55 protein-coding genes and 1 tRNA gene (1 of these 56 cut by a window edge) are annotated in these 55,645 nt (G+C 54.6%); 28 read left to right on the top strand and 28 right to left on the bottom strand.

Annotation, left to right across the window (positions count from 1 at the left end; translation table 11 throughout):
• Positions 1 to 1,217, top strand: partial view of a class II D-tagatose-bisphosphate aldolase non-catalytic subunit gene (locus ACTCIA_RS03610; protein WP_463000438.1) — the 3' portion only. It extends 100 nt beyond the left edge of the window; 1,217 of the gene's 1,317 nt are visible here — the last part of the coding sequence; its start codon lies beyond the left edge, outside the window; the stop codon is at positions 1,215 to 1,217.
• Here ACTCIA_RS03610 and ACTCIA_RS03605 read toward each other — a convergent pair.
• Both ACTCIA_RS03605 and ACTCIA_RS03600 read right to left on the bottom strand, forming a co-directional pair.
• Positions 1,202 to 2,074, bottom strand: coding sequence for a DUF1207 domain-containing protein (locus tag ACTCIA_RS03605; RefSeq protein WP_463000437.1), 873 nt, complete (start codon positions 2,072 to 2,074; stop codon positions 1,202 to 1,204). The two genes, ACTCIA_RS03610 and ACTCIA_RS03605, sit on opposite strands and share 16 nt — an antisense overlap.
• A gap of 201 nt (positions 2,075 to 2,275) precedes the next feature.
• Complete coding sequence (locus ACTCIA_RS03600) at positions 2,276 to 2,476, bottom strand: cold-shock protein (RefSeq protein WP_181552158.1); 201 nt, start codon at positions 2,474 to 2,476, stop codon at positions 2,276 to 2,278.
• A gap of 317 nt (positions 2,477 to 2,793) precedes the next feature.
• On the opposite strand from ACTCIA_RS03600, the gene ACTCIA_RS03595 reads away from it, so the two are divergent.
• Entirely contained in the window at positions 2,794 to 4,647 is a 1,854-nt protein-coding gene (locus tag ACTCIA_RS03595; protein ID WP_463000436.1) for an acyl-CoA dehydrogenase, read from the top strand.
• Positions 4,648 to 5,019: 372 nt separating this feature from the next.
• On the opposite strand, the gene ACTCIA_RS03590 is transcribed toward ACTCIA_RS03595, so the two are convergent.
• From ACTCIA_RS03590 to rsmG, 6 genes are all read right to left on the bottom strand, one after another.
• Positions 5,020 to 5,433, bottom strand: coding sequence for a Zn-ribbon domain-containing OB-fold protein (locus ACTCIA_RS03590; protein ID WP_463000435.1), 414 nt, complete (start codon positions 5,431 to 5,433; stop codon positions 5,020 to 5,022).
• Between the two features lie 26 nt (positions 5,434 to 5,459).
• Entirely contained in the window at positions 5,460 to 6,641 is a 1,182-nt protein-coding gene (locus ACTCIA_RS03585) for a thiolase C-terminal domain-containing protein (protein ID WP_463000434.1), read from the bottom strand.
• 34 nt (positions 6,642 to 6,675) lie between these two features.
• Complete coding sequence (locus ACTCIA_RS03580) at positions 6,676 to 7,443, bottom strand: 3-hydroxyacyl-CoA dehydrogenase (RefSeq protein WP_463000433.1); 768 nt, start codon at positions 7,441 to 7,443, stop codon at positions 6,676 to 6,678.
• Positions 7,444 to 7,466: 23 nt separating this feature from the next.
• Positions 7,467 to 8,081, bottom strand: a complete 615-nt coding sequence (locus tag ACTCIA_RS03575; RefSeq protein WP_463000432.1) for a TetR/AcrR family transcriptional regulator — start codon at positions 8,079 to 8,081, stop codon at positions 7,467 to 7,469.
• A 115-nt stretch (positions 8,082 to 8,196) separates the two neighbouring features.
• Positions 8,197 to 9,912, bottom strand: a complete 1,716-nt coding sequence (locus ACTCIA_RS03570; RefSeq protein WP_463000431.1) for a YgiQ family radical SAM protein — start codon at positions 9,910 to 9,912, stop codon at positions 8,197 to 8,199.
• Positions 9,913 to 11,373 carry a 16S rRNA (guanine(527)-N(7))-methyltransferase RsmG gene (rsmG, locus tag ACTCIA_RS03565; RefSeq protein WP_463000430.1) on the bottom strand — a complete coding sequence of 487 codons (1,461 nt, stop codon included), beginning with the start codon at positions 11,371 to 11,373 and terminating at the stop codon, positions 9,913 to 9,915. It abuts the gene before it with no gap.
• A 366-nt stretch (positions 11,374 to 11,739) separates the two neighbouring features.
• Between rsmG and ACTCIA_RS03560 the strand changes: the two genes are divergently transcribed.
• On the top strand, positions 11,740 to 12,483 hold the full coding sequence (locus tag ACTCIA_RS03560) for an RluA family pseudouridine synthase (RefSeq protein ID WP_463000429.1): 744 nt from the start codon (positions 11,740 to 11,742) through the stop codon (positions 12,481 to 12,483).
• A 130-nt stretch (positions 12,484 to 12,613) separates the two neighbouring features.
• Positions 12,614 to 13,675: a 4Fe-4S dicluster-binding protein gene (locus tag ACTCIA_RS03555; protein ID WP_463000428.1), complete on the top strand. Its 1,062-nt coding sequence runs from the start codon at positions 12,614 to 12,616 to the stop codon at positions 13,673 to 13,675.
• A 748-nt stretch (positions 13,676 to 14,423) separates the two neighbouring features.
• Here ACTCIA_RS03555 and ACTCIA_RS03550 read toward each other — a convergent pair.
• Both ACTCIA_RS03550 and ACTCIA_RS03545 read right to left on the bottom strand, forming a co-directional pair.
• Positions 14,424 to 15,101: a 2'-5' RNA ligase family protein gene (locus tag ACTCIA_RS03550; protein ID WP_463000427.1), complete on the bottom strand. Its 678-nt coding sequence runs from the start codon at positions 15,099 to 15,101 to the stop codon at positions 14,424 to 14,426.
• An 11-nt stretch (positions 15,102 to 15,112) separates the two neighbouring features.
• On the bottom strand, positions 15,113 to 15,580 hold the full coding sequence (locus tag ACTCIA_RS03545) for an MFS transporter permease (protein ID WP_463000426.1): 468 nt from the start codon (positions 15,578 to 15,580) through the stop codon (positions 15,113 to 15,115).
• Between the two features lie 362 nt (positions 15,581 to 15,942).
• On the opposite strand from ACTCIA_RS03545, the gene ACTCIA_RS03540 reads away from it, so the two are divergent.
• From ACTCIA_RS03540 to ACTCIA_RS03525, 4 genes are all read left to right on the top strand, one after another.
• Entirely contained in the window at positions 15,943 to 16,776 is an 834-nt protein-coding gene (locus tag ACTCIA_RS03540) for an HAD-IIA family hydrolase (RefSeq protein WP_463000425.1), read from the top strand.
• A gap of 111 nt (positions 16,777 to 16,887) precedes the next feature.
• Positions 16,888 to 17,634 carry a glucose 1-dehydrogenase gene (locus tag ACTCIA_RS03535; protein ID WP_463000424.1) on the top strand — a complete coding sequence of 249 codons (747 nt, stop codon included), beginning with the start codon at positions 16,888 to 16,890 and terminating at the stop codon, positions 17,632 to 17,634.
• 108 nt (positions 17,635 to 17,742) lie between these two features.
• Positions 17,743 to 18,951, top strand: a complete 1,209-nt coding sequence (locus ACTCIA_RS03530; RefSeq protein WP_463000423.1) for an FIST signal transduction protein — start codon at positions 17,743 to 17,745, stop codon at positions 18,949 to 18,951.
• Positions 18,952 to 18,973: 22 nt separating this feature from the next.
• On the top strand, positions 18,974 to 20,122 hold the full coding sequence (locus ACTCIA_RS03525; RefSeq protein ID WP_463000422.1) for a sensor domain-containing diguanylate cyclase: 1,149 nt from the start codon (positions 18,974 to 18,976) through the stop codon (positions 20,120 to 20,122).
• A 329-nt stretch (positions 20,123 to 20,451) separates the two neighbouring features.
• On the opposite strand, the gene ACTCIA_RS03520 is transcribed toward ACTCIA_RS03525, so the two are convergent.
• From ACTCIA_RS03520 to ACTCIA_RS03510, 3 genes are all read right to left on the bottom strand, one after another.
• Complete coding sequence (locus ACTCIA_RS03520; RefSeq protein WP_463000421.1) at positions 20,452 to 20,952, bottom strand: FKBP-type peptidyl-prolyl cis-trans isomerase; 501 nt, start codon at positions 20,950 to 20,952, stop codon at positions 20,452 to 20,454.
• 83 nt (positions 20,953 to 21,035) lie between these two features.
• Complete coding sequence (locus tag ACTCIA_RS03515) at positions 21,036 to 22,391, bottom strand: ATP-grasp domain-containing protein (RefSeq protein WP_463000420.1); 1,356 nt, start codon at positions 22,389 to 22,391, stop codon at positions 21,036 to 21,038.
• Positions 22,392 to 22,559: 168 nt separating this feature from the next.
• Positions 22,560 to 23,819, bottom strand: a complete 1,260-nt coding sequence (locus ACTCIA_RS03510; RefSeq protein WP_463000419.1) for a metal-dependent hydrolase family protein — start codon at positions 23,817 to 23,819, stop codon at positions 22,560 to 22,562.
• Positions 23,820 to 24,072: 253 nt separating this feature from the next.
• Here ACTCIA_RS03510 and ACTCIA_RS03505 point away from each other — a divergent pair, with 253 nt between their 5' ends.
• Entirely contained in the window at positions 24,073 to 24,906 is an 834-nt protein-coding gene (locus ACTCIA_RS03505) for an alpha/beta fold hydrolase (protein WP_463000418.1), read from the top strand.
• 12 nt (positions 24,907 to 24,918) lie between these two features.
• Here ACTCIA_RS03505 and ACTCIA_RS03500 read toward each other — a convergent pair whose 3' ends face one another.
• Entirely contained in the window at positions 24,919 to 25,620 is a 702-nt protein-coding gene (locus ACTCIA_RS03500; RefSeq protein ID WP_463000417.1) for a phosphoribosyltransferase, read from the bottom strand.
• Positions 25,621 to 25,758: 138 nt separating this feature from the next.
• Here ACTCIA_RS03500 and ACTCIA_RS03495 point away from each other — a divergent pair, with 138 nt between their 5' ends.
• On the top strand, positions 25,759 to 26,211 hold the full coding sequence (locus tag ACTCIA_RS03495; protein WP_463000416.1) for a superoxide dismutase [Ni]: 453 nt from the start codon (positions 25,759 to 25,761) through the stop codon (positions 26,209 to 26,211).
• Here ACTCIA_RS03495 and acnB read toward each other — a convergent pair.
• The 3 genes from acnB to ACTCIA_RS03480 form a co-directional block, all read right to left on the bottom strand.
• Positions 26,204 to 28,720: a bifunctional aconitate hydratase 2/2-methylisocitrate dehydratase gene (gene acnB / locus ACTCIA_RS03490; RefSeq protein ID WP_463000415.1), complete on the bottom strand. Its 2,517-nt coding sequence runs from the start codon at positions 28,718 to 28,720 to the stop codon at positions 26,204 to 26,206. The genes ACTCIA_RS03495 and acnB overlap by 8 nt on opposite strands.
• Positions 28,717 to 30,729: an oxidoreductase gene (locus ACTCIA_RS03485; protein WP_463000414.1), complete on the bottom strand. Its 2,013-nt coding sequence runs from the start codon at positions 30,727 to 30,729 to the stop codon at positions 28,717 to 28,719. Before ACTCIA_RS03485 ends, acnB begins: the two co-directional genes overlap by 4 nt.
• Before the next feature lie 244 nt (positions 30,730 to 30,973).
• Positions 30,974 to 31,588, bottom strand: coding sequence for a TetR/AcrR family transcriptional regulator (locus ACTCIA_RS03480; protein WP_463000413.1), 615 nt, complete (start codon positions 31,586 to 31,588; stop codon positions 30,974 to 30,976).
• 179 nt (positions 31,589 to 31,767) lie between these two features.
• On the opposite strand from ACTCIA_RS03480, the gene ACTCIA_RS03475 reads away from it, so the two are divergent.
• Together ACTCIA_RS03475 and cobU are read left to right on the top strand one after the other, a co-directional pair.
• On the top strand, positions 31,768 to 32,286 hold the full coding sequence (locus tag ACTCIA_RS03475; protein ID WP_463000412.1) for a cob(I)yrinic acid a,c-diamide adenosyltransferase: 519 nt from the start codon (positions 31,768 to 31,770) through the stop codon (positions 32,284 to 32,286).
• A 4-nt stretch (positions 32,287 to 32,290) separates the two neighbouring features.
• Positions 32,291 to 32,815, top strand: a complete 525-nt coding sequence (gene cobU, locus ACTCIA_RS03470) for a bifunctional adenosylcobinamide kinase/adenosylcobinamide-phosphate guanylyltransferase (RefSeq protein ID WP_463000411.1) — start codon at positions 32,291 to 32,293, stop codon at positions 32,813 to 32,815.
• Here the strand turns inward: cobU and ACTCIA_RS03465 are convergent.
• Positions 32,808 to 33,602 carry an NRDE family protein gene (locus tag ACTCIA_RS03465; RefSeq protein ID WP_463000410.1) on the bottom strand — a complete coding sequence of 265 codons (795 nt, stop codon included), beginning with the start codon at positions 33,600 to 33,602 and terminating at the stop codon, positions 32,808 to 32,810. The two genes, cobU and ACTCIA_RS03465, sit on opposite strands and share 8 nt — an antisense overlap.
• Before the next feature lie 173 nt (positions 33,603 to 33,775).
• On the opposite strand from ACTCIA_RS03465, the gene ACTCIA_RS03460 reads away from it, so the two are divergent.
• The 8 genes from ACTCIA_RS03460 to ACTCIA_RS03425 all read left to right on the top strand — a co-directional run bounded on the left by ACTCIA_RS03460 (position 33,776) and on the right by ACTCIA_RS03425 (position 42,596).
• Positions 33,776 to 35,062, top strand: coding sequence for a thiolase family protein (locus tag ACTCIA_RS03460; protein ID WP_463000409.1), 1,287 nt, complete (start codon positions 33,776 to 33,778; stop codon positions 35,060 to 35,062).
• Positions 35,063 to 35,103: 41 nt separating this feature from the next.
• Positions 35,104 to 35,274: a hypothetical protein gene (locus ACTCIA_RS03455; RefSeq protein WP_181552132.1), complete on the top strand. Its 171-nt coding sequence runs from the start codon at positions 35,104 to 35,106 to the stop codon at positions 35,272 to 35,274.
• Between the two features lie 238 nt (positions 35,275 to 35,512).
• Positions 35,513 to 38,008, top strand: coding sequence for a DNA gyrase subunit A (gene gyrA / locus ACTCIA_RS03450; protein ID WP_463000408.1), 2,496 nt, complete (start codon positions 35,513 to 35,515; stop codon positions 38,006 to 38,008).
• 38 nt (positions 38,009 to 38,046) lie between these two features.
• Positions 38,047 to 39,072: an NAD(P)H-dependent glycerol-3-phosphate dehydrogenase gene (locus ACTCIA_RS03445; RefSeq protein ID WP_463000407.1), complete on the top strand. Its 1,026-nt coding sequence runs from the start codon at positions 38,047 to 38,049 to the stop codon at positions 39,070 to 39,072.
• 41 nt (positions 39,073 to 39,113) lie between these two features.
• Entirely contained in the window at positions 39,114 to 39,857 is a 744-nt protein-coding gene (gene radC, locus ACTCIA_RS03440) for a RadC family protein (protein ID WP_463000406.1), read from the top strand.
• Positions 39,850 to 40,128, top strand: a complete 279-nt coding sequence (locus tag ACTCIA_RS03435; protein WP_463000405.1) for a hypothetical protein — start codon at positions 39,850 to 39,852, stop codon at positions 40,126 to 40,128. Before radC ends, ACTCIA_RS03435 begins: the two co-directional genes overlap by 8 nt.
• A 27-nt stretch (positions 40,129 to 40,155) precedes the next feature.
• Positions 40,156 to 41,349, top strand: coding sequence for a phosphoglycerate kinase (locus ACTCIA_RS03430; protein WP_463000404.1), 1,194 nt, complete (start codon positions 40,156 to 40,158; stop codon positions 41,347 to 41,349).
• Positions 41,350 to 41,534: 185 nt separating this feature from the next.
• Positions 41,535 to 42,596 carry a hypothetical protein gene (locus ACTCIA_RS03425; protein ID WP_463000403.1) on the top strand — a complete coding sequence of 354 codons (1,062 nt, stop codon included), beginning with the start codon at positions 41,535 to 41,537 and terminating at the stop codon, positions 42,594 to 42,596.
• A 6-nt stretch (positions 42,597 to 42,602) separates the two neighbouring features.
• Here the strand turns inward: ACTCIA_RS03425 and ACTCIA_RS03420 are convergent, their stop codons facing one another.
• Both ACTCIA_RS03420 and ACTCIA_RS03415 read right to left on the bottom strand, forming a co-directional pair.
• Positions 42,603 to 43,061 carry an N-acetyltransferase gene (locus ACTCIA_RS03420; protein WP_463000402.1) on the bottom strand — a complete coding sequence of 153 codons (459 nt, stop codon included), beginning with the start codon at positions 43,059 to 43,061 and terminating at the stop codon, positions 42,603 to 42,605.
• A 72-nt stretch (positions 43,062 to 43,133) separates the two neighbouring features.
• Positions 43,134 to 45,086 carry a penicillin-binding protein 1A gene (locus ACTCIA_RS03415; RefSeq protein WP_463000401.1) on the bottom strand — a complete coding sequence of 651 codons (1,953 nt, stop codon included), beginning with the start codon at positions 45,084 to 45,086 and terminating at the stop codon, positions 43,134 to 43,136.
• 67 nt (positions 45,087 to 45,153) lie between these two features.
• Between ACTCIA_RS03415 and ACTCIA_RS03410 the strand changes: the two genes are divergently transcribed.
• From ACTCIA_RS03410 to ACTCIA_RS03395, 4 genes are all read left to right on the top strand, one after another.
• A tRNA-Val gene (locus tag ACTCIA_RS03410) sits at positions 45,154 to 45,229 on the top strand.
• A gap of 761 nt (positions 45,230 to 45,990) precedes the next feature.
• A complete protein-coding gene (locus tag ACTCIA_RS03405) occupies positions 45,991 to 46,335 on the top strand; it encodes a DUF6122 family protein (RefSeq protein ID WP_463000400.1) in 345 nt (114 codons plus the stop codon).
• Between the two features lie 443 nt (positions 46,336 to 46,778).
• Positions 46,779 to 47,030: a type II toxin-antitoxin system HicA family toxin gene (locus ACTCIA_RS03400; protein WP_463000399.1), complete on the top strand. Its 252-nt coding sequence runs from the start codon at positions 46,779 to 46,781 to the stop codon at positions 47,028 to 47,030.
• On the top strand, positions 47,030 to 47,371 hold the full coding sequence (locus ACTCIA_RS03395; RefSeq protein WP_463000398.1) for a type II toxin-antitoxin system HicB family antitoxin: 342 nt from the start codon (positions 47,030 to 47,032) through the stop codon (positions 47,369 to 47,371). Before ACTCIA_RS03400 ends, ACTCIA_RS03395 begins: the two co-directional genes overlap by 1 nt.
• Before the next feature lie 152 nt (positions 47,372 to 47,523).
• On the opposite strand, the gene ACTCIA_RS03390 is transcribed toward ACTCIA_RS03395, so the two are convergent.
• From ACTCIA_RS03390 to ACTCIA_RS03355, 8 genes are all read right to left on the bottom strand, one after another.
• The gene (locus ACTCIA_RS03390) at positions 47,524 to 47,727 is read right to left on the bottom strand and encodes a hypothetical protein (protein WP_463000397.1); all 204 of its coding nucleotides are present in this window, start codon (positions 47,725 to 47,727) and stop codon (positions 47,524 to 47,526) included.
• Positions 47,728 to 47,768: 41 nt separating this feature from the next.
• Positions 47,769 to 48,245 (bottom strand): VIT1/CCC1 transporter family protein, encoded by a 477-nt coding sequence (locus tag ACTCIA_RS03385; RefSeq protein WP_463000396.1) that lies wholly within the window; start codon positions 48,243 to 48,245, stop codon positions 47,769 to 47,771.
• A 2-nt stretch (positions 48,246 to 48,247) separates the two neighbouring features.
• A complete protein-coding gene (locus tag ACTCIA_RS03380; RefSeq protein WP_463000395.1) occupies positions 48,248 to 48,862 on the bottom strand; it encodes a hypothetical protein in 615 nt (204 codons plus the stop codon).
• 33 nt (positions 48,863 to 48,895) lie between these two features.
• On the bottom strand, positions 48,896 to 49,513 hold the full coding sequence (locus ACTCIA_RS03375) for a diheme cytochrome c (RefSeq protein WP_463000394.1): 618 nt from the start codon (positions 49,511 to 49,513) through the stop codon (positions 48,896 to 48,898).
• 135 nt (positions 49,514 to 49,648) lie between these two features.
• Complete coding sequence (locus tag ACTCIA_RS03370; RefSeq protein WP_463000393.1) at positions 49,649 to 50,056, bottom strand: hypothetical protein; 408 nt, start codon at positions 50,054 to 50,056, stop codon at positions 49,649 to 49,651.
• A 142-nt stretch (positions 50,057 to 50,198) separates the two neighbouring features.
• Positions 50,199 to 50,549, bottom strand: coding sequence for a hypothetical protein (locus tag ACTCIA_RS03365; protein ID WP_463000392.1), 351 nt, complete (start codon positions 50,547 to 50,549; stop codon positions 50,199 to 50,201).
• Positions 50,550 to 50,576: 27 nt separating this feature from the next.
• Complete coding sequence (locus ACTCIA_RS03360) at positions 50,577 to 50,813, bottom strand: hypothetical protein (RefSeq protein WP_463000391.1); 237 nt, start codon at positions 50,811 to 50,813, stop codon at positions 50,577 to 50,579.
• Positions 50,814 to 51,043: 230 nt separating this feature from the next.
• Positions 51,044 to 52,231 (bottom strand): double-cubane-cluster-containing anaerobic reductase, encoded by a 1,188-nt coding sequence (locus ACTCIA_RS03355; RefSeq protein ID WP_463000390.1) that lies wholly within the window; start codon positions 52,229 to 52,231, stop codon positions 51,044 to 51,046.
• A gap of 528 nt (positions 52,232 to 52,759) precedes the next feature.
• Between ACTCIA_RS03355 and ACTCIA_RS03350 the strand changes: the two genes are divergently transcribed.
• The 4 genes from ACTCIA_RS03350 (at position 52,760) to ACTCIA_RS03335 (ending at position 55,407) form a co-directional block, all read left to right on the top strand.
• Positions 52,760 to 53,509, top strand: a complete 750-nt coding sequence (locus tag ACTCIA_RS03350) for a tyrosine-type recombinase/integrase (protein ID WP_463000389.1) — start codon at positions 52,760 to 52,762, stop codon at positions 53,507 to 53,509.
• A 293-nt stretch (positions 53,510 to 53,802) separates the two neighbouring features.
• Positions 53,803 to 54,093 carry a nucleotidyltransferase family protein gene (locus ACTCIA_RS03345; protein ID WP_463000388.1) on the top strand — a complete coding sequence of 97 codons (291 nt, stop codon included), beginning with the start codon at positions 53,803 to 53,805 and terminating at the stop codon, positions 54,091 to 54,093.
• Complete coding sequence (locus tag ACTCIA_RS03340) at positions 54,086 to 54,445, top strand: HepT-like ribonuclease domain-containing protein (RefSeq protein WP_463000387.1); 360 nt, start codon at positions 54,086 to 54,088, stop codon at positions 54,443 to 54,445. The genes ACTCIA_RS03345 and ACTCIA_RS03340 overlap by 8 nt, the downstream gene beginning before the upstream one ends.
• Before the next feature lie 521 nt (positions 54,446 to 54,966).
• Positions 54,967 to 55,407 carry a response regulator gene (locus tag ACTCIA_RS03335; protein WP_463000386.1) on the top strand — a complete coding sequence of 147 codons (441 nt, stop codon included), beginning with the start codon at positions 54,967 to 54,969 and terminating at the stop codon, positions 55,405 to 55,407.
• Positions 55,408 to 55,645 lie beyond the last annotated feature (238 nt).

Raw genomic sequence — 55,645 nt, 5'->3', positions numbered from 1 at the left:
TGGCTGCGTTTGCCAGGGCTGCGGCAGACAACAGCGATCTGCTCATCGAGGCCACCTGCAACCAGGTCAACCAGTTTGGCGGCTATGCCGGCATGGCACCGGCGGATTTTACCCGATACATCAGTGCCATGGCAGACCAAATGGGTTTTGACAAAGGGCGGCTGATTATCGGCGGCGATCATTTGGGCCCGCATGTGTGGAAAAACGAGACTGCGGACAGCGCCATGGACAAGGCCGAAACCCTGGTGGCCCATTGCGTGTCCGCGGGTTATGCCAAGATCCATCTGGATGCCAGCATGGCCCTGGGCGATGATCCGGACGGCCCCCTGGCGCCGGAAGTTTCCGCGGCCCGCGCCGCGCGCCTGTGCCGGGCAGCCGAAGCCGCGGCAAAAAAGCTGCCGGCCGGCACTTCCTGGCCGGTGTACGTGGTCGGTGCGGAAGTGCCCACCCCGGGCGGTTCCCTGGCCGAACCCGGGGATGTGCCGGTGACAGATCCCGGGGAACTGGGTCGGTACCTGGACTGCTGCCAAAAGGAGTTTGAACGCCCGGGACTTGAGGATGCCTGGCTGCGGGTCATTGCCGTGGTGGTCCAGCCGGGTGTGGATTTCGGCGGTCTCTGGGTGGCGCCGTACCAGCGGGGGCCGGCTGCGGCCCTGTCCGCCTTCCATGACCGGCTGCCCAATGCCATGACCTATGAAATCCATGCCACGGATTTTCAGCATCCGGATGCGCTTGCGCAGATGGTGCGCGATCATTTCTGCCTGCTCAAGGTGGGGCCGGCTTTGACCTTTTCCCTGCGCGAGGTTTTGTTTGCCCTGGCCTGCATTGAACAGGAGTGGCTCGGCAGCCGCAAAGACGTTGTCCTGTCCGGTCTCCGGGAGGTGCTTTGCAACGAGATGGCGCAGTTTCCCGCGCACTGGTCCGGACACCATCCCGGTTCAGGGCCGGTGCCGGACTGGCAGGTGCGTTTCAGTTACCTGGACCGGGTGCGCTATTACTGGGGCCGGGACCGTCTGCAGGCGGCGGTGCAGCGGCTGGAAAACAACCTGGGCACGGCCATTCCCGAGCCGCTGATTCGACAGTACATGCCCGATTTGTCCCCGGCCGTGGCCGACAAAAACCTGGCCCCGGCGCCGCGGGATCTTGCGGACTGCAAGGTGCGCAATGCTTTGAAACCCTATGCGGGGGCCTGCCGCATGGATCAGAACCCGAAGTAGACCCCGAGGCCGAACGCGTCCATGTCATAGTCGTAAAAGGCCCCGTAAGGGATAAATCCGTCATAGTATTCGGCCAGGACCATGATGTCGCGGTTGCTGTCTGCGGTTTTGAATTTAAGCCCGGCCTTGACGCTTAGGGCAGGAGTCCAGCTTCTTTCCTGGAGGCCCTTGATATCCACCCCGGCCACGGGCACCCCGTGGAAAAGGACCGGGCTGGGGCTTTCATATTCCACACCCGCCTGGTAGCTCCACCGGTCCATGCGGCCCGGGTCCCGCTGGAGCAGGTAGTGGATGCCGCCGTATACGCGCAATGGCTCCCAGTCGTAAGCGGTGATCAGTTCTGCGGCCTCGTAATCAAATCCCGAATATTTGTCCAGGAGGCCGGGATCGTCTGACACGTAATCATCGCCCAGGTGAGAGCTCTGGTGATAGACCCGCAGGCGCAGGGAAGCGTCCCGGTCCCGGTATGTCCACAGCAGGCCGATGCTGTAATCCGAGTTGAGCAGCTCATAGGTGGAGGTGTCCATGTCAAAATGGGAAAACACCCCGCCGCTCATACTGATTTGCCAGGCACGTTCGGGTCCCAGATTTTTGCGGTAGATGCCAAAGGTCTCGCCAAGCCCCACGGCCCCGCCAGTAAAGTCTTTTATCATTTCATTGTCAATGTGTCGGACAGAGCCGAAAAACCGGGGTTCCTTGGGATCGGCCAGGATCGGCTTGAAAATCTCCTCTTTCGGGAAAAGCCCCCCTTCATCCGGGCTTTGGGCCATGGCCGGCGAGGAAACCAGGAAAAACATGACGGCTGCTGTGAGACAGCAAATGAGGCTGCAAGCTGTGGATCTGGTAGCTGTTTTCATGGTCAGGCTCCTGTATGATAAAGATTTCAAAAGTCAAATGCTGTCAAAATACTCCTGCCCAAACATTGTTGTCAAGTCTCGGCCGCAAACACCTGCCATGCAGTTGCCTGCAGTTTGTCCGGTAAAAAATTGCGCGCATAAAAGAAGCGCCCGGGAAAGATCCCGGACGCTTTTTGAATTGCCTGATGGCGCGGGTATAAATTATACCACGGTCACGTCAACGGCTGCCGGGCCTTTCTGCCCCTGCTGAACCGTGAAAGTAACCTTGTCGCCTTCGTTTAGCGATTTGAAACCGGTTGCATTGATCCCGGAATGGTGAACAAAAACATCTGTTCCATCCTCGGTTTCGATAAAACCAAAGCCTTTTTTGTCGCTGAACCATTTGACTGTGCCATTTGCCATAGTGTCATCCTCCTTTTGTGAAAGTTCTCTTGGTCTCCTTCGGATGGCCACTATCGAAATAGCTGTGCTGTTGGAAAGAAACCGACCGGGTAATGATCTCAAGTCATTATAAGATTAAAATGACTATAGACCCGTTTGGGCAAAAGTCAAATAATAAAGCAACTGTTTTCTGTATTTATTTTTTCTTTTTTCCAAAACATTCCCAAACTTCACGTTTACGTTGACTTTTGATAAAAAACATCGTTAAAATGATTTTTTTATCGCTTTTCATTATTCTGAACATCTTTGCAGATCATCACAGGAAAGGATTCAAAAAAATGGCACAGCAGATTGCAGACAAAAGGGACGTGGATTTTGTCCTGTATGAACAGTTTGATGCGGCGTCTTTGACAAAAAACGCCCGCTATCAGGACATGAACAAAAAGATGTTTGACATGGTGGTCAAGGAAGCCCGCAATTTCGCCATCAAGGAGCTTTTGCCGGTAAATGAGGAAGGCGACCGGGTGGGCCTGACCTTTGAAAACAACCAGGTGAGGGTGCCGGAATGCTTTCACCGGCCCTACAAGCTTTTGTGCGACGGCGAGTGGATTGCGTTGAGCGAGGATCCGGAAATCGGCGGCCAGGGCCTGCCGCATTTAATCGCCCAGGCAGCGGCGGAATACATCGTTGGCGCGGATTTCTCCTTTGGCGCGTTCGGCTTTGCCACCCACGGGGCGGCCAAGATGATCGAGGTGTTTGGCACGGACAAGCAGAAGGAAATGTTTCTCTATAACATGTACTCGGGAAAATGGGCCGGCACCATGGTGTTAACCGAGCCCGAGGCCGGCTCTGACGTGGGCAATCTGTCGACCACGGCCAGGAAAAATGACGACGGCACTTATTCGATTTCCGGCAATAAGATTTTTATCACCAACGGTGAGCATGATCTGACCGAAAATATCATCCATCCGGTGCTCGCCCGCATTGAGGGCGCACCGGCGGGCACCAAGGGCATATCCCTGTTTATTGTCCCCAAGATCTGGATCAACGAGGACGGCTCCATGGGCGGGCCAAACGATGTGGTGTGCACTGGCATTGAAAAAAAGCTGGGTCTGCATGCCAGCCCCACCTGCCAGCTGTCGTTCGGCAGCAAGGACAGCTGCCGGGGCTTGCTTTTGGGCGAGGAAAACCGCGGTATGCAGGTGATGTTTCACATGATGAACGAAGCGCGTCTGGGCGTGGGCGCCCTGGGGCTGTTTAATGCCTCCTGCGCCTATCTCTACGCCCTGGACTATTCCCGTCAGCGGCTGCAGGGCCGGGATATGGAGCAGCTGCAGAACAAGGAAGCCCCCCAGGTGCCCATTATCCGGCATCCGGATGTGCGGCGCATGCTCATGTGGATGAAAACCCACACAGAGGGCATGCGCAGTTTTGTCTATTACGTGGCCCATCTTTTTGACAAAATCGAGTGCGCTCAAAACGAGGAGGAAAAGCAGGCATGCCAGGACCTGGTGGATCTTCTGACCCCGGTGATCAAGTCCTATTGCACGGACCGGGGCTTTGAGGCCACGGTCCAGGCCATGCAGTGCTACGGCGGTTACGGCTATACCGAGGATTATCCCATTGAGCGGCTGCTGCGGGATTCCAAGATCAACTCCATCTATGAGGGCACAAACGGCATCCAGGCCATGGATCTTTTGGGCCGCAAGCTGGGCATGAAAAAGGGCGCTGTGTTTATGAGCCTGCTGGGGGAGATGCAGAAAACCACGGCCGCAGCCAGGGATATCCCGGCCCTGGAAGGCCTGGCAAAGGACATGGAGGCCGCGGTCAATGACCTGGGCAATGCAGCCATGCACATGGGCAAGACCGGCACATCATCGGACTTCAAGGTGGCATTCGGCCAGGCCATGCCGTTTCTCGATGTTGTGGGAGACACCATTATGGCATGGATGCTGTTGTGGCGGGCTGTTGTGGCCGCCCCCAGGCTTGAGGAGATCACCGGCGGGGCCGAAGGGGACGCGCGAGCCGAAAAGATCAAAAAGAACAAAAATGCGGCCTTTTATGAAGGCCAGATCCAGTCGGCCGCCTATTATATTGAATCCATCCTGCCCGTGACCGCCGGCCGGATCAAGTCCCTGCAGCGAAACTGCCGCGCCGTGGTGGATATTCCCGAGCCGGCATTTGGCGGGTAAAAAGGATGTTACGCATCTCAAACGAGAACGTTTCAGGAAGGAAGTCCTGCGGTCGGGGTCGGTTTTTTCACTCCTGACCGTTTACGGATTCAGCAAATGCCTTCGCTCAAAATTTCAAAAACTCGGCCTGTCGGCCTCAAACAGTTTGAAATTTTTTAGCTTCGGCCTTTGCTGAATTTTTCCGTAAACGCTCAATGTCGCTTCAAAAACCGACCCCGCCCTTGGACTTCCTTGATGCGCTGTTCCAAAAGGGAAAGGCCGAAAATCCAGGGAAATGCGGACAGATTGCGAAAAATACAAAGGGCTTTTTTGCACGTGAGAGTTCAGGGAGTGCAGCGCAATACAATTATTGGACTTTAGCCCTGGCTTTTTTTAATGGTCAGCAAACCGAAACGCCGGCCTTGCCATGGGCCCGTCGGAGTAGCGGTCTCCGGGATAGACCCGGCAGCCCAGTTCCACCTGCCTGCCGATGAGGCTCAGATCCGCCCGGGACGGGTCCATGTCATAGAGGTTGCCCATGATCCAGGGGCCTTCTTCGAGTTCCACCAGCACCACAATATAGGGTGCTTCACTTTCCCGGCCCTCCGGGGCCACGGTAATGACGGTAAATGTGGTGATTTTGCCCCTGCCCGAGAGCTCCGTGATTTCCAGGTCATAGGCGGTGCAGCTGCGGCAGCTCATCTGGGGCGGGCAGGTCACGGCCCCGCACCTGGGGCAGGAAAGCCCCATGAGCTTGTTTTTCATCAGTGCCTTGTGATATTGCCTGAAGGGAAGCTTGTATTCCATGGCTTTCTCCTTGGTATCGTCTTTTTTTACCAGCCCGTCTGGAGCACCAGATTGGCAATGGTGCCGTCTCCGCCCAGGGTGTCGACCAGCCCGGTTTTGGCCCCGTCCACCTGCCGGCCCGAATCGGCCAGATCCCCCCGCAGCTGGCGAACGATCTCGCAGGCCTGGGATGCGCCCGTGGCGCCGATGGGATGGCCCTTGGCCTTGAGGCCGCCGGAAATGTTGACGGGGATTTTACCGTTGATTTTTGTTTCGCCCTTTTCCCAGAGCTGTCCGGCAGTGCCGTTTTCTGCAAAACCCAGGTTTTCTGCGGCAATGATCGAGGCAATGCTGAAGCAGTCGTGCAGCTCGCATATGTCTATATCTGCCGGGCCTATGCCGGCCATGTCATAGGCCTGTCTTGCCGAAATCTCCCGGGCCCGGAGCCGGGGCAGATAAGGGGCCTGGGCGCTTAACCGGGGCGATGAGGCCTGGCCTGAGCCAGTGATGAAAACGGGTTTGGCGGTCAGTTTTTTGGCGACATCTTCCGAGGCCAGCACCAGGGCCGCGGCCCCGTCGGAAAACGGGCAGCAGTCGAGCAGGCGCAACGGCGAGGCCACCATGAAACCGTTGGATACCTGATCCACTGTGATTTCCTTGTGTTTGAACTGGGCATGGGGGTTTTTGGTGCCGTAAAAATGGGATTGGACCGAAACCAGCGACATCTGCTCGCGCAGCCGCTCCATGGAAACCCCGTAAGTATGGGCGTACAAGTGGGCCAGCAGGGCGAAAAAACCCGGAAATGTAAGGCCTGCGGCAAATTCGTACTTGGCGTCCGTTCCCATGGCAAACGTCCGGGTGGCAAGAGGCGTGCCCATGGCCGTGGCTTTTTCCGTGCCGCCCACCAGCACGATGTCGTAAAAACCCGAGGCCACCCACATGAACGCATCCCGGATGGCCAGGGTGGCCGAGGCGCAGGCCCCTTCAAACCGGGTGGCCGGGATGTTGTGCATGCCCAGTTCATTTGCGATATAGGACTGGATCATGCCCTGGCCCTCGGCAAAATCGCCGAACACGTTTCCGCAGTACAGGGCCTGGATTTTTTCCGGGCCGGTTTCGCACTCGGCCATGGCCTCTGTGGCGGCCTCGCAGAACATTTCAATTTCGGTTTTGGGCGATTCCGCGGCAAAATCCGTGTGCCCGGTGCCCACAACAGCGACTTTTCTCATGGAAAAACCTCCGGTGATGGTAAAAAAACGACAGCTACCGGGCCTGCATGCGCATGGCCGAATCCAGGCGGATGGTTTCGCCGTTTAACACGGGATTGGCCAAAATGGATTCCACCATCAGGGCAAATTCAGCCGGCCGGCCGAATCGCGACGGAAACGGCAGCTGCTTTTCCAGCGACTCCCGTGCCTTTTCCGGCAGGGCGTCAAACATGGGGGTTTCAAACAGGCCCGGGGCAATGGTGACCACCCGGATGCCGTGATCGGCAAACTCCCTGGCCATGGGCAGGGTCATGCCCACGATGCCGGCCTTGGATGCCGAGTAGGCGGCCTGGCCCACCTGGCCTTCATATGCGGCCACAGATGCGGTGTTGATCACCACGCCGCGCTCGCCTTCACTGTTGGGCGTATTTTCCGCCATTTTGGCCGCAGCCAGCCGGGTGACGTTAAACGTGCCCACCAGGTTGACCTGGATGGTTTTGGTGAACTTGTCTAAGGGCATGGGCCCGTTTTTTCCCACCACCTTTGCCGGAATGCCGATGCCTGCACAATTGATCACCCCGTGGACGGCGCCGAAGGCTGCAATTGTTTTGGCAACAGCGTCTTGTGCCGAGGCTTCATCGGCCACATCCGTGCGGCAGTAGATGGCCGCATCCCCGAGTTCTTCGGCCAGTGATGCGCCGGTGTCATCGGCCAGATCAAAGATGGCGGCCCTGCCGCCTTTTGCCGCCAGCGCCCGGACCGTTGCCGCGCCCAGCCCGGAGGCTCCGCCTGTGACAATAAATGCGTTTCCGGAAATCTCCATTTTCATGCCTCCTTGTGATGAATTTATGTGGTTGCAGACTTGTTTGCGATGCCTTTGGCAATGATTTCAAACAAATCGTCTGCATACTGATCTGCGGGAATATGGCCGCCGAAAATCACGCCCGGCAGGCACATGTGCTCGATTCCGCCCAAAATGGCCTGGCGGATGGGATGAGGGTCGATATGCTGTTTGATCTCGCCGTTTCTGACCCCGGTCTGGATGATTTTCAGGATCATTTTGCTGTAATCCTGGACGATTTTGTAGGTTTCGCTTTCATAATAGGCCGGGTAATTTCTGACCTCCAAAAGCAGGATTTTGGCAAATATCCGGTTTTCCGCATAATAATAGAAATGCAGCCGGATCATCAGGCGCAGTTTTTCCAGCGCTCCGCTCCGCCGGTCGATTTCCACCCGGATCTGGTGGACAAACCGTTTGAGGTCATTTGCCAGCACCTGGTGGAGAAGGCCCCGTTTGTCTTTGAAATAGCGATAGATCAGCGCCTCGTTGACCCCCGAGGTGCGGGCGATTTCCGCGGTGGTAATGGAGTTGAAATCCTTTTGCTCCAGCAGAGTGCGAAGGGCGTTTTCAATCTTGATCTGCCCTGGCGGCACCTGCCGGGGAGGTTCCTGTATGTCCATGTCTGCCCGGTTTTAGAGGTGAATGACAAAAATAAAGTAAAACTTACTTACATGCTTTCAGCCAAGTTTTACCCAAACCATCGGGTTTGTCAAGAAGGGAGTTGGCAAGGGTCTTTTATTGCGGTTTTTTGGGTTTTGCGGTCCGGGCTGCCGGGGTGAGGATTTGTTTCTGGGCCTGTTTGCGGCGGGGGTCGGTTTCCACGAAAAGGGGATTTTTGCCGGGCCATGTTTTTTTTGTCCAGTACATGAGCGTGGCCACGGTGGCCGGAACCGGGGTGAAGATCTGGACCTGTTCCGGGGCAAAGCCCATTGCCCGGGTGCAGAAGTCCTTTACCGCTTCCATGTCTTTTTGCGTGCATCCCGGGTAGGCGGCCAGGAAATAACCGGTGAGATAATATTTTTTGCCCAGGCGTTGGGCGGTTTTGCGAAAGCGGCGGATAAACTGCCGGGTGAGGTCAATATCAGGCTTTCCCATTAGTGTGAGCAGATGACTTTCGCTGTGTTCAGGGGCGATTTTGAGCTGGCCGGAAACATGATGGGCGATGATTTGCTCCAGGTAGGCCTGCCCGTTTTTCAAGTCAGCAAGGATCAGGTCATGGCGGATGCCCGAGCCGATAAACACGTGTTTGATCCCGGCAATTTTGCGCAGATCCTTTAACAGCCGGATCTGGGGGCCGTGGTCCACGGCCATCTCCGGGCAGACCCGGTCGCCCAGACATCTTTTCCGGATGCAGGCCCCATGGGTTGCCTTTTTCCTGCACTCGATTGCATACATGTTTGCAGTGGGCCCGCCCACGTCTGAAATCACGCCTTTAAAATCCGGATGCCGGGCCAGGCTTTCGGCTTCCCTGAGGATGGATTGATGGCTGCGGCTGATCACGGTTTTTCCCTGAAGCGCGGTAATGGCGCAGAAGTGGCATTCCCCGTAGCAACCCCTATGCGAGATAATGGAAAACGCAATGGTGTCAAGGGCCCGCACGTTGCCCTGGTTCGCGTGCACGGGATGGGCCCGGCGTCTGTAGCCGAGTTCATGGATGCGGTCTATCTCCTGCTGACTCAAAGGTAGCTGCGGGGGGTTGCACACAAGGTAGCGGGTGTCCTGGAGCTGGCAGAGACCGCGGGCCCTGACAGGATCGGTATTTTTGTAAAATCCGGAAAACATTTCCACAAAGGCGTCCTTGTCTGCGGCGGCTTTGGCATGGGCGGGCAGTTCGAGAAATCCTTCGGGTTTTTGGGCTGCGGCATAGCAGATACCCCGCAGATCCGTGAAGTCCTGTTGGTTTTGGAAGCGGCGGGCAAGCTCCAGCACGGTTTTTTCCCCCATGCCGTAGACCAGCACATCGGCCTTGGCATCAAACAGGATGCTTCTGCGCACCTTGTTGGTTTTAAAATCATAGTGGGAAATCCGGCGCAGGCTGGCTTCCATGCCGCCGAGCACAATGGGCCGGGTGTTTTTGAAATGCCTGCGGATCAGGTTGGTGTAGGCGATCACCGCCCGGTCCGGCCGACGGGTGTTTTGTCCGCCAGCGGTGAGATCGTCGCTTTTGCGTTTTTTGCCCGAAGCCGTGTAATTGGCCACCATGGAGTCCATGCACCCGCCGGTCACGCCCCAGAACAGTTCCGGTTCTCCCAGGCGGGCAATATCAGCACCATCGTTTATGTCCGGCTGGGCGATCACTCCGGTGCGGAAACCCGCGTCCATGAGCACGTTGGCAATAACAGCAGCGCCCATGTGCGGCACATCCACATAGGCGTCCCCGGTGACCAGGATCACATCCAGGCTGTCCCAGCCCATGTCCTGCATCTGTTTTCGTGTGGCTGGCGGAAACATTTATACCCGCCTTTCCTGCGACCAGGCGTAAAGGGCAATGGCTGCTGCGGCCGCGGCATTGAGCGATTCCACCTTTTCACTCATGGGAATGGAGACCGCGTTTTTCTCCAGCCCCTTGGGCAGGCCCGGGCCTTCCATGCCCGGCAGCAGGGCAAAGGATGGGGGAAACGCAAATTTGGAGATGGGCGTGCCCTTCATGGAAAGGGCCACCACAGGCAGATCCGTTGGCAAATCGCCGATGGACGGGCCCTGCATGAGATTGGCATGCATCACCGCACCCCCGGAGGCCCGGATGGCCCGGGGATGGAAAGGATGGGCGGCTTCTGCCAGAAGGACGATGTTTTCCGCGCCAAAAGCCACCGCCGACCGGATTACCGCGCCCACGTTTTCCGGGTCCTGGAAGGGCACCAGAACCGTACATCCCGGAGGCAGACCGGCGCCGGGCTGCCACGAAGGGATGGAAGGGATTTCCACCAGCAGCAGGGGCGACCGGGTGCCAAGGATGTCTATGGTGTCAAACAGTTCCGGGGCCAGCCGGTACCAGGCGGCCCGGCCGGGCAGATTTTCCGGGGGCGGCTGGTTTTCAGACCATGAAATCCAGGCCAGGCATTTGTCGCAGCATTGGGCAATAATGTCTGTGATCTGCTTTGTCCCGGATACCAGGGCCTGGTTTTGCTTTTTCATGCCCTTTGCGGTTAGCAGTTTTTTCAGATCCTTGTATGTGGTGTTTTGTTCGCTTTCCATGTTCCGGACCCGGTGTTTTTGTGCAGCCTGCTGCCTGCGGCGGGCCGGGGGCGCATCTGTGCGCTCAAATATCACCAGACGTCTTTGATTCGGAGTGTCGCCGATGCTGTAGGCCGTGTCCTGCCGCAGCTCAAAACTGCGGGAAAAGGCCTGCTTTGCGGCCGCGATTTCATCTGCGCACCCCGGCCCCTTCATGAAAATCACAAGGCCGCCGGTCTCCAGGCAGCCCTGAACCCGGTGCAGGGTTTTTTCCATGTGTTCCACCGCCCGGGTGATCACGCCGGAAAACATCTGCTCAAATGACGGGGTTACGGAATGTCCGTATACCCGGATGCCGGAAAGACCGAGACCGGCAATGGTCTGCTCCAGAAACGCCACCCGGTTCTGCCGGGTTTCGGCCAGCACGATCTCTGTATCCGGAAAAGCGATTTTCAGCGGGATTCCCGGCATGCCCGGGCCGGTGCCAAGGTCCAGCAGGGGGGAGGGAAGGGGCGTGAGCTCACCGGGCAGAATCGAGTCGGCATAAAGCTTGACCACCATGTTTTCAAACCGGTGAATCCGGGTGAGATTCAATTCCGGGTTGGCCTGGCGCAGCCGGTTGTGGTATTGCCATAACAGATCGATCCGGTCCCGGGCAAGCGCGATGCCGCAGCTTTGCAGAATCCGGTCCATGTCTTTGGGACCCGGGGGTTTGCTTTGCGGTTTTTTTTGAGCCATTTCCCATCAACCTCGATGATACCGTAAAATCTGTTTATCTCGCTGCCGCGGTATTTTTGCAGAGAGGAAAATCCATAAGCGCCTTGGCTGATCGGCGGCGCGCAAAAGCAAGTTTCCTCGCTTCAGGAGCCTCCTGGAGCCACAATTTCCGCTCGGAAACCCGCTTTTCCGCGCCGCCGTCAGGGTTAAGCAGTACAATTTCGGTATAACGTAAAAAAGAAATTTCCTTAGGAGTCCTGAAACTGATATAATCGATAAGCAATATAAAAATAAATTATTGATTTTACTTAACACTTAATCACTTAAAACTTAACACTGCTTGTAAGAAAGACTTTTTACAGGCTCATCAACCTTGAATCCTGAATCATGAACATTGATCCCGGTTTTATCAACACGGCCAAATGGCCGGTGTTTTACGAAGACAATCACCTGCTGGTGGTATATAAACCATCCGGGCTGCTGATACAAGGCGATTGCACAGGCGATGTCTGCCTGCTGGAACTGGCCCGGCAATATATCAAGATCCGGTATGAAAAACCCGGAAACGTGTTTCTGGCCCTGGTCCACCGCCTGGACCGGCCGGTTGCCGGGGTGGTGGTGTTTGCCCGCACATCCAAGGCCGCCTCCCGACTGAGCCGGCAGTTTCGCACGGGCCGGGTGGAAAAGCAATACCTGGCCGTGGTTCACGGGGTGGTTCCCGGCAGGGGCGGGGACCTGGCCAATAATATGGAGCGCAAAGGCCCCACCAGCCGCATTGTTTCCGCCCCCACTGCAAAGAGCCAGGAGGCCCGGCTTTCCTACCGGGTGCTGGGTATTGCTGAAAACAAGACGTTTTTGGAAATCGATCTGGACACGGGCCGTCACCACCAGATCCGGGCCCAGTTGGCCCACCTGGGTTTTCCGGTCATGGGGGATCTGCGCTACGGGGCTCCAAACCCACTGCCGCAAAAACAACTGGCCCTGTTTGCCCATAAACTGTCCTTTGATCATCCAACAGGACAGCACCGCCTCAGCTTTACCGCCTCTCTGCCCGCAGACTGGCCCTGGCCCGGGATGAACACGGATGCCAACGCCGTGGTCTGGGACTGGAAAGCTTTTGTTCAAAAATAACGAACGGTCGTTTTATTTTCGTTGACAACCATTCCCAACAAAAATAAGGTTATCCTTCAAAATCGGTTTCATTGCAACCAAACCTGTCAACTGCAAAAGAGACATAACGCGGATTCGCCAAGGAGGCCCCATGAGTGAGGTATACGAACAATTGCGCCAGCGGCTCGACGACCTGGGAACAGGTTTTCCGGCCACGCAAAACGGCGTGGAAATCAGCATTTTAAAGCAGCTTTTCACCGAGGAAGACGCGCGGATGTTTCTGATGCTCACCCCCATGCTCGAAGACCCGCAAACGGTGGCCAAGCGCCTGGAACTGCCCGAGGACCAGACCGCGTCCCACCTGGAAGACATGGCATCCCGGGGTCTGCTGTTTCGCCAGAAAAAGGGCAAGCGGGTCAGGTACGGGGCTGTGCCCTTTGTGGTGGGCATTTATGAGTTTCAGTTAAACCGTGTGGACCGAAAGCTCGCAGAGGAGCTTGAATCCTATTATCAGCAGGCCCTGGGCAAGACATTTCAGCAATGGTCCACCCCGGTGATGCGCACCATCCCCATCAACCGGGAAATCGTGTCCGAATGGCCCATTGCCGCGTATGAAGACGCCATGACAATCATCGACAATCAGAAGACCATTGCCGTGGCCCCGTGCATCTGCCGGACCTCTGCGGCCCAAATCGACCAGGCGTGCGACAAGCCCCTGGAAACCTGTTTTCTGTTCGGTTCCCACGCGGCCTATTACGTGGACAACGGCATGGGCCGCTACATTGAAAAGGATGAAGCCAGGCAGATCATTGCCAAAAATGATGAGGCCGGCCTGGTGATGCAGCCCTTCAACTCCCAGAGTGTGGGCGGCATGTGCTCCTGCTGCGGCTGCTGCTGCGGCATGCTCCGGTCTTTAAAACTTCAGGACAGCCCGGCAGAAGCGGTCAAGAGCAACTATTTTGCCGAAGTTGATGAAGAGGTCTGCGTGGGGTGCGAGACCTGCGTGGAACGCTGCCAGATGGATGCCATTTCCATGGTTGATGAAAAAGCGCATGTGGTGGAAAACCGCTGCATCGGCTGCGGTCTGTGCGTGACCACCTGCCCCACGGATGCCATGGCCTTAAAGAAAAAATCCGAGGACAATCTCTACCTGCCCCCGGAATCCGGCATGGAAACCTATATGCGCATTGCCAAGGAGCGGGGCAAGATCTGATTTATGCCTGGAAAGGGGCTTTCTTCCTCCAAGCCCTCACTTTCACCGCAGGGAACGTGACCACAGCGTCTATATAATCAGCTTTTGCGGGTTTTCGCATGAGCCGGGTCGGGTGCGATTTGTTTGTCTGCGGCTCGGTTTCGGCGATTGGGCCGGGACTTTGGCTGGAATTTTAAAAACTCGGGCGGATCGCCCTCAAACAGTTTAAAATTCCGGGCGCCAAAGCCCCGGCCCAATCTTTTGCCGAAACCGCGCCAATGCAGCCAAACAAACCACCCCCGCCCCGGCTCATGACCAGCACACTGGGAATATGTGCCAGCAACTGTTTTTTCCCGGAAGGTTCTTTGAATTTGAATGCCGATAAGAGTTGGTGAGCCCGGAAGAATGCTTCCAATGTGTTTTACGGAGTTATCGAATTTGCACAAGGGCCCCCAAGGAAGCCCGAAGGGCGGGGGCGGTTTTTGAAGCGACATTGATCTTTTTTGCGGAAAAATTCAGCCGATGCCGGAGCCGGAAAATTTCAAACTGTTTGAGGGCGACAGCCCGAGTTTGTAAATTTCGGCGAAGGCATCGGCTGAATCCGCAAAAAGGCTCAGGAGCGAAAAAACCCGCCCCCGGCCGCAGGGCTTTCTTCCTCCAGGCCACCACCATCTTCAACCCGGAAGAAGTCACAACCGCAACATCGGCATAACCAAGGCGGAAGCTGCTTATGCCGATGTTCGCATGAGCCGTGTCGGGTGTGCTTTGATTATTTGCCGGCTGTTTTGAGCTCGATTTCCTGTTGGGCTGAAAGCGGGCCTGCGATTTCAAAGGCCGAATAGGTGGACAGGGTGATTTTGTCCACTATGCAGGAAATCCGGTCTTTTGTCTGGAACGCCGCCATTTTTTCGGCCACATCCCGGGTGTTAAACGCACCGGCATACAGGCCGATTGTCAGGTGCGGAACATAGGCTCTTGTCCGGTCTTCATAAAAGCTGTTGGTTAAAATCCGCCGGATTTGCGCCAGTCCGCCCTGGGTGTCAAAGACCTCCAGAAACGGTGCTGCTGCAAAACTGTTCATCCCGCCGATGCAAATCTCAAAGGGCTGTATGCGCGTCTGCCAGAGATCCTGCAGATGGCGCCGGAGGCTCTGGCTGCTGTAATCATCACTGAATCGCGGGTTATGGGTCAGAAAGCCGCATACCAGAAGGGTGACATGGGGCTGGCGGTAATAGGGGGAGAAAAGAAAGGGCTCCATCCACGCCTTTGCCGCATCAAAACGCGATCGGATTTGTTCATTGCAAATACCCACGGTCCAGACCGCAAAATTCTCCCGCCCTTTGTGCCACTGGCTGTAGTCGCGATTTTTTGTGGCCAGGGTGGCTTTATAAGACAGAAATTCATTCCAGACGGCACGGGTTTGGATGTCCCTGGCTTCTGCGGGCATTTCTGTTTTCTTTATTTTTCTGTGATTACGTATTTGCTGCCGTTTGTGCAGATTTGCAGGCGGCCGTTTTCATCTTCTTCCATGAGTGCGGACATCCGGATCATGGCCCGCTCGGCAAACCGGATGCGCTCATCGTTGTTTATGGCATAGAGCCGGTCATCCTGGATATAAAGCGTTTCCGGATCCAGCAGGATCTCCCGGCCCGTGTTGAGCACCAGCCATATTTCGTTGTTTTGTTTTCGGATGTCAAATGCGAACAAGGCCGTGTCTTCATAGGGGAAATAGACTTTCTCCCAGATCCCGCCCTTGTCCTGGAGAACGAAATAGCCGTTTTCATCCCGGTGAATGTGCCGGTGAAAATAATCGATGATTTTCTTTTTCCGGAACCGTCCGCCGTCATTTCGCCACCACCCCTCGCTGTCGAGCCAGAACACGGCCTCTTGCCTGGGGATCACCACAATGTCTGCAGGTTGGTCCATCTGATGCATTTCTCTTTTATTATTTGCGGCCTGGTTGAAAGATGCCTGCATCATATCTTAAAATTCATCCAGTGCAAACCCGGAAACATCCGAAAACCCCCAATAGCCGTATTTCTTTTTTCCTGCGTTGCCAGTCCCCGAAATCAGGAGGGGTGGAATGGTTTGATGAAATTTTTTGATTATATTATACATTGAGCTTCAGGAATGTCTATGATCAGGGTTTGGTTTTTGAAACGACATTTTCCGAAACCATTATCAATGAAAAATTGTACTGGTGCCATGCAGAACCGGCAAAACGCCAATGACCAGGCAGCATGCCGGGTGCAAAGCGTTTTTTCAACCCTCGAAAATCGTTTAAACTCATGTATAAGGACAACAGGACCTACCAAAAAGCGTTTATCATGGATATGGACGGGGTCGTTTATACCGGCTCTCACCTGATTCCCGGTGCAGGCGAGTTTGTCGGCAGACTCCAGCAGGGCGATTACAAATTCCTGTTTCTGACCAACAATTCCTACCACAACCCTGAGGAAATCAGGGATCGGCTCATGGGGATGGGCATTGATGTCCCTGAGGATTGCTTCTATACCTCTGCCATGGCAACGGCCAGCTTTCTTCGGGTACAGCGGCCGGAGGGCTGCTCCGCCTATGTGATCGGCGGACGTGGAATTGTCGACGAGCTGGAAAACGCGGGCATCACCATCACCTCGGACAAACCGGATTATGTGATTGTCGCCGAGACCGAGCAGTATGATTACGCCAAAATCATTGAAGCAACCCTGCTGATTCAGGAGGGGGCCAAGTTTATCGCCACCAATCCGGATCTGACCGGACCCAGCCTGAGGGGCCCGGTGCCCGCTTGCGGCGCCCTGGTCGCACCCATTGAACGCGTGACAGGTGTGGTGCCCTACTTTCTGGGAAAGCCCAATCCGGCCATGATGTTCTGGGCCCGTAAGAAACTGGGCGTGCATTCGGCCAACTGCTTCATGATCGGCGATCGGATGGACACCGACATTGTGGGGGGGCTGGAATCCGGAATGACCACATGCCTGGTTCTCAGCGGTGTGACCAGCCGGGAGACCATGAACCGATTCCCTTATCAGCCTGACTATGTGTTTGAAAATCTTGGGGAAATTGATCCCGAATCCATCTTTTCCAGAAGAGACCGGGTGGAAAACGCCATGCCCGATAGCTGAGCAAAACCTGTTTTTTGCAGAAATGATGATACCCGTGTTGTGAAAGTTTCCGTCCGGAAGCGTTGACAGTGATTGTGGAATCCGGAAAAAGCAAATAAAAAAGGGGGGAATATGGAAGCTGTATTGAAAAACAAAACAGCTATCGTAACCGGCGCATCCCGGGGCATTGGAGGGAAAATCGCTTTGAAACTCGGCCAATCCGGCGCCTCGGTGGTGGTCAATTATGCCAAAAATGCAAAAGCTGCAGACCAGGTGGTCTCGCAGATCACTGAAAGCGGCGGGCAGGCTGTTTCCGTGCAAGCGGACATGCAAAAGACAAGTGAGGTCAGCGCATTGTTTGATGCTGCCGGGAAACAATTCGGTTCCATTGATATTCTGGTCAACAATGCCGGCATTGCATTGTTTAAAAAAGTTGCCGACTTCACTGAAAAGGAATTTGATGATAGTTTTGCCGTAAACGTCAAAGGCCTGTTTTTTGCCTGCCAGCAGGCGGCCAAAAAAATGGCGGACGGCGGAAAAATCATCAATATTTCCTCGTCCGTGACAAAGATGATGCTGCCTGATTACGGCGTCTATGCCGCCACCAAGGGGGCTGTGGAGCAGATCACCAAAGTGCTGGCAAAGGAGCTTGGCCACAGAAAAATCGCAGTCAATGCCATCTCGCCCGGACCCGTGGACACGGAACTGTTCAGGCAGGGCAAGACAGAACAACAAATACAAAATCTTGCGGATATGGCCGCATTCGGCCGCATCGGCACCCCCGGCGATATTGCCGGTGCCGTACTGCTTCTGGTCAGCGGCGAAGCCGGCTGGATCAGCGGGCAAAACCTGTGTGTCAACGGCGGTTTTGCGGCGTGAAGCAAAGCCGGTTTGCACGGGCCAGTACATGAAACCGCCAATCATAATACCGGCCCGGGGTTATCTGTCCCCTGATTCGTTTTTATTGTTTTATTAAAGGGGCACTGAATGCATATATTTGTATCGTATTCTCAAAAAAATGATGCCCGGGAGGCTGCAGAACAGGCCTTTTGCGATTTAACCGCCAACATGGCCGGTATGCCGGACTTTCTTTTTGTCTGCTACACAGAAGTTTACGATTCCAGGGCTATCTGCAGCACACTTTCCAGGCTTGCCCCGAAAGTTCCGGTGCATGGGGCAAGCTCGTGTCGCGGGGTCATGACGGGTTCCGGGTTTATCCCCGGCAGTCCGGGTGCGCTTGGATTGTTCGGGATCTATGATCCGGACGGAGATTATGGGGTTGGTTTGCGCTGTTTTGAGGAAAATCCCGGGCAGTCCGGTGCCGAGGCCGTGGCTGAAAGTCTTGAAAACGCGGGCAGGCCTGGTGAATCTCCTCATTTTGTCTGGATTACCGCCACTCCGGGATACGAGGAAAAACTTCTGGCTGGAATCGAGTCTGTGCTGGGTCCGAATGTGCCCGTTTTGGGCGGAAGTGCTGCAGATGATACGATCTCCGGCAACTGGTCTGTCATTGGAAATGGCCAAAGCAGCAGGGCGGCAGTGGCCGTAAGTTCAGTTTTTTCCAGTGTGGAGCCTGGTTTTTCCTTTCACAGCGGTTATTCTCCCACCTCTTGTTTTGGGGTGGCAACCAAAACCAACGGCCGGGTTCTTCAGGAGATCGACGGCCGTCCGGCCGCGCTCGTATACAATGAATGGACAGGCGGGGCAGTAACCCCTGTGCTGTCCATGGGCGGCAATGTTGTTCAATCCACGAACTGGTATCCGCTGGCCAGGTTCAGTCATGACCTGGGCAAAGTTCCCCTGTATCTTCTTTCCCACCCTGAAACCGTTTTGTCAGACAACAGCATGAGCTTGTTTACAGATATACATGCCAATGACAAAATTACGTTGATGACCGGAAATCGAAAAAGCCTGATAAACCGGGCGGCACGGGTGGTGGAAAGCGTTTTGTCAAGCCATGATTGCCAGCCGGACCAGGTCAGGGGCGCATTGATTGTTTTTTGCGCAGGCTCCATGCTGGCGGTCCGGGACGATATGGAGGAGGTACAGCATAAAATCAAATGGGTTCTTGGAGATGTACCGTTTTTGACGCTATTTACCTTCGGGGAGCAGGGCTGTCTTACCGAAGGGGCCAATTGTCATGGCAATCTCATGATCTCGGTCATTCTTTTCACCAATCTGCCGTCGGCTCTGTAGCCGATTTGCGCGGAGAAGCGGCATGCCATCAGATATAAAGAAAAAAATTCAAAACCTGGGCAACGAGGAACTTTACGAAATTGCCCTTGACCGTGAACGAATGCGCAGCCGGGAAAGACAGTCACGCAGGCACAGCGAGTTGCTGCTGCAGGGTCTGCAGGTGCTGACATCCTCGGATACGGCAGAATCCGGACTGCTCAATATCCTTTTGTCCATAGACAGGTCTGAGTCCCTGGATGGTTCATTTGTTTTGGTTTCAGACGAAAGCAGTTCCCTTGAAGTTTTTTCTTCCACCCTTCCGGGGGTTTGGGGAACAAAATGGTATCCCGGAGACATGTTCAGCCGCATGTTTGAAAGGGGTAAACCCATCATCGTGCATGACCTCCGGCAGCCTGCCGAGTGGAAAGACAAGCCGGAAATCAAAAGAATTTACAGATCTGCTGTGCACGCACCTTTTTATTTCGGCAAGTCCCGGGCGGCAATTATATGTGTGAGCAAAGGCCACGGCTTTATCAGGTACATGCATGCCAAATTGCTTTATCGTCTGGGTCCCCTGCTGACCCAGGCCCTGGTTTCAATCCAGAATCTCAGGCAGTTAAAAAACGCCCGGGCCGAGCTCGAGGAGAAATCACAGCAGTTGGAGCAAGCCCTGGGCAAGGCAACCCGTTTGGCCGGGACCGATTATTTGACCCAGGTTTTAAACCGCAGAAGTTTTTTTGATGCTGCTGAAAAAGAGCTGTATCGGTCCTGTCAACTGGATTTGCCGCTTTCCGTGCTCGTCCTGGATATAGATAATTTCAAGGCAATAAACGACAATTACGGGCATGCTGCCGGGGATGCGGTGCTTGCCGATCTTGCCAATCTTTGCAAACGCCTTCTCAGAGATTCAGACGTTCTGGCCCGTTATGGGGGGGAGGAATTCATGGTGCTGCTGCCGGCAACTCCGAAAAACAGGGCTGCCAAGGTTGCTGAAAGAATACAGCAGGCCGTTGCAAAGGCAAGCTTCAACGGACTGCCGGCCGGACAAAAGGTCACAATCAGTATCGGTGTGGCCGGCAAAGATGTCTCCGGGCCCTTTGAGATTGCCACTCTTATTGATCATGGGGACAAGGCCATGTATGAGGCCAAAAAACAGGGTAAAAACCGGGTTGTGCTGTATCCGTTTGATTAAGACGTTCTTTATGCCAGAATCACAAGGCCGGGCCTCTGGTGCCGGTAAAAAAGATTGTTGATACTTTTTTGGGGGGGGACCGTGACCCGGCTATAGGTGAGTTTCGCGGCTTTCAGATCTCTGCAGGAGGCTCAGGCCTTATTGTCTTCGGCTTCACGCATGGTCTGCTGACAGATCTTAAGGCCTATGGCGGCGTCCTTTGCCCATTGCCTGGATGAAGGGCTTTTTATCAAAGAAGGCCTGGGAAAAGCACAAAAAAAACCGGGGCAGGGACCTTTTGGCCCTCTGCCCCGGTTCGGGAATATGAAAAAATTATCCGGCGGATACCATCAGCAGGAGCAGCCCGAGGAGCAGTCACAGCCGCCGGTGTCGCATCCGGGCTGCATCTGCTGGGTCGGCTCGTCATTGATGGCCTTTACCTCGATTTCAAAGTTCAGGTTCTGGCCGGCCAGGGGATGGTTTAAGTCCACCACCACCTTCTCGTCGTCGGCCTGGGCGATTTTGGCCGGGATCTGCTGGCCGTCCGGGGTCTGCAGGCCGATGACATCGCCTACCTGGGGGTTCATCTCCGGGGGCACTTCCTCCCGGGAAAAAGTGTGCAGCTGTTCTTCATCCCGGTTGCCATAAGCCTGGTCCGGCTCCAGGGTAAAGGACTTTTTTTCATTCAAGCCCATGCCCAGAAGGGCCTGTTCAAAGCCCTGGATTACCTGACCTGCACCCACCATGACCTCCATGGGCTGGCTCTCATCACTGGTATCAAAAACTTCGCCGCTATCCAGGGTGCCTTTGTAATGAACGGTGACAAACTTGCCGTTTTCAACTTTTTGCATAAAAAAACTCCTTTGGTTAAATTGATTTTGTTCAATTTACCCTAGGGATGAAAACGCACAAGTCAAGTTTTTTTTATTGGTTTTCAGTCCTCCGGAACTGGCTGGGCGGCCAGCTCCCGGCTGCCGCCATAGGTTCTGCGCGGCGGGGATTCAGGCACTATGCCGCTGCCCTCCCCGTTTTCCAGGGCCTTGCTGAATCGATAGCCCAGCATTGAAACCACTTGGTGGTATTTTTCCATGATCTGTTGGTGGCTGTCTCCGGGCACATCCACCACCGCGTAGCGATAGCTTTCCGGGTTGTGCTTAAAATCAGATAAATGCGCGTTTTCATGAATCAGATTGCGGATGTTGACCTCTGGATATTTCATCCGGATTTCCGCAAATGCACTCTGGGTGGGGGTCTCAAGTATCCGGGCATCGTGGAAAAGATGCAGCTCAAAATTGTAGCACGCCGAATGGGTCATCCTGCGTGTTTTGACCGGCTCCGGCCTTTGGCCCGTAGCCACGTCGCAGAGCATGTGCAGGGGATCTGTACCGGTGACCGATTCGATGGTCTTGGCAAACTGAAAGGCAATGCGGCTGTTGACCTCGATGATGCCGAATTTCTGTTTTTCCTCGTCTGCCCGCAGCTCCACGTTGAAAAAGCTGTTATCAATGCCCAGGGCCGGGATCAGCTTTTTGAGGGCTGTTTCGATTTTGTCCTGCAGGTCCGGTTCAAACCGGTGGGGGAAGGCATGATAGAAAAAGCTGTTGGTATCCGGGTGATAAACCGCCCGGGTGATACCGAAAAAGGTCACTTCCCCTTCAAACACGTAGCCGTCCATGGTCACCTGGGTGCCGGAGATCAGTTCTTCGCACAGAAAATCGTTGCATGTGGCAACATTTAAGGCGTTGTGATAAGCCGGGTCAATGGCCAGGGCATTCAGGTAATACTGGTTGAATCGGGCAATATCAATGCTTTCCCTGGCAATGTAGTATTCAAGTTCGCCTGCCTGCTCCACCCTGTGGCTGCCAAAGGAGATATTGGCGCGCGCGGGTTTGATGAAAAACGGAAACGACAGCCGGGAAGGGTCGCGCAGATAGTCCAGGGCCAGGGCATAAGCCGGGGTGGATTCCGGGATGACATCGCGCTGGATGCGCCGGAAAAGATACTTGTTCTGGGTGTTGATCACCGCGTTGACCGGCGCGAAACGGTGGCCGGTTTCCTGGGCGATAATGGCGGCAAACACGGCTGAGGAGTCATGGGTTCCCACAATGCCGTCATACATTTCCGGGTTGTTTCTGATCCGTTCAATGGTCTGCTCCAGGTAGGGCCGCACGCCGAACTGGAGGATTTTTTCTGCTGTTTCAATGGTTAGGTCATATTTGTCCTGATGGGCAAAGCTTTGCTCCACCATGTCAATGTCACTGGCATCGCATAAAAACAGAATTTTTTTCATGGCAAAGCCTCAATATCTTCTATCTTTTAAAATGGTTGCCTGTATTGCCGCAATGAAGTGTACCCGCCGCATGGAGTCACGGGGGTATAGAGCCGGGTCTTTTTGTTTCAGGCGAAAAAACAGGAGACTGTCCTGTCCGGGTGAGAAAAACGGGCAGAACAGGGTTTATTAGCCCGGCCCCAGGGGCGATTCAGGCGACCACTGGCTGGTGTCGACTTTTCCGGATACGGGCTTTCCGTCCTTGAAGACCAGAGAGATCTGATCCAGGGAGCCCAGGGTCTCGATATCCTCTATGGGGTTTTGGTTGACCACGATGCAGTCGGCCAGTTTTCCGGGTGTCAGGGATCCGACCCGGTCTTCCAGTCCCAGGGCTTTTGCGGCGCGGCTGGTGGCGGCAATAATGGCTTCCATGGGATTCATAAGCTCGTTTTTGACGTACTGGATAAGCTCCATGGCGTTTTTGCCGTGAAAGTTGTACGGCGTGCCCGCATCGGTTCCCATGATCACGCTGACGCCTGCGGCAATGGCATGGTGCAGGTTTTCCAGCCGGATGCGGGCAACATCGTTGGCCTTGTCAGACATGAACCTGGGGATCTGCTGGCAGATTTCTTCGGAATCATTGTTGCACATCCAGTAATTGGAACTCAGGGTGGAGATGAGATAAACCCCGGAGACCGCCATCATTTTGAGGGCTTCCGCATCTGCCAGGGTGCCGTGCTCGATGGTGCGCACCCCGGCGCGCACGGCGTTTTTGATCCCCTGGGCTCCGTGGGCATGGGCGGCCGTGTGCTTGCCGGCCTTCTGGCCTTCATTGACCACGGCTCGTATTTCGTCAACATCGAGCTGGGCTGCGCCGGGTATGCCGCCCGGGTTCATGATGGCGCCCGTGGCCATGACCTTGAGCAAGTCAGCGCCTTCCTTGATCTGCTCTCTGGCGGCCCTGCGGTTTTCATCCACGCCGTCCGCCTCCCGGTACAGGCCCTTGAAATATTCGCTGCCGGCCGAAAGCATGCAGATGATTTTTCCCGAGGCCAGGATGCGCGGGCCGGGAATCAGTCCTTCCTCAACAGCCCTTTTTACCGCAATGTCAATGTAATTGGCAGAACCTGCGTTTCTCACCGTGGTGATGCCGGACCTGAGGGTGTTGGCCATTTCCCGGGCCGCCCGCAGGGTTCTGAGCTTGTCCTCCACCAGGCTTTCATGGCAGGTGTCGGCCATGCCGTGCATGTCCAGGTGAATATGGGCGTCGATCAACCCGGGCATGACAAATTTGCCGGACAGGTCATGGCGCACCGCATCTTCCGGGATATTCACCTGCTCCTTGGGGCCGGCTGCAGCAATTTGGTTGTTTTCAAACACCAGCACGGCATCCGGCAGGCATTGTCCCAGCCCGTCAATCAGGGTCATTTTTTCCAGTACCGTATGCATCCCGGCTCCTTGTGCAAAATCATGCCCGGCAGGGACCATTTGGGATATCCATACCGGGCCTGGGGTTTTTTGGGCAAACAGCTGTTTTATCCGATCATTTTCCTGTTAAGGCGGAGTTAAAATAATCTTCATTAGTATCAGTATGATAAGCAGAAGTCAACCCTTGTCAAGACCCGGGTATCTTTGATTTGAAATTTGTGTGTTCTCTTTGTATAAAGGTTATTTTAACCAACAGTGAAAGGATGTTTTGTTCATGGCGTATTTTAACCGGGGCAATGCCCGAATTTACTATGAGGACAAAGGAGCCGGCGAGCCGGTGATTGCCGTGGCCGGGCTCATGGAAAACACCGCTTACTGGGATCTGACCGGTGTGGCAGACGAGATTTCGCAGCATTTCCGGTTTGTGTCAATGGATATGCGCGGCCACGGCTACACCGAGGCGGAGGGCGATGCCCCGGGGTTTGACTGCGAAACCGTGGGTGAAGACATCATTGCCCTGGCCGATCACCTGGGCCTTGACCGGTTTCACCTGCTGACCCATTCAACCGGCGGGTTTGCCGGGGTGCGCTATGCAATGAAGGATTGCTCCAGGTTCGCCTCCCTGATTCTGACCAACACCGCCTCGTTTACCTCCCCGGTGCCCGGGGACCGGAAAAGCATTGACCAGTTTCACGACAATTTTGCCGCATTGTTTGAAAACCTGGACTGGGAGACCATGATCGCGGGGTTAAAAGATAGGCCCGGCCCGTTTTTCCGGGGTATCGTGGAATCGGAGAATGCCGATGAAATGCTTGCCACCGCCCTTTCCATGGCAAAGCGAAACAACCGCTTTGTCATCGCCGATTTCGTGCGCAGCTTCTATAAGGATCCGGACCCGAGAATCGAGGGTTTGCGCGGCATCACCTGTCCCGTGCTCATTGTCTACGGAACCAAGGATGACCTGTTTGTGGAATCCAGCCGGCTCATGGCAAAGGAAATTCCCGGTGCCCGGCTTTTGGAGTATGCGGATATCGGGCACATGACCGCCATTGAAGCCCCGGAGCGGCTGGCATCGGATGTGCTGGATTTTTTGCGCAGCCCGGCCTGATTTCTCAAAATATCAAAAATCCGGGGCCTGTGTGTCCGGGCCGCTGTGCATCAGGTCCATGAGCTCCTGCTCGGACACATCGGTCCAGTGCTCGTAGGCTTCGGCAACGGCAAAGGATCTGCCGGAGCGAAGATTTGCGCAATAGAGCCGGTCCACCATTTCCCCGGCCGCCTCTGCGGCCTGGCGGTGGGCCGTTGGCACGGCCACGACCACCTGCCTGGCGCCGGCCTTTTTTACCGCGTCAATGGCGCAAAACATGGTAAACCCGGAGGCCAGCCCGTCGTCGACAAGGATTGCGCTTTTATCCGAAAGATCCGGGAAGGGCTGCTGCCCCCGAAGTGTGCGGCTCCGGCGGCTGACTTTTTCCTTTGTTTCGGCAATGCCTTCTTTCATCTGCTGGTTTGTCAGGTTCAGCCGGGCCAGCAGCATTTCATTTAACCGCATGCTGCCGTCAAAGGCAATGGCCCCGTATCCGGCCTCGGTGTTCCACGGCAGGGTGATCTTGCTGACCACGGCCACGTCAAATGCCGCCCCCAGTTTCTGCGCAACCACCTGTCCCACCGGAACGCCGCCTGCGGGAATGGCCAGCACAATGGCATCGGGCCACGCCTCCTGTCCCAGCATTTGGGCCAGCACCTGCCCGGCGTGCTGACGGCTGCGAAATACCAGCCGTTTTTCCGCAAGTTCGGGCAGGGAAATGATTTTTTCTGTCATGGGCTCTCCTGTTTGTCGGTCAAAAGAGATCTTTGCCGGATTTGAAAATTGCGCACACCATGTACATGTTTATGGCTACAGGCAAAATATGGCCTGCAAATCTGTTTTTTTCAAACAACCGTCTCAAGGAGGAAGGAAATGAAAAAATCGCTTCAGATCATTTGCTGTGCTGTTGTGTTTGTGCTCGGGACCCTGTCTTTGGTTCACGCCCACTGCGAGATTCCCTGCGGCATCTATGATGATCCGGCCAGAATCGAGCTGATGCGCGAGCATATCACCACCATTGAACGCTCCATGGATCAGATCCACGTCCTTTCAAAGGATATGAAAAACGGCGACGTGGCCCATCACAACCAGATGGTGCGCTGGGTGACCAACAAGGAAGACCATGCAGGAAAGCTCCAGCACATTGTTTCCCAGTATTTCATGACCCAGCGCATTTCCGCAGATGATGCAAAATACGCGGAAAAAATTGCAGTTCTCCACCAGATCCTGGTCGAGGCCATGAAATGCAAGCAAACCGTGGATACCGGCCATGTGGAAAAACTGCGCGACCTGGTGGACTGGTTTGAAACCCTTTATCTCAAATAGCCGGCACCAGCCCGGCATCGGCCACATGGTTTCTGTATTCGTCCGGATCCGGGATGTGTCCCAGAATGGCAGACACGGCCGCAAGCTCGGCTGAACCCAGATAGACCCGGCAGTTATTTCCCATGCGATGGGGAAAGTTCCGGGTGGAGGTGGAAACCACCACGGCATTGTCTGCCACCCGGGCCTGGTTGCCCATGCACAAAGAGCAGCCCGGCACTTCCATCCGGGCCCCGGCCCGGCCGTAAGTGTAAAACCACCCCTGCTGGCGCAGATGGCGGGCGGCCAGCCGGGTGGGCGGGGTTATCCACAGGCGCACGGGCACGGCCCCGCCGGCGTTTTCAAGGATTTTGCCCGCGTTTTCCATCTGGGCAATATCGGTCATGCACGAGCCGATAAACACCTCGTCCACAGGCGTGCCCGCGATTTGGGAAAGCCGGCGCACGTCATCGGGATCATTGGGGCAGGCCGCGATGGGCTCGGTGATCCGGCTCAGATCCACTTCCAGGTCAGCCGCGTATTGGGCGTCTGCATCAGCGCGCAGAAGATGCGGATCATTTAACCAGGCCTGCATTTTTTCCATGCGGGCCTCAATGGTTTGGCGGTCGCCGTAGCCTTCCCGGACCAGCAGGGACAAAATTTCGATGTTTTGTTTGAGAAATTCCGCCACCGGCTTTTCATCCAGGCGGATCACGGCTGCCGCAGCCGAACGCTCGGCTGCGGCATTGGTCAGCTCATAGGCGGCGGTCACCGGCAGGTGAGACAGGCCTTCCATTTCCATGATCCGGCCGGAAAACACGTTTTTCTTGCCGGATTTTTCCTTTGTGAGCAGCCCCTGCTCCATGGCCGCATAGGGTACGGCATTGACCACGTCCCGGATGGTGAGCCCTTGTGCCGGTGTTCCGGTAAAGCGGACCCGCACGGACTCGGGCATGTCCAGGGGCATAAACCCGATGGCCGCGGCAAAGGCCACCAACCCGGAGCCGGCTGGAAAGCTTATGCCGACAGGAAACCGGGTGTGGGAATCACCGCCCGTGCCCACGGTGTCTGGCAGCAGCATGCGGTTTAACCAGGAATGGATGATCCCGTCTCCCGGGTGCAGGGCCACGCCCCTGCGCTGCTTGATAAATTCGTGCAGGCTTTCCTGCATTTCAATGTCCACGCTCCTGGGGTAGGCTGCAGTGTGACAAAAGGACTGCATCACCAGATCAGCGTTAAACTGCAGGCACGCCAGTTCCTTTAGCTCATCGCGGGTCATGGGCCCGGTGGTGTCCTGGGAGCCCACGGTGGTCATTTTGGGCTCGCAGTACTGGCCCGGCCGCACGCCGTTTTCCCCGCAGGCCCGGCCCACCATTTTCTGGGCCAGGGTGTAGCCGCGGGGGCTTTTTTCAGGCTCCACCGGCCGGCAAAAGATTTCCGAAGACCCCAGGGCCAGGCGGTTTCGGGTTTTGTCCGTGAGGGTGCGGCCGATGATCAGCGGGATGCGCCCGCCGGCCCGGACCTCGTCGAGTATGGTGGCGGGCTTGAGGGTAAATTCTGCCACTGTTTGGCCGGTGTCCGCGTTTTCAATCACCCCGTCATGGGGCCGGATCACCAGCACATCGCCGTTTTGGATGCCGGATACGTCGCATTCAACAGGCAGGGCTCCGGCGTCTTCCAGGGAGGTGAAAAAAATCGGCGCGATCTTGCCGCCGATGACCACCCCGCCCCGGCGCTTGTTGGGCACGTGGGGAATGTCGTCTCCGATATGCCACAAAAGCGAGTTGGCAGCTGATTTGCGCGATGAGCCCGTGCCCACCACATCGCCCACAAACGCCAGGGGATGGCCCTTTTGCCGGAGTTCGGCCATGGTCTCCAGGGGTTTTTCAATGCGGTTTCTGAGCATGGCCGTGGCATGCAAGGGAATATCCGGCCGGCTCCAGGCTTCTGAGGCAGGGGAGAAATCATCGGTGTTGATCTCTCCGTCCACCTTGAAGGCCGTCACCGTGATGGTTTTCGGCACTTTCGGAGCGCGCAGAAACCATTCGGCTTCAGCCCACCCGTCAATGACCCGCCGGGCCTGGTTGTTGACCGCGGATTTTTCAAACACCTTTTCAAAGGCGTCAAAAATCAGGATCGTGGCCGCCAGTGCGTCTGCGGCCTTTGCGCACAGCTGCAGGTCATCGAGCAGTTCAATTAAGGGGTCAATGTTAAAGCCCCCGCCCATGGTGCCAAGCAGATACACGGCCTGCTCCGGGGACACCATTGGCGATGATTTTTCACCCCGGGCAAGGGCGGCCAGAAAATCGGCCTTGATTTTGGCGGCTTCATCGACCCCGGCCGGCACCCGGTCGGCAATCAGGTCATAGACAAGCCCGGGGTCGGCATCTTGCGGATTTTGCAAAAGTTCGGTCAAAGCCGCTGTCTGCCGGGCATCCAGCGGCTTTGGCGGAATCCCCAGGGTGTTTCGCTCCTGCTGATGTGCGAGATAGTCGTTTATCATGCTGTTTTCATTTTCTGTTTTGTCATTCATTCAATGCGGCTTCCTGCGGCATATCCCTTGTGAACCGCGTCAAAGGCCATGCCGATGTTTTCGGCATCCCCGGCAATGCTAAAGGCAATGCCCATGTCCCTGAGCCGGTCTGCCAGGGCGTTGTCAGACCGGGCCCCGACGCAGAGCACCACCGTGTCGGCTTCGATTTCCGTGGCCTGGCCCTCCTGCTGCTCCACCCGGATGCCGGTTTTGGTGATTTCCAGGGCCCGGGTGGCGGTCATGGGCTGGATGCCGAACCTGGAGACATCCTGCATCATGCCCCAGCGGGTGGTTTTGCCGAAATCCTTGCCGATTTTGTCCATCATTTCAAGGAGGGTGACTTCCTTGGTGCCCTTGACACAGTATTCGTAAAGGGTGTCTGCGTCTTCAGCCCGGTTGATGAGCAGAAATTTCAGGGTTTCTCCGTCCAGGGTGCCTTTTTCCGCCAGGAACAGGGCGGTTTCCACGCCCACTGCACCGCCGCCGACCACCACAACGCGTTTTCCCGTATACACCTTGCCGGCCAGCACGTCCCAGGCCTGTACCACGTGACCCAGCTCCACGCCGGCAATGGGCGGGGTCATGGGTTCGGCGCCGGTGGCCAGCACCACGTGATCGGGTTTCTGCTGCTCAATCAAAGCTTTGTCCACGGCCGTGTCCAGGTGCACCTCGATGTTGCGGCACCGGAGCTGCTGTTCCAGGTCCCTTGCCAGCTGGGCGAACTCGTCTCTGCCCGGAGGTGCGGCCGCAAGGTAAAGCTGGCCGCCCAGGCGGCCGGATTTTTCATACAATGCCACCAAATGGCCCCGGTCTGCCGCGGCAATGGCCGCGTTCATGCCCGCGGCCCCGCCGCCGATGACCATGACCTTTTTGGGCTTGTCTGCGGGTTTGACCGTGGCTTCATGCTCATGGCCGGCCAGGGGGTTGCAGAGGCATTCCACGTGTTTTAGCTGAAACAGATTGTCAAAGCAGCCCTGGGCGCAGGCCACGCAGTGAACGATCTGGTTTTCTTTTCCTTGTTTGGCTTTCTGCGGCAGGTTGGGATCGGCGATCAGGCTGCGGCCCATGGCCACCATGTCGCACATGCCGTCTGCGATCATGTCCCTTGCCGTGTCCGGGTCGTTGATGCGGTGGCTGGCAATCACGGGCACGTCCACGGCCTCCTTGATGCCCCGTGAAAGATAGGCAAACGCCCCCCTGGGCACGGCCGTGGTGATTTGGGGCACCCGGGCCTCGTGCCAGCCCACGTTGATGCACAGGGCATCGACCCCGGCCCGGGTGACCAGGGCCTTTGCATATTCGCGCAGCTCGTCTCTGCCCTGGCCTTCGGGCATGAAGTCATTGCCGTTCATGCGCACGATCAAAGGGAAATCCGGGCCCACCTGTTTGCGGATGGCGCGCATCACCTCGATGCCGAACCGGATACGGTTTTCAAAACTGCCGCCGTATTCATCCTCGCGCTTGTTGGTCAAAGGCGAGAGAAACTCGCTGATGAGATAGCCTGTTCCGTGAAGCACCTCCACGGCGTCAAACCCGGCTTCTTTGACCCGCCTGGCGGCCTGGGTGAAATTGTCCACGATTTGCTTGATTTCCGGGATCTCAAGGGCGCGCGGGGTTTCCCGGGTCATCCGGGAGGCCACCGCGGACGGGGCCACCGGCTGCTGGCCGTTTAGGAAAAACGACATGTTGTAGCGGCCCGCGTGGTTGAGCTGCACTGCGCTTTTGGCCCCGTTTTCCCTGATCACATCAGCGAGTTTGGCAAGCCCGGGCACGAATTCGTCCTTGTGAGCCCCGATGTTTAAGGAGTTTCCGGACAGTTCGTCCACTGTGGCGTAGCCCACACAGATCATGCCGGCCCCGCCTTTGGCGCGCTGCCGGTAAAACGCCAGGATCTGTTCGGTTACCTGGAAATTGTCGGCCATGCCAAGGTGCATGGCCGGAAGATAGATCCGGTTGTCCACCTGCATGCTGTTGATGGAAATCGGGTTAAACAGCGGGTCCTGTATCATTTTTCCCCCTTTGGTCGAAATAAATTGGGTTTGATAGCACCGTAAAAAGTCCAATATCGGCGTTACGCGCGATTCCTCAGAATTTCACGTACGGATAAGTACGCTGCATTCTTCGGAATCGCGCAAGCCTTGATCTTGAACTGTTTACGGCGCCATCTAAAAACTTACTTTTTACGAAACCATCTATATTTAAAAAAAACAAAAATTCCTTATTCATGCGGTTGGCGTCAAGGAAAAAAGCCGCTTAGGTCTGTGTATGCCGGATGTCTTTGATCAGGGCCTCGATGTGATCCACGGCGTCTGTCACAAAAGTGTCCCGTCCTGTGACCCGGGCCAGGATGCCCCCGCCTTCAAACAGCGAAAGAATCAGACCGGCAGTGCGCCGGGCATCGGTTTCCGGCCGGATCTCCCCGGTTTCAATGCCCTGGCTGATCAGACCGGCTATGCGGTTTTTGAGTAAATCAACGGTTTCGGCCACGCGCCGGCAAAGGGCCGGGTGCGTATCGTCGGCCTCTGTGGCCGTGTTGACGATGGGACATCCCCCGTAGGCGCAGGTATGGGCGTAAAGCTTGCGAAAGACCGCCGGGCAGGCCGCAAGTTTTTCGCCCGGGGTGTCGGCCCGGGCCAGTTCCCGGGCAAAAATCCGGTTGAGAAAAGCTGCGTGATAGTCGTAGACCGCGAGTATCAGCTCATCCTTGTTTTTGAAATTGCCGTAAATCCCGCCCTTGGTCAGCCCGGTGGCAGCGGTGAGCTCGGCAATGGAGGTGCCTGCAGCCCCCTTTTTGTTGATCAGGGGAGCTGCCTTTTCAATGATGCGGCGCCGGGTGCGCTCGGATTTACCATAACTGTTGAGTTCCATATCCCTTTTATTAATACCGGTCGGTATATTTTGTCAATGCGCAATCCGGCCCCTTATGTCAGCAGAGGCTTTTTTCCGGGGCGGGAATGTGGTAAGAAGATTTCATTCACGTCCCGGCCACATCCGGGTCACATTTTGGACAGGGGATGGGGAAATATTGCGGCAAAAGGAGGCGTTTTTTGGAAAAGGGATATATCCAGGTTTATACCGGCAACGGCAAGGGAAAGACCACCGCGGCCCTGGGCCTGACCCTGCGTGCGGCCGGCGCCGGGCTCAGGGTCTATATCGCCCAGTTCATGAAAAAGGGCCATTACAGTGAAATCCGGGCCCTGGAGCGGCTCTCTGACCAGGTTACCGTGGAGCAGTTCGGCACGGGCCGCTTTGTGCTGGGCAAGCCCGATCCGGAGGATCTTGAGGCCGGCCGAAAGGGACTGGCCGCAGCCGGGCAGGCCATGCTTTCCGGTGAATATGACATGGTTGTGCTCGAAGAGGCCAATGTGGCCTATGAGAGCAAAATTATCTCAGAGCGGGATCTCATGGATTTTGTATCCGCCAAACCCGACGGGGTGGAGCTGGTGCTCACCGGCCGCGGCGGGGCCCCGGGCGTGTTGGAGCGGGCTGATCTGATCACTGAAATGAAGCCGGTGCGCCACTATTTTGAGCAGGGCGTGGGCGCGCGCACCGGAATTGAGAGCTGAGCCAATGGACGGCAGAGAAGTTCATTTTGTTCTGGGCGGCTGCAGAAGCGGCAAAAGCAGCCATGCCCTGGCCCTGGCAGATGCCCGGACCGGGGAGAAAAACATTTTTGTGGCCACCTGCATGCCGGCAGACGAGGAAATGCAGGCCAGGGTGGTGCGCCACCAGCAGGAGCGGGACCCCAAATGGCAGACCGTGGAAGAGCCCCTGGAGTTGGCCCGGGTGATCCGGGAACACCTCGGCGCGGACGTGATCCTGGTGGATTGCCTGACCCTCTGGATTTCAAACCTCATGGCCCGATATGAAGACGATGACAAGGTCATGGAACAGGTGGAGGATCTGGGCCGTGCCCTGGGTGAAACCGTCTGTCCGGTGTTTTTGGTCTCAAATGAGGTGGGCTCCGGGATTGTGCCGGAAAATGCCATGGCCAGGCGGTTTCGGGATCTGGCCGGCTTTGTCAACCAGCATGCGGCCCGGTGCGCCAGGCGGGTGACATGGATGGTGGCCGGTATTGCCGTGGAGATCAAGTAGTGCCGGGCATATCCGGCCATTGAAGCTCAAACCGGCGGGTCTCTCCGGGCTTCGGGCCGGCCTGATCTGCCAGAAATGTGCGTTCCCAGAACTGCAGCCGGTTGTTTTTGTCCAGGATAAGGGCCGAGGAACACCGGGTCCCGTAATCGGGGCTGACAACAAAGACCGGTGAAAGGGTCCGCTCCCAGTCTTTGCCCACGCCCGTGTCCGGCAGGTGCTCGTCTGCCGCGGGCCTGGGATCGTAGAGCAGGTCCAGCACCGCGTGGGGCTCGATAACCGGGCTGGCATCGATCAGGGCGGCGAGTTTCTGCTTCATGGTGCGGACCTTGGGCCAGGGGGTGTCGAGCAGGTGGTTGCTGATGCCGTGGATGCCTGCTTTAAGCCGGACAATGCCGCTGTTTTTGTTGGAATACCACCATATCTGATTCAACCATCCCGTCAGCAGGTTAAAACCGCAATACTGATCCCGCTGCTTTTCCACTTCGGCAAGATAGCTCTCCGGCTGCTGGTCTCCGGCCAGAAAGTCTTTGACCAGCTGGCCTCTGGATTTGCCCCATGGGGTCATGGCAGACGGATCCCGGTAATTGGTCACCGCCGCGATTCTGCCGCCGGGCGTGACCCCCAGCCATGTCCCCCGGCTCTGCAGGTCCCGGCCGGCCAGGATATGTGGGTTATCCTCCCAGAAATCCAGGGCCGCGGTGGGCCGGCTGTAGAATTCATCCCGGTTGGCCGCGATGATCAGCGGGTATTCCGGGTGGGCGTCTATGGCGATGACAATGAGGCACATGGCAGGCTCGGCTTTCGTGTTTCTGCTTGTATTTGCAGCGCAAATCTGATAATAATGTCATTTTATAAAATTAACAATAAAATAAGCGGGTTTATGCCTGTTTTAACCTATCCCGGATTGCGGGATAGCCAACAGGATACCAACGTGGATACAATAGCAATGAGGAGGCGGATATGCAAGAGGTGGTGATCGTCAGCGGCGCCCGGACCCCGGTGGGCGCATTCGGCGGATCGCTCAAGGATGTCACGGCAGTTGAACTGGGCAGCCTCGCGATAAAGGAAGCAGTGAAACGCGCCGGGCTGAGGCCGGCATTAAGTGATGAAATGAAAGAAGGGGCTCCCGATCCGTTCAAGGGTCAGGGTCCGGTGGAACTGGAATCCGCAGGCGCTCAGTGGGATGATAACGCCCGGGAAGTGGCATTTGACGAAGTGATCATGGGAAATGTCCTGATTGCCGCCCAGGGTCAGAACCCGGCGCGCCAGGCCATGATCCGCGCGGGCATGCCCAAGGAAACACCCGGATTTACCATCAACAAGGTCTGTGCCTCCGGATTAAAGGCCATTGCCCTGGCTGCTTCGTCGATTATGTGCGGCGAGGCCGAAGCCATTGTGGCCGGCGGCCAGGAGAGCATGAGCTGTGCGCCCATGGCCCTTCCCAAGGCCCGGTGGGGACATCGCATGGAGGTCACCGGCAAGGGCGAAGTCCTGGATTTGATGGTGTATGATGGTTTGTATGAAATTTTTTACGGTTATCACATGGGCGTGACCGCGGAAAATATCGTGGAAAAATACGGGATTTCCCGGCAGGAGCAGGATGAGTTGTCTGTTTTGAGCCACAACCGGGCCAGGGCGGCCATTTCCGACGGCACCTTTGCAAAGGAAATCGTCCCCGTGACCATTAAAACCCGTAAGGGCGATGTGGTGGTCGACACAGACGAACGGCCCATGGAAACCAATATGGAAAAAATGGCCAAACTCAAGCCGGTGTTTAAAAAAGACGGCTCTGTCACTGCGGGCAATGCTTCGGGGGTTAATGACGGGGCTGCGGCAGTGGTACTGATGAGCGCCCAAAAGGCCGAGTCACTGGGCCTTGCCCCTCTTGCCAAAATCAAGGCATTTGCATCCGGCGGCGTGGATCCGGCTTACATGGGGCTGGGTCCCATTCCGGCGATCCGCAAGGTGCTGCGCCAAACCGGCATGAGCATTGATGACCTGGAGATCATTGAGTTAAACGAAGCCTTTGCGTCCCAGGCCCTGGCGTGCATGAAGGAGCTCGGTATTGACACCCAAAAGCCCAACCAGTACGGCAGCGGCATTTCCCTGGGCCATCCCATCGGATGCACCGGTGCCCGGCAGATGGTGACCGCCATTCACATGATGCGCGACAAGGGCGCCAAAAACGCCCTGATTTCCATGTGCATCGGCGGCGGAATGGGCATGGCGATGATTATTGAGGCATAGGCAAAACAGCATATTCCCACAAAGGCCACAGGAGTGGATCCATGACGACCATTGAATCGATCAGCAGAAAAATCGGAACACTTGTCATTTTCGGGGTGCCTGTGATTATCGGCGGCGGCATTGTTTATTATTTTGCCCAGAGCTTTCCGGCCATGTATGTCTTTGAAGTGGTGCTGCTGCTGGCTGCCCTCGGGTTTGTCAGCAAATTGTGATGGTTTTTCCGGTCACTGCAAAAATGCCGCATCCCGGGTGTTTTTGCAGTGATTTTTTTGCCGCCTGCAACAGCACGACGCATCTGAAATCAGACTTTTTACGGTACCATCAAAAATCATTCAAAAAAGTCTTTTTGTTTTTTTGTAAACACGGTGCCTGCCAAATCCAGCCAAACCCTCTGCCATTGGCAAGATCAGGATTGGTGCGGAGTTCGGCCGGCCCTGACCAGGAGTTGAAATGAGCGAAATCCAGCAGCGCATCGATGGGATAAGCATCGACAGCGAGATGAAGCAGTCTTATCTCGATTATGCCATGAGCGTGATCATCGGCAGGGCCCTGCCCGATGTGCGCGATGGATTAAAACCGGTCCACCGGCGCATTATGTTTGCCATGCGCGAGCTGCGCAATGACTGGAACAAGCCGTATAAGAAATCGGCCCGTATTGTGGGTGACGTTATTGGTAAGTACCATCCCCACGGCGATTCCGCGGTTTATGATGCTACCGTGCGCATGGCCCAGAAATTCACCCTGCGCTATCCCTTTGTCGACGGGCAGGGCAACTTCGGCTCCGTGGACGGCGATCCCCCGGCGGCCATGCGTTACACGGAAGTGCGCATGACCCGGCTGGCCCACCAGATGCTTGAAGACATTGACAAGGAAACCGTTGACTGGCAGCTCAACTACGATGAAACCCTGAACGAACCCATGGTGCTGCCGGCCAAGGTACCGGCCCTGCTGTTAAACGGATCATCGGGTATTGCCGTGGGCATGGCCACCAATATCCCGCCCCATAATTTAAATGAACTGGCAGAGGCCATCAAGGCCCTGATCGACAACAGCGAGCTGAGCGTAAACGATCTTATCGAATATCTGCCCGGTCCGGATTTTCCCACCGGCGGCATCATCTACGGCACCGAGGGTATCCGGCAGGCCTACCAGACCGGCCGGGGCAAGCTGCGCATCCGGGCGCGTATCGACATTGAACGCGACAAGAAGAACAACAGCGATATCATTATTGTCAAGGAATTGCCCTACCAGGTCAACAAGGCGACCTTGATCGAAAAGATGGTGCATTTGGTCAAGGAGCGCCAGATCGAGGGCGTGCGCTATATCCGGGACGAGTCCGACAAGGAGGGCATCCGGGTGGCCATTGCCCTTAAAAAAGACCAGGTGGCCGAAGTGGTGCTAAACCTGCTCTACAAGCATACTCCCCTGGAAAGCAACTTCGGCATCATTTTCCTGGCCGTGGTCAACCGGCGGCCCGAGTTGATGAATTTAAAGGAAATGCTTGAGCATTTCATCGTGCACCGCAAGGAAATCATCATCCGCCGGACCCGCTATGATCTGAAAAAGGCAGAGGCCCGGGCCCATATCCTGGAAGGGCTGATCATTGCCCTGGACAACATCGATGAGGTGGTGGCCCTGATCCGGGCGGCGGCATCGCCTGCGGAGGCCAAATCCCAGCTCATGGAGCGCTTTGCCCTGTCTGATGCCCAGTCCCAGGCGATCCTGGATATGCGTCTGCAGCGGCTGACCGGACTTGAGCGGGACAAGATCAAGCAGGAGCACGTGGAAATTCTCCAGGCCATTGCCAGATACAAGGAAATTCTGTCAAGCGAACGGCTGGTGCTGCAATTGATCAAGGACGAGCTCACGGAAATTCAGCAGACATTCGGGGATCAACGCCTGACCAAGATCGTGTCCGAAACCCGGGAGATCACCCTGGAGGACATGATCGTGCAGGAAGACATGGTGGTGACCATCACCACGGCCGGCTATATCAAGCGCAATCCCATCACCCTTTACCGAAAGCAGCACCGGGGCGGCAAGGGCAAGACCGGCATGGGCACCAAGGAAGAGGATCTGGTCTCGCACCTGTTTGTGGCCTCCACCCATCACACGTTCATGTTTTTCACCAACCAGGGCCGGGTTTACTGGTGCAAGGTCTATGACATTCCCCAGGGCGGGCGCACCAGCAAGGGCAAGGCCATTGTCAATCTGTTGAATTTTGCCCCGGATGAGCACCTGACCACGGTGCTTGCCGTACCTGAATTTTCCCCTGGCAATTACGTGCTCATGGCCACCCGTCAGGGCGTGGTGAAAAAGACCGATATCATGGCGTTTTCCAGACCCCGGGCCGGGGGCATCATCGCCATTAACCTGCCTGAGGGCGACGAGCTCATGGCCGCCCGGTTGACCGACGGCACCCGCCAGGTATTTTTGTGCACTTTGTTTGGCAAGTCGATTCGGTTTCCGGAAACCGACATCCGGGCTTCGGGCCGCATTTCCCGGGGAGTTCGGGGAATGCGTCTTGTCAGCGGCGACCGGCTGGTTGGCATGGAAGTGCTCACTTACGGCCAGACCCTTCTGACGGCAACGGAAAACGGCTACGGCAAGCGTACTTCCATTGACGAGTACCCGGTGCAGAAACGGGGCGGCAAGGGCGTGATCACCATCAAGACCAACGAGAGAAACGGCCGGGTGGTGACCATCCTGGTGGTCTCAGACGAAGACGAGATCATGCTGGTCACCGATGCCGGAAAAATCATCCGCCTGGCCATTGCCGATATCTCGGTGATCAGCCGAAACACCCAGGGAGTCAAGCTCATTGACATTGAAGCAAGCGAACGACTTGTAAGCGCCGCGCGGCTGGCCGAACAGGAGGACCCGGAAGTCATTGCGGATGATGGTATTGCGGATGATGAGGCGGACGACGATACAGACGAAGGTTAAACAGATGACAAAGCCCCGGAGGAGGCTTAAATTATAGAATGAAGAATGCGGAAAATGTGAAAATCGGAATTGTGGGTGCCGGGAGCTGGGGCACCGCCATTGCCGGAATGCTCGGGGAAAAGGGCTATAAACTTGACCTGTGGGCCTGGGAGCCGGAGGTTCGCGCCAGTATCACAGAAAAACGGGAAAATGATTTATTTTTGCCCGGGGTCAGGTTGTCGGAAAACATCCGGGTCTCCAATGACCTGGACAGCGTGACCGGAGGCAAGGACCTGGTGGTTTTTGTGGTGCCCACCCACGTGATGCGGGAGATGGCCGGCCGGGCGGCTCAAAGCCTGGCTGCGGATACGGTGCTGGTTTCGGCGGCCAAGGGCATTGAGAATAAGACGCATCTGACCATGACCGGGGTACTGGCTGAAGTGCTGCCGGAACACAAGGATCGGGTGGCTGTTGTTTCCGGGCCGAGTTTTGCCGCGGAAGTGGCCCGGGGCCTGCCCACGGTGGTGGCTGCGGCCGCCCCGGACCCGGAGGTGGCGGCTTTTCTCCAGCAGGTTTTTTCCACCCCGTTTTTCCGGGTATACACCAATACCGATGTCATGGGCGTGCAGCTGGGCGGGGCGGTCAAAAACGTCATCGCCATTGCCTCGGGCATTGTCGACGGCCTGGAGCTGGGATTAAACAGCCGGGCGGCCCTGATCACCCGCGGGCTGACCGAAATTCGGCGGCTGGGGCTTAAGCTCGGGGCCAATCCGCACACATTTGCGGGCTTAAGCGGGGTTGGCGATTTGGTGCTGACCTGCACCGGCACGCTGAGCCGCAATCATACAGTGGGCAAGATGATCGGGCAGGGAAAGAGCCTGGATGAGATTTTATCCAGCATGTCCATGGTGGCCGAAGGGGTGCGCACCGCCCGGTCGGTCTATAATCTGTCGAATAAAATCAACGTGGAAATGCCCATTGCCCATTCGGTCTACCAGGTGCTCTACGAGTCCTTAAAACCCGATGAGGCGGTATACCAGCTAATGACCCGGACTCTGAAGTCGGAACTCGAGGATGTAGAGTAAATTTTTGAAAACCATTGCCGTTTTATTTCAAGCAAGGGCAGATGGCGCGCGATTCGCACAAAGGTGAAGGCCACCGCCGGCGCCTGCGGGAAAAATTCCTGGACGCCGGATTGACCGGATTCCATGACTACGAGGTGGTGGAGCTGTTGCTGACCCTGGCAACTCCGCAGAAAGACTGCAAGGATGCCGCCAAAGCCGCAATAAAGCGTTTTGAGACCCTGGCCGGAGTCCTGGATGCGCCGGTGGAGGCCTTGTGCGAAATCAAGGGCATCGGACCCAAAAACGTCTTCGGCATCAAGCTGGTGCCGGCCGTGGCTGAGCGCTACCTGGAGAAAAAGGTCAGCAACACCGACCCGGTGAGCAACGCGTCCGCGCTGTTTGATTACCTGTACCAGAGCATGGCCGGAATGGACCGGGAGTGCTTCAAGGTATTGTTTCTGGATGCCAAAAACCGGGTGCAGGCCACGGAAATTTTGTTTGAAGGCACCCTGACCGCAGGGGCCGTCTATCCCAGGGAAGTGGTGAAACGGGCCCTGGAATACCGGGCTGCTGCCGTGATTTTTGCCCATAATCACCCTTCCGGGGACCCGGAGCCCTCGTCAGCAGACATGGCCATCACCCGCAGGCTGATTTTTGCCTGCCTGAGCATGAACATAACGGTTCACGAGCATTTGATTATCGGCGACCGCCGGTATTACAGTTTTGCCGACGCCGGCCACATCGCCAGCATGTGCCGGCAGTATGAACAGGAACTGGCCAGATTTACGGCACAAACCCATGAATGATTCTCCGGATCGACCGCAGTGCTTTGGTGTTCTCGGACAGGTTTTTCCGGTTGGTGAAGACGGACTGCGCCACAGCCCGGAAGAATGCATGGCATGCTCGCACAAAACCGAATGCCTGAAAACCGCTGTTTCAGAAGACGGCGGCCTTCAGGTGGCCGAGGAAAAGCTTGATCGGGCCTGGCAGGCCCGCAGGATCGGCTTTTTTCAACGCTGGGCCCGGAAAAAATCCATTCACCGACAGAAAAAGGACCAGGGCGGTAAAACGCCCTGAAAACCGTGCAAGGAGGGAGAGAGACCCATGTATTCCATCAAGGAACTGGACCTTCAGGGCAAACGCGTACTGGTGCGGGTGGATTTCAATGTTCCCTTGGATGAGCATCAAAACATCACCGATGACACCCGGATCAAGGCGGTGCTTCCCACACTGCAGTATATCCTGGATCACCAGGGCCGGCTGGTGATCATGAGCCATATGGGCCGGCCCAAGGGAAAAGCCGTTGACAAGCTGCGCCTGGCGCCGGTGGCCAAGCGCCTGGGCCGGCTCCTGGAGCAGGAAGTGTTCATGGCCGAAGACTGCATCGGTGAAAACGTGGAAAACCTGGTCAACGGCCTGGAAGACGGCCGGGTGGCGCTGCTGGAAAATTTGCGGTTTTATCCGGGAGAAGAGGCCAATGATCCGGACTTTGCCCGGCAGTTGGCCGCCCTGGGCGATGTTTATATCAATGACGCATTTGCGGTATGCCACCGGGCCCACGCGTCAGTGGAAGCCATTGTAAGCCGTTTTTCCGAGACTGCGGCCGGGTTTCTGCTGCTAAAGGAACTCAAGTATTTCAAGGATGCCATGGAAAAACCCAGGCGTCCGCTTGTGGCCATCATCGGGGGTGCCAAGGTGTCTTCAAAGTTCGGAGCCCTGGAAAACATGCTGCCGCGGGTCAACAAGTTTATCATCGGCGGGGCCATGGCCAATTCGTTTCTAAAAAGCATGGGCTTTGCCGTGGGCCGTTCAAAGGTGGAAGAAGATTTGGTGGAGGCTGCGGGCGCGCTTCGCCAGCGGGCCCTTCGCGAGGGGGTCAAGTTCTACCTGCCCGTGGATGCGGTTGTGGCCCCGGAGCCCGGGCCCAATGTGGAGACCAAGATCGTTCCCATCCAGGAGATTCCGGAAGACTGGATGGCCCTAGATATCGGGCCGGCAACATCCCGGCTGTTTGACGAGGCCCTGTATAACGCAAAGACCATTGTGTGGAACGGCCCCATGGGCATGTTTGAAATCGATGCCTTCAGCCGGGGCACCATATCCATGGTGTATAGCGTGGCCGATTCTTATGCCCTTTCCATCGTGGGCGGCGGGGATACGGATGTGGCCATCCACTCCACCGGCCAGACGGATCGGATTTCCTACATTTCCACAGGCGGCGGGGCATTTCTGCGCCTGCTGGAAGGAAAGCCCCTGCCGGGCGTTCAGGCCCTGGGCGGGTTGGAAATTCATGAATAAACGTGTGGCCGGCGTTTTTGGATCTTTGCGAAAACAGGCGATGTACTTCGGGCGCTTGACCGGAAATCGGCTGCAAAAGGTTGGTAGGCATGATAATTGCTTGACAATTTTGGGAAAAACAGTTAGTTTAAAATTTGTGTTTTTGCCTTCCACTTCCATTTGTTCTATGAAAGGAGATCAGATTCTTGTATTGGCGCACCCGGGAGGAACTCAGCCTTGAAAACCGGCTCCGGCGGTCTTATTATGAGCTGCTTCGCGATGAACTCGATCAGTTCATCATGGCCCATGCCCTGAAAGAATCTTACGAAAATTTCAAAAACAACAACGCTGCCTATCCCTTTGTTGAAAGAAAGGAACTCAAGCCCCGGGCCCGGATTCCCAAGGAGGAGTTCAGCCTGCACAATTCATTTCTGGTGATATTTGTCGAAGACACCATCCCCCAGGCGTACAAGAAATACATCCGGTTTTTTGATGTTAACAAAACCACCAAGACAAACCTTCTGCGTTCCAAAACCCTGTCGCTGGGACCGGATTTTGACCGGAGCCAGAAATTTCTGGATTCGGTGCATTTTTATCATTTTTTAAAAGAACTCCTGCCGGTGGATTATGCCCTGTTGATCCAGCGTGACACCAGCCATGCCAAAACCAAGCACCGCTACTACCTTTCCCATTTTCACGTGCGCATTGACTGGCCCATTTCCGAGGCCGCAGAGGATCTGGCCCGGTATTTGCGCTACATCTCCAAGGACGTCTATGAAAAGGGGGAGAAATACGCCGAGGACGTGCAGAAAAAGTTTTTTGAATATCACGCCCTGCCCGACATGATCGGGGGAAGGCGAACTGCGGCCAGTGTTGCGGCCCAGTATCTGCGGCGCCTGCCGTTTATTTCAACGGTGTATGTTTCCAGCAGCGAGTCGCGCTCCCTGTACCGCTATTGCGAGCAGGGGGTGTCGCGAATGGTGGTCATGCGCCTGACCCCCGGGGAAATGGAGCAGGTGGCAGACCGCAACAACATGCCGCTGCGGGAGCTGAAGCGTTTTTACATGCTGGATCAAAACGGCAAAGGCGGGATTTTCCTGTTCCGGGTCACCTACGGCCATACCAGCCCGGCCCTGCCCCCGGAAGACGGCAAGCTCCGGGACATCAAGCCCGAGCTTTTCTGGATCACGGTCAAGTACCAGCACCTGCTGCCCCTGCCCGGCATCTGGGAGCATCCGCCCCTGCGGGTAAACCTGATCTATACCTGAGGCGCCTTACGCAATCTGCTTGAGCATGGCGGTCTCGTCGCAGTCCGGAAACTTCACGCAATGGATACAGTCGGCCCATATCTTGATGGGCAGCTCTGTCTTGTCAATGACGATAAATCCGAATTTCTTGAAAAAATCCGGCCGATAGGTGAGGGTGAAAAGTTTTTTGATCTTGTATTGCCGGGCTTCTTCAAAGGCGGTTTCCAGAAGCCGGGTGCCGATCTCTTTGCCCATGTAGGGTTCTGTCACGGCCAGGGAGCGGATTTCAGCCAGGTCCTCCCAGCAGAACTGCAGGGCGCAGCAACCCACAATTCGTCCGGTCTCTTCATCCTCGTAGACGTTGAAATCCCGCAGGTGGTCATACAATCGGCTCAGGGGCCGGGCCAGCAGGTCTCCCTTTGCGCCGTAGAACTTGAGCAGGGCGTGAATGGGCTTGATGTCTTCGATGGTGGCTTTGCGGATCATAGGCCCTGTTTAGCGGTTGCGCAAAGGCAAATCAAGTGTTTTTATCACTCCCCCGGCCTTGCTTCTTTTTTGTTATAGGCCGCTGTCCGGGTTTTTTCGGATCCTTGCGGGCACGCCGCGGTTTCCGGATACCCGTTTTCCCGTATCCGGATCCATGCGCACCTGCTCCAGTTCATCCGGAAAATCAAAATACCGCAAGGGCTGGGTTTCTATCGCCTTTTCCATGAATTGCTTCCATACGGGCAGGGCCGCCCGGCCGCCGGTTTCATAAGGGCCCAATGGGGCATAATCGTCTCTTCCCACCCAGACCCCGGCTGCCAGGGTCGGAGAAAATCCCACAAACAAAGCGTCGCGGTACTTGTTGGTGGTGCCGGTCTTGCCGGCCAGCTCCGCGCCCAGATCCCTGGCACCCCGGCCAGAGCCTTCCTGGATCACCCCCTTTAGCACATCGGTCATGATGGCCGCATTGGTGCGCGACATGGCCAGGTGCCTGGACGGACTGCGCTGCCAGACAATGCGGCCGTCCGGGCCTGTGATGCGCTCGACGCTGCCGGGTTTGACGTATTTCCCGCGGTTGGGAAATACCGTGTATGCCGAGGTCAGTTCAAGCAAGCTGAGCTCAAAGCTGCCCAGGGCCATGGACAAATACGGTGAAAGCGGGGATTGGATCCCCATTTTGCGGGCAAAGTCAATGGCCGCAGCCGGCCCGATATCCTGGAGCACCCGGACGGCCGGGATGTTTTTGGAGGCCGTCACCGCCTTTCTCAGGGTAATTTCGCCCGCATAATCGCCGGAAAAATTTTCAGGCTGCCAGTCGCTGCGCCCGCCGGAGCCGGCAAAGACCATGGGGGAATCGAGCAGCAGGGTGTTTTGGTCATAGCCGTTTTCCAGGGCACAGGCGTAAATGATGGGTTTAAAGGCCGATCCCGGCTGCCTGCGGGCGGAAACCGCACGGTTGAACTGGGTTTTTTGATAGTCACGGCCCCCGGTCATGGCCCGGATTGCCCCGGTTTGCACGTCAACGGCCACAAGGGCGCCCTGGATCTGACCCTTGTCATCTTTTTTTTCTGCAATGCGCCCGGCCAGAGAAGAAAGCCCTTTGGAAACCGCCCGGTCTGCGGCTTGCTGCAGTTCGTAGGACAATGTGGTGTGCACCGTGACCCCGCCCTTGTAGAGCATGTCCGCACCAATGGTTTCTCTGAGCTGCTTTTTGATATAGTCCACGAAATATGGGGCACGCTGCGAGGCGGCGCCCTTTTTTTCCGGCGGCTGATAGGGGGTGTCAGCCGCTTTTTCAAACGCCTGTTTTGAGATGTTTCCGGTCTGGTGCATCATGGCAAGCACCAGGTTGCGCCGCTGGATTGCCAGATCCGGATTGACCAGGGGGGAATAGGTGGACGGGGCTTTGGGCAGCCCGGCGATCATGGCGCATTCGGCCAGGTCCAGCTCGGATGCGGGCTTGGCAAAATAGGTGCGGGCGGCCATTTCCACCCCATATGCCCCGCTGCCGAAATAGATCTGATTGAGATACAGCTCCAGGATTTCATCCTTGGTGTATCTGCGTTCGAGCTGTAGAGCCAGAAAAGCTTCCTTGAGCTTTCGTTCAAGGGATTTTTCCGGGGTGAGAAAAAGGGTTTTGGCCAGCTGCTGGGTAATGGTGCTGGCCCCCTGGGACAAAGAGCCGGTTTTGATGTCATGGACAAGGGCCCGCAGGATTCCCTTGATGTCCAGACCGCTGTGATCCCGAAACTGCCGGTCTTCAGTGGTCAAAAGGGCTGTTTCAAGGGCGTCGGGCACCTGCTCAAGAGGTACGGGCGAGCGTTTCCGGACATAGACTTGCGCCAGCAGAACCTGGTCGGCCGAGTAGATGCGCGAAACCGCAGACGGAGAAAAATTTTCCAAACCGCGGATTTCCGGCAGATCGCTTCTGGCCGCCACCACTGCGGCCACGGTGGCCCCGCACACGGCGGCGGCGGCCGCCACCAGCACGATTTTTATCCACACGGATTTGATAATGGTTTTCAAAGCAGTATCACCTGTTGTTTTTCCCTTGACAGACCCTCGGTTATTCATATATTTCAGACAACAATAAAGGCGCGTAGCTCAGTTGGCAGAGCGCTACCCCGACACGGTAGAAGTCAGCAGTTCGAGTCTGCTCGCGCCTACCATTAAAATCAAGGGTTTGCAGATATGGTTATCTGCAAACCCTTTTTTTGTGCTGTGACCAAAATTCATTTTTTAACCATTTGTGGCCGGTAAGGTTCAAAGTGGTATTTTCAAATTTCAGTGCCACGGCAAAGAACCGATATATCATGTTGTTGTGATTTATCGCCCCCCTGACGCATTCGGAAATATCAGATTTAACTTGCCCGGGTTGCAGGCCACTTTCCAGAGCTTAAGGTATGCCATCATTTGTGGTCCCAGGTCAACCCGCCGGTTTGATGTTCTTGTTTTTACATCATGCCATCTCTGAACTCACAGAAGAAGCCTTTGAAGACCTCCTGAGCAAATATTTAAACGCTGCAAACGGCAAAATCGCGTTAAAAAGCCCGGTATTCCTTTATCAGTTGCGAATGCCCTGAATGGCAATTTTTGACGTTCCATCCTCTTTGTTTTTGTTTCAATCGGGTGAGCAGCGTGATGGAATATATCGAAAATGTGCACCCCATGAAGGCCATTCCCCGGGAGCCATGATAGCCGTCAGTGCTCGGATTATCCGAGTCTATCCATGATGAAAAAATTCGGACCGAGCAGCCACAACATATTGTACAATACTTGGACATTGGAAATTCAGGACTATGTTTGACATCTCTTAGCAGAGTATCTGCCTGCATAACTGAAAGTTTCATAACATTCTTCAGTCCGGTTTTTAAATTAAGGGCTCGCATTAGAAATAATGCTATAAGGAAGAAAAGGAATCGAAGACTTGATGGAAGTTAGCGCCGACGTATTCAGGCACCTCATCCATTACTCGTTTCACCTGTTGGTACCATTTATATTCGCAAAGCTTTTCTGGAAGGAGAATTGGTGGAAGGCAGGTCTGATTATGGTTGCAACAATGCTTATAGATTTGGACCATCTGCTGGCCGATCCAGTTTTTGATCCCAATCGTTGCAGTATCGGTTTCCACCCTCTCCACACTTTGTGGGCGGGGATTTTTTATTGCGGTCTTCTGGCGGTTCCTTCATGGAAATGGCGTGCAGTATCCGTGGGGTGCCTATGGCATCTTTGCACGGATTTCATTGATTGCCTGCTTGGAGGATTATGGCCATGACAATGTTGCGACTAAAGTGCCTCACAACCAGATGAAACGCCTGTGCGGGTTCAGTTAGACCTTGCTGACGTTTCGGCCGCTGACCCGCAACATTGCAAATCAATTATATGCCTTCGCAATAATACCCAGCCCATAACAAAGTAAAAAGGAAGGCTCAGCCATCTCCTAATAAATGAAGATACAATATATTGGGTCCTTGCGAAACAGAGAATGGTATGATTTTTTAGTATCAAGCATGGTAGCATGCTTGCCACAAAATGGAATATTTCTGGGCTCCCAGAAATTTGCACCTTGATTCTGGCAATCTTCTTGGATCCGAGATTCGCATTACTGGCGGGGAATAACCGTGCAGATTATGGGCTACAAAACCGGACATATCATGTGTTACTTACAATCCGGTCTTTTTTACTTGACATGATATCAAAAATTAATATCATCCTTTTATGAACAAAAAACAACGGCAGACACTGGAACGGATATTCGAGAAACCAGAGCGTTCCGATATTTCATGGTCGGACATTGAAAGCCTATTCATAGCACTTGGAGTTGAGATATCCGAAGGAAGGGGATCGCGGGTAAGGGTTAGTCTATCAGATGTAAAAGCTGTCTTTCACAGACCTCATCCGCAAAGAGTGACAAACAAATCAACTATCCGATCAGTGCGTCGTTTCTTAATAGAATCGGGGGTAATTTGATGGAATACAAGGGCTATTATGCACAAGTCATATTCGATGAGGGCGCCAATATCTTTCATGGTGAAGTTATCAACCTGCGTGATGTTATCACTTTTGAAGGCGAGACCGTTGACGAATTGCGACAAGCTTTTCAAGATTCAGTCGACGATTATCTCGAATTCTGTGCAGAACGGGGCGAGAATCCTGAAAAGCCGTATTCAGGTAAGCTTATGGTGCGGGTTAATCCTGAACTTCACAAGCGCGTAGCCGTAGAGGCCCGGAAAAGAGGTGTTAGCATAAATTCATTGGTCGGCGAGGCGCTTACCAAGACAATTGATGGAAATGGCCAACCGCAGGCATAATCTCGGAACAAATAACTTTCCACCATAATCTCAGCCCCCCTCTTGGTTATGACAACATACTTGCCATTCCGAACAAGATCCCCGGGCGTCCGCGAAACTGCACCTTGATTTCGGTATTCTTCAGTGAGGCCTGATCCTCAAAACTGCTGAGCTTAGCCGTGCTGGCCCGTCACCTCATTGCCGTCTTCATTTTCCAAGTGACGCCATGCGTCTGCCGCTTCGGAATGCTCAGGTTCTTTTTCGGTCTCGTGGTGGTCATGCCCCCTGTATCGATTTGCGTGCTCGTCCGCCGGTGATAGCGCCGGGGAGAAGAAAATGGCCAGCAATACGATTATAATGACAATCGGGCGCATCATGTCACCATTTCCTTTCGTTGAGGTTTTTACGGTGCAAATGTTTATGCGGCAAGCCGGCCCAGCCAGTCGCCCACCCAGTGCGTGATAGCAATGACGATAACCGCAATGACGAGGTGTTCGCCGGCTGTCTTCCATAAGGAGGTCTTCTGAGATCTTGCGATAACTACACTCAACAGTGTCAGAATGGACAGGCCCCATACCAGGCTGATTACGATGGCGGTGGAGATCTCAAATAAGACCACCGGAACGACAAAGGTCATCGCAAATAGAAATTTCGCAAGAAAAGTGGCAATGGTGGCCACCCAGACCGCACTGATGGACTGGGTGCTTTCGGCCTCCTTTGAAATGTGGATGCCAAGGGCGTCTGAAAATGCATCGGCAATGGCGATGGTCAAGATTCCGGCCAGGACCACGATCTTGGAATGGGTGCCCGAATGCAGGCCGACCATGAGGCCCAGGGTAGTAATGACAGCCGAAGTCAGGCCGAAGTAAATACCGGTGCGCAGGGAGTCGTGCATTTTCATCTCCTTAACAATGGTTTGGTTTGCTGGCATGATGTTAAAACAAAGTGTGTGCAGTAATAGGGGGTTTTCTCCCATCGCTGCAGAGAGCCCAGGTGCTTAAGAAATTCTTGCCGGGGATAGCCGGGCACCACCTTCTTGTCCCTGCCATCAAGGAACAATATGTTGCCTATTATGAAGGCTTTGCCCGTTGACAGGCGACTGAGGTGAATCGGCTTATGCCAAAACAGTTCACCCTCTTCAGTTAGGGTAAGCTGATAACCCCCTACCCTGTAGACTGAAGGCATTGCTGTTTCTGGGACCGCCTGGTGCTTCCGGTAAATCTGGTTGAGTGTCAGGGTCCGATCATTATCACAGGCGCGCAGCACGTAGTTGGTACAATACCAATCAGTATTTGTCCAGAGTGGCAGCGCATTTAAACTCTCACTGTATTCCAGCATCAGATAACCAGGCGCCTCTGTTTCAATAGCGGGCCCCAGAAATAAAATATTGCTTGTGATCAGGCATTTTCCTGTTCGGGCACCGGCAAAACCGACATGGGTCTCCCACCATAACGACCCATCCGGTTTTGCCAGAATCTTATACTGCTCTAATCTGTAACAAGAATTTTTCATTATTGATGGCCGCTTTTTATATAATATTTTGGATTACTTTGGAATCCTGACATAATCGTCATCAAAAACACCTTTTTGCGCAGTTACATGACACGCCGAACAGTTTGACAATGAACCGATCGCCTCCCGCTTAAACACGTTCTGATTTAGTTCAAGGTGCTCTTTAATGATATAAGGCACCTCGGTAATTCGCATCGGCGTATTGTTTCCAAGGCTTCTCACGATCTTACGGGCCCTTTCTGTTCTGCCGCGATCAGCAGCGTTTTTGTAGAGGAAGGCTGCAATCGCCTTTTCAGATGCCGGGTCAAGGGCGACAGTGCTGTCATAATGGTTTTCAATGCCGGCAAGGATTTTTTCCCAGGAGCGTGTCGGCAATAAATCGGCCGGATAGGCCAGGTGGCAGCCACCACATGTGTTCAGATAGATTGAATTCTGCTCAAAGACTGCGTGGTGTTCATCATCATGATCATCCTCGTCTTTATGCTCCTTATGGTGGCCTTCGGTTTTCCTGTGACTCTTGTGATGTTCTGAAAACTCATGATGTTCCGCTTCGTCATTCGAACGATGGTCATCCGCCCATGCCGCCCAAAGTCCTGCATGGATTGTAAAAACAGCGATCCCACAAATCAGCCATACCTTTAACTGGCTCATATTGCCTCCTGTGCATGAGTATGTTTATAAATTGGAGATATGATCCGCCGTCTTGAGATCCAAGACGCGGCAAAAATCAAATTTGGGATTTATCGAAAATGTGCAGAAAAAAAGAGGATTGAGAAGGAATGGTCGTTAACAGAGCAGGCTTTGATTTTTCAGGTAAAGCGCTATAAAGCGGAAAATGTTATTCGTTTGCCGGTCGGCAAAGGGAGTGGTCTCATAAAGAGGCGCATACAAATAATCGGCCCCGGAAATAAATAACGGGGCAAATGGAGAGGAAAAATTTGATCCAGCCTGACTTGCTCGGCTGTTTTTTGCTTTCAGCGTCTGTCCATCTTCAAAATTACAGCTTTTGCAATGATCTCCAAGGCAGTGATGGTGAAATGGATATTTTTTTGTTTTTGGTTCTGGGTGATCGGAAATAGAGTTGGTACAGGTGCTGCCGCAAAAACAAATTTCACTCATTGTGCTGTTGGCAAAAACTCCCAGCACAAGGGACAATAAAATTATGATGTTGATTTTTTTGAAATTTCCCCTCAAGCCCCTGCCCCCAACATAGAAGTAGTGAACCTGTCCAGCCTCAGTGTGATCAATAACAGTAACATATTAAACTTTAGGGAAATAAGCAACCCGTAATATCAAACCTGTCTGCACAATTATTAATCATCGTCCGGACAACAATTTATGGATAGGCATATTTCAGGTAGCATAGTTTTTTATGGCCGACCCTGAATGGCACTACTTCGCCATATCGGCCAAAGCGATCTTTGAGATCCTCCCAGTCTTTTTGGCTGAAAACAGCAATTCCCTCGCGAGTCCGCTGAAATGCCTGTTCAAGGTCATCCGGCGTCCGGATTTCCCTGCCAAACCGCTGGCTGTATAAGGCAAGAATTTCGCCGTTCATTTGATAGAGAAGCAGTTTCCCGGAGGGCGGTATGTGATTTTGGGCGGCCTCGGCAAGGCGGACAGGCGTTTTTATCTCATCGAAACCGGGGAAGACGATCATGCCGACCGTCAATGTGAACACAATCATTGTTGCGGGAAATGTGCGGAACCATTTTCAGCTCAGTCCGCCACGGATAAACAGGCGGGTCAGCATCGCACCTCCGCCAAGCAGGGCAATGATAGAAGGCACAAAAATATATCCCGGCACCGGAATGCCGTGGACGGCAGGCATCACCAGCATGGCCAAGCCCAGCAGCACCAGTACTCCCAGAAAGGGATACGCAGTGGCCCGGGGCCATTTTGATGTCTGGTTCAGAAAATGCGGCCAGGCCGCAGCCACAATTATGGCCATTGCCGGTCTGCACGAGACCATTTTCCTCCCGAAGTTCTGCCGTGTCGACCATGAAATTGCAGATGCTCAGTGCCACCGGGCCCGGCGGTATTTTCTGTATTGCTGTATTGCTTTGCACCAGTGCCGCTGTACTGATGAAGCATCCCCCCGATCGCCAATTTACATATCGTCCGCAAGACAGGTAACTTGGTTTGCTTTTTTTCAGACCAGAGAGCCCAATCAGTGCGGTATCAGTTGACGGCCGCCTTTGCGGGCAGTGTTTCGATCACCGCCTCGATACGGGTTTTCAACTGCCCGATATCGGCGTTCGAATAGTCGCTTTCAATCTTCAGGAAGGCAGGGCCATGGTTTTCCGCCACGTGCCGGGCCATCCGGTAGGACTCTACGTTGTAGCCGTGGCATGACTGCAGAATGAAATCGATCACCACGTCCGGCTTGTAGGTTTCAATGAGCGATGACAAAGCGTTCATCCGTTCACTATTGGGCGTCATACAGGCACAGGGAATTTTCAGGTAGCGTTCTGCCATCGCCCCCATGGGATCGCCGGTGTTTTCCGCGAAATCGCCGTTGAATATCTTGATGCCGGTGCAGGAATCCGGTGCGACTATCAAGCCGCCGGCCTCCTCCACCACGCGGAATATCTTAGTGGCATCTCCGCCGATAGGGCATCCTGTCACCATAACACGCGGTGCGCCCCGCGCGCCGAAGTACTCACCGTTTGACCTTCGTTTTTCTAATTTTTCGAGCTTTTCCTCCAGGAGGGGAACAATGTCCGGTCCCGTGGAGGGCATGGCAAGAAACGATATATCATAGATCTCCTTCCAACTGATTACCGGCGGATCACAGGCGGCATATTCGAAGATTTTCCGGGCGAGCCGGTTTTTCCTGTTGGACCAGACGATCGCCTCCTCGATCTGCTCTTTTGTTGCGCTTCGCCCGGTCTTGCCCTCCAGGAATTGCTTGAGCCGGACGATCATGCGTCGCCAGTTCCCGACGGCGCCGTCTTCATCAGGCATCTGCGGCAGGTCCATGACATGCAACGGACGAAGCTCAGAGATCAATTCGAACATTTTCTTCTTGCCGTCGCAGGTCGTCTCGGCCACCACTACGTCCGCGGCCGTGAAGAAGGGACAGGTGCCCTCCTGTATGAACCCGTAACTCGATTTGATAAGAGGGCAAAGGTTGGCCGGCAGGACCTCTTCGGCCGATTCGATGGGGACCTTTGAAAACGCGCAAAGCAATGCCGGTACGATGCCCATGGCATGCATCAGTTCGAGGGGGGCATAGCCGCAGTATATTCCGGCGACCGGCCAGCCATCCTCTTTTTTCTTTAGCACATATTGCAATGCTCGCTTGGATGGCGGATCGGCATCTAGCCCATCATTCATCAACGGTTCTTTCGGTGCGCTGCTGCTCATCAATCTGCTCCTTTCCGGTGCGGGTAAAATATTCGGCGACTGAACGAAACCCGGCGTGTTTCGGCAAGACCCTGGCTGAAAAACTGCGAGCCAGATGTCGTTTTATTTCAAATAAAAAAGGAATTTCCGTCCCAATATTTGCCATCAATAAAATTGGTGATTGGTGCAACTTATAGATTAGGCATCCCTTAGAAGTCAAATTGGAAATATCAATAAAATTTATATTAATGATAGAAAAATTCTATTATAAGCCTATTTTTAAAACTGAGTTATGGGGTTACTTGATCTGATGCATTTATCATGTGCGGGTCCATAATGCTTGCCAAGGAATGGAATATTCCTGGGCATCTTAAAATTTGCACAATGGTTCTGGCATGTTATTTTTTTCGGAGAGGCTGTCATCAGCCAAAAACAAACCTTTAAAAGCAAAGGAGGTCATCATGTTGCTCTCACAAGCCGTTACCAATTTCATGGAGTATCAGAAAATGAACTCGGGAAAAAAATACGGTCAAGAATTACAAGCTTTTCATGGATAGGCTGAATTCCTATTTCGAAGGTCTGGAGCTTGCCTCCATCTCTTCAGATCACATCCTCCAGTTTTTGACCCAGGATACCGAGGGCCAGAAACAATCCACCAAGCGCTTCAAGTACACCCTGCTAAAAACTCTTTTCAATTTCACCAAAAACACCTCTGATCCATCGTTTGTCAATCCCTGTGATACTGCAGTGCTGAAAAAGACATTTCGCTTGGCCAAGGGCCGTCAGTGGATCATCCTGGAAAAGGATGCTGTTGATGAGATCATTTTCAGATCCGATAACCCCAGGGACCGTTTGATGCTCGAACTGATGGCCAGGGGCGGAATGCGCATCGGGGAAGTGCTGAAGCTCCGGATGATGGACGTGGATGACTGTAAATTGTTTCTGGTCAGCCCCAAAAGCGGCCGGCAAAACGAGGTCGTTTATATCCCCAAGAAGGTGGCAGGCCGGCTCAGGGAATATATCCGGTCAAAGAACATGGCATCAGAAGAAAGGGTTTTCCCTATCGGTTATACCGGCGCCAGGCAGATTGTTAAAAGGGCCGGCAGAAAAATTGGTCTTGAAATCAGTCCTCATGATCTGAGGCGGCATGCTGCAACTTATGCCAGCAGAGCCGGTGCTCCCATTGAAATCGTGAGCAAGGTCATTCTCCGGCATGCCAATCTTTCGACCATTCAACGGTATCTTGGAAAAGTCAGTGATACCGAGGCCAGTCGTTGGGTGGAAAATATTTTCAGCTGATTACCATGGAGCCGGGGCAGCAGTTTGGGCCCCGGCTTTCCACCATGAAATCGGTATGCTTCACAGATCAAACGGCCACAATTATGCCATCATGGCCGTATTCTCCACTTTGACCCGAAGGTTATATTTCTCCTTTCCTGCGTATAATGCTGGCTACTAATCGATATTTCCAAATGAACCCTTGTTCATAACCATGACAATTTAACTTGTATACCGAAGAGCAGATGTTATATGATTGTGTACCTTTTAACAGCCATAGAGTTCATAATTATTTTTTTCTTCAGGGTTGAACAATGGATAGACAGCGCGTCCTTGAACTGTTAAGCCGCAGCAAACCCGAATTGCAGGCCCGATTCGGGGTGACTATGCTGGCATTATTCGGCTCCACCGCGCGTGACAATGCCACCAGTGTCAGTGATATTGACATACTGGTAGCGTTTGACGGTCCAGCCACCTCACGGCGCTATTTTGGTGTACAGTTCTACTTGGAGGACATTCTTGGCTGCCCTGTCGATCTGGTGACCGAAAAGGCCTTGCGAACGGAATTGCGTCCTTATATCGAACGGGAGCGGGTCAATGTCTGATAACAGCAAGCACGAGTGGCGTTTTTACATCGACGATATGATCGACTTTGCTGAAAAAGTCATGGTCTACACCGAAGGCCTCGACCAAGCGGGTTTCGAGGCGAGCGGGATGACATATGACGCCACTTTACGTAACCTGGAGTTAATCGGGGAAGCAGCAACCCACATTCCCGACGAGGTTCGCGCTGCCCATCCTGAGATCCCCTGGAGGATGATTATCGCCACCCGCAACCAGCTCATTCACGGATATCTCGGCATTGACAACGACACCCTCTGGAGCATAATTCAGGACGATGTGCCCGAACTACTACCGATGTTGAAGTCGCTGAAGACTGACTCCACCCGTTCCTGAATCTCATCTGCTGCTGTTTTTTATGCCTGAACCGGGGAAGAAATAAGGTACATTGGCCTTTTACACATTTGGAATCATTCAGTTTGGAGGCATGACTTGCCACGGATTTGAATATCCCTGGGCCCTCCCCAAAATGCGCCTTGAATCCGCTATTCCTCAGCAACTCCAAACCGGAAATACTGGCCGAGCATAGCCGTATTCTGCAGCAGCAAATTAAAAATCTTTCAAGAAAAAACTAAATTTTCGGGTTTCCTGTAAATCAGCGCTCAGCCCGGGGATGTCCACCGGCGGAATAGAAGGCTGTAAGTTTTTGCCCCACAAAAGAATCCGGTTAAGTCCTACAGACAGGAAAGAACCCATCCGTTATATTTTTTATCAGAGATGAAGCATTATACTGTTTTGTTATCTTATTGCGGTGTTATTCGGACCGGCTTGTATTTGAACCCTGCAGACTCTTGGCATTCATGTGCGGATGCTTTTTGCTTCATTTAAAATCTCAAAGGCTGCAGGGGGAAATGAAAATGTTTTATGATAAAGATCTTTTCAAAATATTTAAGGATCAAGACGTTCCCCCGGGAACAGAAAACATCCTGCTTGTAGACGATAAAACGGCTATCTCCCAGTATTGCAAGGTATTGCTGGAATCCATGGGTTATAAGATCAACAGCCCGATGGACCCCAAAACGGCCCTGGTCAATTTTAGGCAACAACCCTATTGCTTCGATCTCCTGGTCACCGATTATAAAATGGAGCCCCTTAACGGCAGTATACTGGCCACGACTATAGTCGGTATCCGCCCTGAGCTGCCCATTATCGCATTTACCGGGCATCCGGAAATGGCTTGCCAGCATAACGTTTTCTGGTGTGTGATCCCCAAAACTTCCACCATAAGAGAGATCGGCGTTGCAATCAGGCAGGTTTTAGACGCCGTTCGACCCCCTGTAATCAATAGATTTGAATAAAGTGTCATTGACCCGCCCTTTTGACCAGTTGATCTGTGCCGGATTAACGCGCACTTTTTGCCACGACGTTTTCAAGTGCAGCCGCCTGTCAAAAATGATAGGGAGGCAAATTGTCGGCAATTCAGTCGGAAAACGGTAAGGGTGTGGCTCTTTTCCAATAACACCTAAAGTTCGAAATATCAATGAGATATTGATTTTAATGGCCTGGGCGACAGGCCTCTTCAGTAAAGATATTTTC

Source organism: Desulfosalsimonas sp., from assembly GCF_055149105.1.
This window is presented reverse-complemented; position numbering and strand designations above follow the sequence as displayed.

Coding starts and splice junctions, on each gene's coding strand:
- cobU (WP_463000411.1), top strand. CDS start 32,291: ATGGACGGCAGAGAAGTTCATTTTGTTCTGGGCGGCTGCAGAAGCGGC.
- radC (WP_463000406.1), top strand. CDS start 39,114: ATGGCGCGCGATTCGCACAAAGGTGAAGGCCACCGCCGGCGCCTGCGG.
- ACTCIA_RS03455 (WP_181552132.1), top strand. CDS start 35,104: ATGACGACCATTGAATCGATCAGCAGAAAAATCGGAACACTTGTCATT.
- ACTCIA_RS03340 (WP_463000387.1), top strand. CDS start 54,086: ATGTCTGATAACAGCAAGCACGAGTGGCGTTTTTACATCGACGATATG.
- ACTCIA_RS03380 (WP_463000395.1), bottom strand. CDS start 48,862: ATGAAAAATTCTTGTTACAGATTAGAGCAGTATAAGATTCTGGCAAAA.
- ACTCIA_RS03400 (WP_463000399.1), top strand. CDS start 46,779: ATGAACAAAAAACAACGGCAGACACTGGAACGGATATTCGAGAAACCA.
- ACTCIA_RS03390 (WP_463000397.1), bottom strand. CDS start 47,727: ATGATGCGCCCGATTGTCATTATAATCGTATTGCTGGCCATTTTCTTC.
- ACTCIA_RS03590 (WP_463000435.1), bottom strand. CDS start 5,433: ATGGAATACAAGCTTCCCTTCAGGCAATATCACAAGGCACTGATGAAA.
- ACTCIA_RS03430 (WP_463000404.1), top strand. CDS start 40,156: ATGTATTCCATCAAGGAACTGGACCTTCAGGGCAAACGCGTACTGGTG.
- ACTCIA_RS03570 (WP_463000431.1), bottom strand. CDS start 9,912: ATGTTTCCGCCAGCCACACGAAAACAGATGCAGGACATGGGCTGGGAC.
- ACTCIA_RS03520 (WP_463000421.1), bottom strand. CDS start 20,952: ATGCAAAAAGTTGAAAACGGCAAGTTTGTCACCGTTCATTACAAAGGC.
- ACTCIA_RS03405 (WP_463000400.1), top strand. CDS start 45,991: ATGGAAGTTAGCGCCGACGTATTCAGGCACCTCATCCATTACTCGTTT.
- ACTCIA_RS03360 (WP_463000391.1), bottom strand. CDS start 50,813: ATGGCCATAATTGTGGCTGCGGCCTGGCCGCATTTTCTGAACCAGACA.
- ACTCIA_RS03465 (WP_463000410.1), bottom strand. CDS start 33,602: ATGTGCCTCATTGTCATCGCCATAGACGCCCACCCGGAATACCCGCTG.
- ACTCIA_RS03505 (WP_463000418.1), top strand. CDS start 24,073: ATGGCGTATTTTAACCGGGGCAATGCCCGAATTTACTATGAGGACAAA.
- ACTCIA_RS03530 (WP_463000423.1), top strand. CDS start 17,743: ATGCATATATTTGTATCGTATTCTCAAAAAAATGATGCCCGGGAGGCT.
- ACTCIA_RS03545 (WP_463000426.1), bottom strand. CDS start 15,580: ATGGACCAACCTGCAGACATTGTGGTGATCCCCAGGCAAGAGGCCGTG.
- ACTCIA_RS03365 (WP_463000392.1), bottom strand. CDS start 50,549: ATGATTGTGTTCACATTGACGGTCGGCATGATCGTCTTCCCCGGTTTC.
- ACTCIA_RS03560 (WP_463000429.1), top strand. CDS start 11,740: ATGAACATTGATCCCGGTTTTATCAACACGGCCAAATGGCCGGTGTTT.
- ACTCIA_RS03345 (WP_463000388.1), top strand. CDS start 53,803: ATGGATAGACAGCGCGTCCTTGAACTGTTAAGCCGCAGCAAACCCGAA.
- ACTCIA_RS03540 (WP_463000425.1), top strand. CDS start 15,943: ATGTATAAGGACAACAGGACCTACCAAAAAGCGTTTATCATGGATATG.
- ACTCIA_RS03555 (WP_463000428.1), top strand. CDS start 12,614: ATGAGTGAGGTATACGAACAATTGCGCCAGCGGCTCGACGACCTGGGA.
- acnB (WP_463000415.1), bottom strand. CDS start 28,720: ATGAATGACAAAACAGAAAATGAAAACAGCATGATAAACGACTATCTC.
- ACTCIA_RS03550 (WP_463000427.1), bottom strand. CDS start 15,101: ATGCCCGCAGAAGCCAGGGACATCCAAACCCGTGCCGTCTGGAATGAA.
- ACTCIA_RS03595 (WP_463000436.1), top strand. CDS start 2,794: ATGGCACAGCAGATTGCAGACAAAAGGGACGTGGATTTTGTCCTGTAT.
- ACTCIA_RS03375 (WP_463000394.1), bottom strand. CDS start 49,513: ATGAGCCAGTTAAAGGTATGGCTGATTTGTGGGATCGCTGTTTTTACA.
- ACTCIA_RS03515 (WP_463000420.1), bottom strand. CDS start 22,391: ATGAAAAAAATTCTGTTTTTATGCGATGCCAGTGACATTGACATGGTG.
- ACTCIA_RS03605 (WP_463000437.1), bottom strand. CDS start 2,074: ATGAAAACAGCTACCAGATCCACAGCTTGCAGCCTCATTTGCTGTCTC.
- ACTCIA_RS03525 (WP_463000422.1), top strand. CDS start 18,974: ATGCCATCAGATATAAAGAAAAAAATTCAAAACCTGGGCAACGAGGAA.
- ACTCIA_RS03435 (WP_463000405.1), top strand. CDS start 39,850: ATGAATGATTCTCCGGATCGACCGCAGTGCTTTGGTGTTCTCGGACAG.
- ACTCIA_RS03480 (WP_463000413.1), bottom strand. CDS start 31,588: ATGGAACTCAACAGTTATGGTAAATCCGAGCGCACCCGGCGCCGCATC.
- ACTCIA_RS03355 (WP_463000390.1), bottom strand. CDS start 52,231: ATGAGCAGCAGCGCACCGAAAGAACCGTTGATGAATGATGGGCTAGAT.
- gyrA (WP_463000408.1), top strand. CDS start 35,513: ATGAGCGAAATCCAGCAGCGCATCGATGGGATAAGCATCGACAGCGAG.
- ACTCIA_RS03580 (WP_463000433.1), bottom strand. CDS start 7,443: ATGGAGATTTCCGGAAACGCATTTATTGTCACAGGCGGAGCCTCCGGG.
- ACTCIA_RS03350 (WP_463000389.1), top strand. CDS start 52,760: ATGGATAGGCTGAATTCCTATTTCGAAGGTCTGGAGCTTGCCTCCATC.
- ACTCIA_RS03385 (WP_463000396.1), bottom strand. CDS start 48,245: ATGCACGACTCCCTGCGCACCGGTATTTACTTCGGCCTGACTTCGGCT.
- ACTCIA_RS03495 (WP_463000416.1), top strand. CDS start 25,759: ATGAAAAAATCGCTTCAGATCATTTGCTGTGCTGTTGTGTTTGTGCTC.
- ACTCIA_RS03485 (WP_463000414.1), bottom strand. CDS start 30,729: ATGATACAGGACCCGCTGTTTAACCCGATTTCCATCAACAGCATGCAG.
- ACTCIA_RS03510 (WP_463000419.1), bottom strand. CDS start 23,819: ATGCATACGGTACTGGAAAAAATGACCCTGATTGACGGGCTGGGACAA.
- ACTCIA_RS03600 (WP_181552158.1), bottom strand. CDS start 2,476: ATGGCAAATGGCACAGTCAAATGGTTCAGCGACAAAAAAGGCTTTGGT.
- ACTCIA_RS03585 (WP_463000434.1), bottom strand. CDS start 6,641: ATGAGAAAAGTCGCTGTTGTGGGCACCGGGCACACGGATTTTGCCGCG.
- ACTCIA_RS03420 (WP_463000402.1), bottom strand. CDS start 43,061: ATGATCCGCAAAGCCACCATCGAAGACATCAAGCCCATTCACGCCCTG.
- ACTCIA_RS03445 (WP_463000407.1), top strand. CDS start 38,047: ATGAAGAATGCGGAAAATGTGAAAATCGGAATTGTGGGTGCCGGGAGC.
- rsmG (WP_463000430.1), bottom strand. CDS start 11,373: ATGGCTCAAAAAAAACCGCAAAGCAAACCCCCGGGTCCCAAAGACATG.
- ACTCIA_RS03395 (WP_463000398.1), top strand. CDS start 47,030: ATGGAATACAAGGGCTATTATGCACAAGTCATATTCGATGAGGGCGCC.
- ACTCIA_RS03460 (WP_463000409.1), top strand. CDS start 33,776: ATGCAAGAGGTGGTGATCGTCAGCGGCGCCCGGACCCCGGTGGGCGCA.
- ACTCIA_RS03335 (WP_463000386.1), top strand. CDS start 54,967: ATGTTTTATGATAAAGATCTTTTCAAAATATTTAAGGATCAAGACGTT.
- ACTCIA_RS03500 (WP_463000417.1), bottom strand. CDS start 25,620: ATGACAGAAAAAATCATTTCCCTGCCCGAACTTGCGGAAAAACGGCTG.
- ACTCIA_RS03575 (WP_463000432.1), bottom strand. CDS start 8,081: ATGGACATACAGGAACCTCCCCGGCAGGTGCCGCCAGGGCAGATCAAG.
- ACTCIA_RS03535 (WP_463000424.1), top strand. CDS start 16,888: ATGGAAGCTGTATTGAAAAACAAAACAGCTATCGTAACCGGCGCATCC.